53 protein-coding genes and 1 tRNA gene (2 of these 54 cut by a window edge) are annotated in these 57,671 nt (G+C 41.0%); 19 read left to right on the top strand and 35 right to left on the bottom strand.

The window, feature by feature from the left end; all coding sequences use genetic code 11:
* Window positions 1-764, top strand: the 3' portion of a protein-coding gene (locus BUC20_RS31070; RefSeq protein WP_073237967.1) for an MBL fold metallo-hydrolase. The gene continues 1 nt to the left of window position 1, outside the view; only the last 764 of its 765 coding nucleotides appear in the window; the start codon is cut by the window's left edge — 2 of its three bases fall inside, at window positions 1-2; the stop codon is at window positions 762-764.
* Here BUC20_RS31070 and BUC20_RS31065 read toward each other — a convergent pair.
* From BUC20_RS31065 to BUC20_RS31045, 5 genes are all read right to left on the bottom strand, one after another.
* Window positions 751-1,167: a response regulator gene (locus tag BUC20_RS31065; RefSeq protein WP_073237964.1), complete on the bottom strand. Its 417-nt coding sequence runs from the start codon at window positions 1,165-1,167 to the stop codon at window positions 751-753. The two genes, BUC20_RS31070 and BUC20_RS31065, sit on opposite strands and share 14 nt — an antisense overlap.
* A gap of 141 nt (window positions 1,168-1,308) precedes the next feature.
* Window positions 1,309-1,899, bottom strand: coding sequence for a YceI family protein (locus BUC20_RS31060; protein WP_073237961.1), 591 nt, complete (start codon window positions 1,897-1,899; stop codon window positions 1,309-1,311).
* 98 nt (window positions 1,900-1,997) lie between these two features.
* Window positions 1,998-4,877 carry an aminomethyl-transferring glycine dehydrogenase gene (gene gcvP / locus BUC20_RS31055; RefSeq protein WP_073237959.1) on the bottom strand — a complete coding sequence of 960 codons (2,880 nt, stop codon included), beginning with the start codon at window positions 4,875-4,877 and terminating at the stop codon, window positions 1,998-2,000.
* Between the two features lie 75 nt (window positions 4,878-4,952).
* Window positions 4,953-5,525 (bottom strand): hypothetical protein, encoded by a 573-nt coding sequence (locus BUC20_RS31050; protein ID WP_073237957.1) that lies wholly within the window; start codon window positions 5,523-5,525, stop codon window positions 4,953-4,955.
* A gap of 35 nt (window positions 5,526-5,560) precedes the next feature.
* Window positions 5,561-6,280: a pyridoxine 5'-phosphate synthase gene (locus BUC20_RS31045; protein WP_073237954.1), complete on the bottom strand. Its 720-nt coding sequence runs from the start codon at window positions 6,278-6,280 to the stop codon at window positions 5,561-5,563.
* Between the two features lie 64 nt (window positions 6,281-6,344).
* Between BUC20_RS31045 and BUC20_RS31040 the strand changes: the two genes are divergently transcribed.
* Together BUC20_RS31040 and BUC20_RS31035 are read left to right on the top strand one after the other, a co-directional pair.
* Window positions 6,345-7,916, top strand: a complete 1,572-nt coding sequence (locus tag BUC20_RS31040; protein WP_073237951.1) for a mechanosensitive ion channel family protein — start codon at window positions 6,345-6,347, stop codon at window positions 7,914-7,916.
* 74 nt (window positions 7,917-7,990) lie between these two features.
* Window positions 7,991-10,000, top strand: a complete 2,010-nt coding sequence (locus tag BUC20_RS31035) for a TonB-dependent receptor (protein WP_073237949.1) — start codon at window positions 7,991-7,993, stop codon at window positions 9,998-10,000.
* A 71-nt stretch (window positions 10,001-10,071) separates the two neighbouring features.
* Here BUC20_RS31035 and ahcY read toward each other — a convergent pair whose 3' ends face one another.
* Both ahcY and catB read right to left on the bottom strand, forming a co-directional pair.
* Window positions 10,072-11,388: an adenosylhomocysteinase gene (gene ahcY / locus BUC20_RS31030; RefSeq protein ID WP_073237946.1), complete on the bottom strand. Its 1,317-nt coding sequence runs from the start codon at window positions 11,386-11,388 to the stop codon at window positions 10,072-10,074.
* Window positions 11,389-11,656: 268 nt separating this feature from the next.
* A complete protein-coding gene (gene catB / locus BUC20_RS31025; protein ID WP_073237943.1) occupies window positions 11,657-12,289 on the bottom strand; it encodes a type B chloramphenicol O-acetyltransferase in 633 nt (210 codons plus the stop codon).
* Window positions 12,290-12,469: 180 nt separating this feature from the next.
* On the opposite strand from catB, the gene BUC20_RS31020 reads away from it, so the two are divergent.
* Window positions 12,470-13,585, top strand: a complete 1,116-nt coding sequence (locus BUC20_RS31020; RefSeq protein WP_073237939.1) for a transglutaminase domain-containing protein — start codon at window positions 12,470-12,472, stop codon at window positions 13,583-13,585.
* A gap of 79 nt (window positions 13,586-13,664) precedes the next feature.
* On the opposite strand, the gene BUC20_RS31015 is transcribed toward BUC20_RS31020, so the two are convergent.
* Genes BUC20_RS31015 through BUC20_RS31000 form a run of 4 tightly spaced genes read right to left on the bottom strand, consistent with a single transcriptional unit; the run spans window position 13,665 to window position 16,906 of the window.
* Entirely contained in the window at window positions 13,665-14,168 is a 504-nt protein-coding gene (locus BUC20_RS31015) for a GNAT family N-acetyltransferase (RefSeq protein ID WP_073237936.1), read from the bottom strand.
* On the bottom strand, window positions 14,165-14,689 hold the full coding sequence (locus BUC20_RS31010; RefSeq protein ID WP_073237933.1) for a hypothetical protein: 525 nt from the start codon (window positions 14,687-14,689) through the stop codon (window positions 14,165-14,167). The genes BUC20_RS31015 and BUC20_RS31010 overlap by 4 nt, the downstream gene beginning before the upstream one ends.
* A 10-nt stretch (window positions 14,690-14,699) precedes the next feature.
* The gene (locus BUC20_RS31005; protein ID WP_073237930.1) at window positions 14,700-15,470 is read right to left on the bottom strand and encodes a hypothetical protein; all 771 of its coding nucleotides are present in this window, start codon (window positions 15,468-15,470) and stop codon (window positions 14,700-14,702) included.
* A 53-nt stretch (window positions 15,471-15,523) separates the two neighbouring features.
* Complete coding sequence (locus BUC20_RS31000) at window positions 15,524-16,906, bottom strand: amidohydrolase family protein (RefSeq protein ID WP_073237927.1); 1,383 nt, start codon at window positions 16,904-16,906, stop codon at window positions 15,524-15,526.
* A gap of 319 nt (window positions 16,907-17,225) precedes the next feature.
* Here BUC20_RS31000 and BUC20_RS30995 point away from each other — a divergent pair, with 319 nt between their 5' ends.
* The 9 genes from BUC20_RS30995 to BUC20_RS30955 all read left to right on the top strand — a co-directional run bounded on the left by BUC20_RS30995 (window position 17,226) and on the right by BUC20_RS30955 (window position 28,183).
* Complete coding sequence (locus BUC20_RS30995; RefSeq protein WP_234994630.1) at window positions 17,226-17,675, top strand: DUF695 domain-containing protein; 450 nt, start codon at window positions 17,226-17,228, stop codon at window positions 17,673-17,675.
* Window positions 17,676-17,684: 9 nt separating this feature from the next.
* Complete coding sequence (locus tag BUC20_RS30990; protein ID WP_073237924.1) at window positions 17,685-18,254, top strand: hypothetical protein; 570 nt, start codon at window positions 17,685-17,687, stop codon at window positions 18,252-18,254.
* A 21-nt stretch (window positions 18,255-18,275) separates the two neighbouring features.
* Window positions 18,276-18,785: a YfbM family protein gene (locus tag BUC20_RS30985; RefSeq protein WP_073237921.1), complete on the top strand. Its 510-nt coding sequence runs from the start codon at window positions 18,276-18,278 to the stop codon at window positions 18,783-18,785.
* Window positions 18,786-18,866: 81 nt separating this feature from the next.
* A complete protein-coding gene (locus BUC20_RS30980) occupies window positions 18,867-19,415 on the top strand; it encodes an RNA polymerase sigma-70 factor (RefSeq protein ID WP_143166981.1) in 549 nt (182 codons plus the stop codon).
* Window positions 19,416-19,518: 103 nt separating this feature from the next.
* Window positions 19,519-20,502 (top strand): FecR family protein, encoded by a 984-nt coding sequence (locus BUC20_RS30975; protein ID WP_159441183.1) that lies wholly within the window; start codon window positions 19,519-19,521, stop codon window positions 20,500-20,502.
* A 75-nt stretch (window positions 20,503-20,577) separates the two neighbouring features.
* Window positions 20,578-23,142 carry a TonB-dependent receptor plug domain-containing protein gene (locus BUC20_RS30970; protein ID WP_084529446.1) on the top strand — a complete coding sequence of 855 codons (2,565 nt, stop codon included), beginning with the start codon at window positions 20,578-20,580 and terminating at the stop codon, window positions 23,140-23,142.
* A 20-nt stretch (window positions 23,143-23,162) separates the two neighbouring features.
* Entirely contained in the window at window positions 23,163-24,641 is a 1,479-nt protein-coding gene (locus tag BUC20_RS30965) for a hypothetical protein (protein ID WP_073237909.1), read from the top strand.
* Window positions 24,642-24,702: 61 nt separating this feature from the next.
* Window positions 24,703-25,968: an HmuY family protein gene (locus tag BUC20_RS30960; RefSeq protein WP_073237907.1), complete on the top strand. Its 1,266-nt coding sequence runs from the start codon at window positions 24,703-24,705 to the stop codon at window positions 25,966-25,968.
* A 109-nt stretch (window positions 25,969-26,077) separates the two neighbouring features.
* Window positions 26,078-28,183 carry a TonB-dependent receptor plug domain-containing protein gene (locus BUC20_RS30955; RefSeq protein ID WP_073237905.1) on the top strand — a complete coding sequence of 702 codons (2,106 nt, stop codon included), beginning with the start codon at window positions 26,078-26,080 and terminating at the stop codon, window positions 28,181-28,183.
* 15 nt (window positions 28,184-28,198) lie between these two features.
* Here the strand turns inward: BUC20_RS30955 and BUC20_RS30950 are convergent, their stop codons facing one another.
* The 7 genes from BUC20_RS30950 to BUC20_RS30920 form a co-directional block, all read right to left on the bottom strand.
* Window positions 28,199-28,897 (bottom strand): DUF1028 domain-containing protein, encoded by a 699-nt coding sequence (locus BUC20_RS30950; RefSeq protein WP_200801109.1) that lies wholly within the window; start codon window positions 28,895-28,897, stop codon window positions 28,199-28,201.
* Window positions 28,898-28,950: 53 nt separating this feature from the next.
* On the bottom strand, window positions 28,951-30,069 hold the full coding sequence (locus tag BUC20_RS30945) for an epoxide hydrolase family protein (protein ID WP_073237900.1): 1,119 nt from the start codon (window positions 30,067-30,069) through the stop codon (window positions 28,951-28,953).
* 119 nt (window positions 30,070-30,188) lie between these two features.
* Window positions 30,189-31,064 (bottom strand): AraC family transcriptional regulator, encoded by an 876-nt coding sequence (locus tag BUC20_RS30940; protein WP_073237897.1) that lies wholly within the window; start codon window positions 31,062-31,064, stop codon window positions 30,189-30,191.
* A 75-nt stretch (window positions 31,065-31,139) separates the two neighbouring features.
* Window positions 31,140-32,249: a hypothetical protein gene (locus tag BUC20_RS30935; RefSeq protein ID WP_073237894.1), complete on the bottom strand. Its 1,110-nt coding sequence runs from the start codon at window positions 32,247-32,249 to the stop codon at window positions 31,140-31,142.
* 189 nt (window positions 32,250-32,438) lie between these two features.
* Window positions 32,439-33,116: a hypothetical protein gene (locus tag BUC20_RS30930; RefSeq protein ID WP_073237891.1), complete on the bottom strand. Its 678-nt coding sequence runs from the start codon at window positions 33,114-33,116 to the stop codon at window positions 32,439-32,441.
* A gap of 87 nt (window positions 33,117-33,203) precedes the next feature.
* Window positions 33,204-33,941, bottom strand: coding sequence for a phosphodiester glycosidase family protein (locus tag BUC20_RS30925; protein WP_073237888.1), 738 nt, complete (start codon window positions 33,939-33,941; stop codon window positions 33,204-33,206).
* Between the two features lie 254 nt (window positions 33,942-34,195).
* Window positions 34,196-34,269 (bottom strand) — tRNA-Asn (locus BUC20_RS30920).
* A gap of 318 nt (window positions 34,270-34,587) precedes the next feature.
* Between BUC20_RS30920 and BUC20_RS30915 the strand changes: the two genes are divergently transcribed.
* Window positions 34,588-34,998: a BrxA/BrxB family bacilliredoxin gene (locus BUC20_RS30915; protein ID WP_073237885.1), complete on the top strand. Its 411-nt coding sequence runs from the start codon at window positions 34,588-34,590 to the stop codon at window positions 34,996-34,998.
* Between the two features lie 334 nt (window positions 34,999-35,332).
* On the opposite strand, the gene cdaA is transcribed toward BUC20_RS30915, so the two are convergent.
* Both cdaA and folP read right to left on the bottom strand, forming a co-directional pair.
* A complete protein-coding gene (gene cdaA / locus BUC20_RS30910) occupies window positions 35,333-36,124 on the bottom strand; it encodes a diadenylate cyclase CdaA (protein WP_073237882.1) in 792 nt (263 codons plus the stop codon).
* Between the two features lie 27 nt (window positions 36,125-36,151).
* Window positions 36,152-37,009, bottom strand: a complete 858-nt coding sequence (gene folP, locus BUC20_RS30905; protein WP_073237879.1) for a dihydropteroate synthase — start codon at window positions 37,007-37,009, stop codon at window positions 36,152-36,154.
* 56 nt (window positions 37,010-37,065) lie between these two features.
* Here folP and BUC20_RS30900 point away from each other — a divergent pair, with 56 nt between their 5' ends.
* From BUC20_RS30900 to BUC20_RS30885, 4 genes are read left to right on the top strand one after another with little or no spacing between them, the layout of a single operon-like run.
* Window positions 37,066-37,608, top strand: a complete 543-nt coding sequence (locus BUC20_RS30900; protein ID WP_073237876.1) for a DUF1599 domain-containing protein — start codon at window positions 37,066-37,068, stop codon at window positions 37,606-37,608.
* Window positions 37,608-38,798 (top strand): BT_3928 family protein, encoded by a 1,191-nt coding sequence (locus BUC20_RS30895; protein ID WP_073237873.1) that lies wholly within the window; start codon window positions 37,608-37,610, stop codon window positions 38,796-38,798. Before BUC20_RS30900 ends, BUC20_RS30895 begins: the two co-directional genes overlap by 1 nt.
* A gap of 3 nt (window positions 38,799-38,801) precedes the next feature.
* A complete protein-coding gene (locus BUC20_RS30890) occupies window positions 38,802-39,857 on the top strand; it encodes an ABC transporter permease (RefSeq protein WP_073237870.1) in 1,056 nt (351 codons plus the stop codon).
* A gap of 4 nt (window positions 39,858-39,861) precedes the next feature.
* Window positions 39,862-40,368: a shikimate kinase gene (locus BUC20_RS30885; protein ID WP_073237867.1), complete on the top strand. Its 507-nt coding sequence runs from the start codon at window positions 39,862-39,864 to the stop codon at window positions 40,366-40,368.
* Here the strand turns inward: BUC20_RS30885 and BUC20_RS30880 are convergent.
* Together BUC20_RS30880 and BUC20_RS30875 are read right to left on the bottom strand one after the other, a co-directional pair.
* Window positions 40,365-40,763 (bottom strand): acyl-CoA thioesterase, encoded by a 399-nt coding sequence (locus BUC20_RS30880; protein WP_073237864.1) that lies wholly within the window; start codon window positions 40,761-40,763, stop codon window positions 40,365-40,367. The genes BUC20_RS30885 and BUC20_RS30880 overlap by 4 nt on opposite strands.
* 77 nt (window positions 40,764-40,840) lie before the next feature.
* Window positions 40,841-41,290, bottom strand: a complete 450-nt coding sequence (locus BUC20_RS30875) for a DoxX family protein (RefSeq protein WP_073237861.1) — start codon at window positions 41,288-41,290, stop codon at window positions 40,841-40,843.
* A gap of 535 nt (window positions 41,291-41,825) precedes the next feature.
* On the opposite strand from BUC20_RS30875, the gene BUC20_RS30870 reads away from it, so the two are divergent.
* Window positions 41,826-42,512, top strand: coding sequence for a TetR/AcrR family transcriptional regulator (locus BUC20_RS30870; protein WP_073237858.1), 687 nt, complete (start codon window positions 41,826-41,828; stop codon window positions 42,510-42,512).
* Here BUC20_RS30870 and truA read toward each other — a convergent pair.
* The 13 genes from truA to BUC20_RS30805 all read right to left on the bottom strand — a co-directional run.
* Window positions 42,478-43,278 (bottom strand): tRNA pseudouridine(38-40) synthase TruA, encoded by an 801-nt coding sequence (gene truA / locus BUC20_RS30865; RefSeq protein WP_073237855.1) that lies wholly within the window; start codon window positions 43,276-43,278, stop codon window positions 42,478-42,480. The two genes, BUC20_RS30870 and truA, sit on opposite strands and share 35 nt — an antisense overlap.
* A gap of 4 nt (window positions 43,279-43,282) precedes the next feature.
* Entirely contained in the window at window positions 43,283-45,250 is a 1,968-nt protein-coding gene (locus tag BUC20_RS30860; RefSeq protein WP_084529444.1) for a beta-N-acetylhexosaminidase, read from the bottom strand.
* A 69-nt stretch (window positions 45,251-45,319) separates the two neighbouring features.
* A complete protein-coding gene (dacB, locus tag BUC20_RS30855; RefSeq protein ID WP_073237852.1) occupies window positions 45,320-46,738 on the bottom strand; it encodes a D-alanyl-D-alanine carboxypeptidase/D-alanyl-D-alanine endopeptidase in 1,419 nt (472 codons plus the stop codon).
* 100 nt (window positions 46,739-46,838) lie between these two features.
* Window positions 46,839-47,831, bottom strand: coding sequence for an aspartate-semialdehyde dehydrogenase (locus BUC20_RS30850; protein WP_073237849.1), 993 nt, complete (start codon window positions 47,829-47,831; stop codon window positions 46,839-46,841).
* Between the two features lie 285 nt (window positions 47,832-48,116).
* On the bottom strand, window positions 48,117-48,989 hold the full coding sequence (locus BUC20_RS30845; protein ID WP_073237846.1) for a sugar phosphate isomerase/epimerase family protein: 873 nt from the start codon (window positions 48,987-48,989) through the stop codon (window positions 48,117-48,119).
* Window positions 48,990-48,999: 10 nt separating this feature from the next.
* Window positions 49,000-49,881, bottom strand: coding sequence for a hydroxypyruvate isomerase family protein (locus BUC20_RS30840; RefSeq protein ID WP_073237843.1), 882 nt, complete (start codon window positions 49,879-49,881; stop codon window positions 49,000-49,002).
* Complete coding sequence (locus tag BUC20_RS30835; RefSeq protein WP_073237840.1) at window positions 49,881-51,119, bottom strand: nucleoside permease; 1,239 nt, start codon at window positions 51,117-51,119, stop codon at window positions 49,881-49,883. Before BUC20_RS30835 ends, BUC20_RS30840 begins: the two co-directional genes overlap by 1 nt.
* Window positions 51,120-51,152: 33 nt before the next feature.
* Window positions 51,153-51,842, bottom strand: a complete 690-nt coding sequence (locus BUC20_RS30830) for a 3-keto-disaccharide hydrolase (protein WP_073237837.1) — start codon at window positions 51,840-51,842, stop codon at window positions 51,153-51,155.
* Between the two features lie 80 nt (window positions 51,843-51,922).
* Window positions 51,923-53,368, bottom strand: a complete 1,446-nt coding sequence (locus BUC20_RS30825; protein WP_073237835.1) for a Gfo/Idh/MocA family protein — start codon at window positions 53,366-53,368, stop codon at window positions 51,923-51,925.
* A gap of 49 nt (window positions 53,369-53,417) precedes the next feature.
* Entirely contained in the window at window positions 53,418-53,807 is a 390-nt protein-coding gene (locus BUC20_RS30820) for a c-type cytochrome (protein WP_073237832.1), read from the bottom strand.
* 16 nt (window positions 53,808-53,823) lie between these two features.
* Entirely contained in the window at window positions 53,824-54,876 is a 1,053-nt protein-coding gene (locus BUC20_RS30815; RefSeq protein ID WP_073237829.1) for a sugar phosphate isomerase/epimerase family protein, read from the bottom strand.
* Window positions 54,877-54,881: 5 nt separating this feature from the next.
* Window positions 54,882-56,042 carry a Gfo/Idh/MocA family protein gene (locus tag BUC20_RS30810; protein WP_073237826.1) on the bottom strand — a complete coding sequence of 387 codons (1,161 nt, stop codon included), beginning with the start codon at window positions 56,040-56,042 and terminating at the stop codon, window positions 54,882-54,884.
* A 103-nt stretch (window positions 56,043-56,145) separates the two neighbouring features.
* Window positions 56,146-57,671, bottom strand: the 3' portion of a protein-coding gene (locus BUC20_RS30805) for a GMC oxidoreductase (protein WP_073237823.1). It continues 178 nt past the right edge of the window; the window shows 1,526 of its 1,704 coding nt (coding positions 179-1,704); its start codon lies beyond the right edge, outside the window; the stop codon is at window positions 56,146-56,148.

The raw sequence follows: 57,671 nt of genomic DNA, 5'->3' as shown, positions 1-57,671 counted from the left end.
TGCAAGTTTTCACTTTATATGAAGGATCTTATTCCGTAGATGCGACTAAAAAATTCCTTCCTTTTAATTCGGAAACGGACAACCCTAAAGACCGTCCGGCTTCTTTGTTTATTCATGTTCAGCCTTTCCTGGTAAAGTTAGGTAAGGAGCTGGTCTTGTTTGATACCGGCTTGGGCTACAGTAATGAAAAAGGGCAGTTGATTTTGCACGAAAACATTAAAAAAGCAGGGTTTAAGCCGGAAGAGGTGACAATGGTGCTCATGTCTCATTTACATTTTGACCATTCCGGCGGGATGATCCACCAGGTAGGAGACAAGGTTGATCTGAGTTTTCCTGATGCAGTATATGTGATTCAGCGCGGAGAATGGGAGAGTGCGTTTACGAATTCTTCTTCTTCCTATAAAACAGAAATTTTTGAATTCTTACAGCGGAATGCACAATTGAATTTCATCGAAGGCTCAGGGCAACTGACACTTGAGATCAGTTATGAGCTTACAGGAGCACATACCCCTTTTCACCAGACTTTCCTGCTGGACGATGGAACGGATAAAGTATTCTTTGGTGGTGACGTGTTACCGGAACCGGAAGAGTTATTGAGAAAGTTTATTGCCAAGTATGACTTTGACGGTAGGAAAGCCATGGAACTCAGGGAAGAATTCGGACAGAAAGCAGCCTTAGAAAACTGGAATTGTCTGTTTTATCATGGAAAATCCAGGGCTACAGGTTTTGTGACTTACAATGAAGGGCAGTTTAAGATTCATTAATCTGCCGTTCTACCAGCTTCAATAATTCTGTCAGTCTTTCTATAGACAGTGGTTTCGAAATAAATCCTTTAACTGTAGTATAGGTCTTTGCCTTTTCAATATCGTTTTCATATACGGAAGACGAAAGCATATACATGTCTACTTTTTGAGGAATTCCTAATTTCTCGTAGGCCTCCAGAAACTCCCAGCCATTCAGCACGGGCATATTGATGTCAATAAGAATCAGCTGTGGAAGCGCATCTCCTGAGCTGACCACTCCTGCAAGGTAATCGATCGCGATCTGCCCGTTTGTTTTAGAGATCATTTCAACGTTGTACCCCGTTTTTTCTACTATTTTTTTTATGATGAAAATATTGATGTCGTCATCATCAATTACAAGTAGCTTAATTTTTGAGGTCATCATAGAGGTCAATGCGTAACGGTAAATTTTTTGTGTAACTATAAAGTTATAAAATATGTATAAATGGCAGGACTAATATCTATTATGTTACAAAAAAAAGGCCATTATACAATAATGGCCTTTTTTTAAATGAAATTAAACGAACTATTTTTTAGCTACCAGTTTAATTGCAAGTTCAAATTCATCGTTTATCATCTTGTCGCCTACATCAGGGAAGATGCTTTTGGACTTGTATTTAATTCCGAATTTAGTTCTGTCAACGCTTACTTTGTCTGCTGAAGCAGTCACAGAGCCATCCGCATTCCATGCTAAGGTAGCCGGGAAAGTGATCGAAGTCGTAATTCCTTTGATGGTTAAATCACCAGTTACATTTACTGTGTTTCCGTTACCGGCTACTTTTTTGATCGTGAATGTAGAGGTTGCAAATTTATCCGTTCCGAAAAAATCGTCTGCTTTTAAGTGCTTTTCTAAGTTTGCGCTTTTATCAGCATCCTTAATTGTAGTCATGTCAATCACGAAATTACCACCGGCTAATTTTTTTCCGTTGAAAGACAGGGAACCCGACTGAAGGTCGATGGTACCATTATGACTTCCTGTTAATTTTTTACCTACCCAGGTGATGGAAGATTTTGAAGCGTCAACTTTATAAGTATCTGCTTTAAATACGGGGGCTATAAAAGCCGATGAGGCAATTACTACAATCAGTAAGGCCAGGGAAGTTAATTTTAATTTCATGTTTAATGGTTTGTGGTTTTTTTATGCTCCGGTCAGTTTAGACCTTTTAATATATTCAGATGATAAATATATTAAAAGGTTTAACTGTTTCCGATATTTTAAACGGTTTCTTCTTCCATATAGCTTTCAATCGGAGGACAAGCACATACCAGTGACCTATCGCCAAAAGAGTCATTCACCCTACCTACTGAAGGCCAGAATTTATAGGCCGCAACATAAGGAAGCGGGAATGCAGCAGTTTGTCTGCTGTAGCTATGGTTCCATTCATCACCCGTTACAACCGTAGCTGTGTGTGGTGCGTTTTTCAATGGGTTATCTGTTTTGTCTGAATTTCCGTTTTCAACTGCGCCTACTTCTTTTCTGATGGCAATTAAAGCATCACAGAACCTGTCCAGCTCATGCTTAGGCTCACTTTCTGTAGGCTCTACCATTAGCGTTCCTGCAACCGGGAAAGATACTGTAGGTGCATGGAAGCCATAATCCATCAAACGTTTTGCAATATCTACCACTTCAATTCCGAAGTTTTTGAAAGCTCTGCAATCCAGGATCATTTCGTGTGCACAACGTCCGTTAGCACCTGAATATAATACCGGATAATGCTGCTCTAAACGCGCTTTCATATAGTTTGCGTTAAGAATTGCATGTTTGGTTGCGCTGGTTAAACCTTCGCCGCCCATCATCGCAATGTAAGCATGAGAGATCACTAAGATCGATGCTGAACCCCATGGAGCAGAAGAAACAGCAGGAATAGATTTCTCTTTGCTGATGTCTACTACCGAGTGAGCTGGCAAGTAAGGAACCAGGTGTTTAGCCACACCGATCGGACCCATACCAGGGCCACCGCCACCGTGAGGGATACAGAATGTTTTGTGTAAGTTAAGGTGACAAACGTCAGCACCGATATTACCCGGGCTGGTTAATCCTACCTGAGCATTCATATTGGCACCATCCATATATACTTGTCCGCCATTTTCATGGATGATGTTACAGATGTCGATAATGCTTTCCTCGAATACACCATGTGTAGATGGATAAGTCACCATTAAGCAGGAAAGGTTTTCTTTGTTCTCTTCTGCTTTGGCTTTTAAATCATCAACATCAATATTTCCGTTTTCAAGAGATTTTACGATGATGATTTTCATTCCTGCCATCGCTGCAGATGCAGGGTTGGTTCCGTGTGCGGAAGAAGGAATTAAAGCAATGTTACGGTGATGATCACCACGGTCCTGATGGTAAGCTCTGATCACCATTAAACCCGCATATTCACCCTGAGCACCAGCATTTGGCTGTAAACTCATGGCAGCGAATCCAGTGATTTCACTGAGCCATCTGTCAAGTTCATTAAATACAGTATAGTAACCGGCAACCTGATCAGCAGGAGCAAATGGATGGATTCTTCCAAATTCCGGCCAGGTTACAGGGATCATTTCAGTCGTTGCATTTAGTTTCATGGTACATGAACCTAAAGCGATCATAGAATGACAAAGTGAAAGGTCTTTTGCTTCCAGAGATTTAATGTAACGCAGCATTTCATGTTCTGAATGGTGTGCGTTAAATACCGGATGACCTAAGTAAGCTGAAGTACGTTGAAGTGCTGTTGGAATAACAGTTTCTACATTTTCATCAGCCAGTTCTACTGCATCAGCAGCGATACCTTTTACTTTAGAGAAGATCTTTACCAGTAACTGAACATCTTCGATTGCAGTCGTCTCATCTAAAGCGATGGTCACTACGCTGCCTTTGTAGTTCAGGTTGATTTCATTGTCAATACATTCTCTGTGGATAGAATCTACCAGGTTACCAAGATCTAACTGGATGGTATCAAAGTAAATTTTATTCAGTTGGGTGTAACCTGCTTTTTCTAATGATTCAGCTAAAGTAACAGCCAGTCCGTGTGTACGTTCAGCGATTAATTTTAAGCCTTTAGGGCCATGATAAACTGCATAGAAACCAGCCATAATAGCCAATAGCGCCTGTGCAGTACAGATGTTTGAAGTTGCTTTATCTCTACGGATATGTTGTTCCCTTGTTTGAAGGGCCATACGTAAAGCATAGTTGTTATTGCTATCGATCGTTACCCCGATGATACGTCCCGGAATAGAACGTTTGTACTCATCTTTAGTTGCGAAATATGCTGCATGAGGACCACCAAAGCCCATAGGTACACCAAAACGTTGGGTAGTACCTACCACAATGTCAGCTCCCCATTCTCCCGGAGGAGTCAATAAAGTTAAGCTCAGAAGATCTGCAACAACAGTTACTTTTACGTTCAGGTTGTGTGCTTTCTGTGCGAAATCAGTATAATCAAATACTTCACCGTTACCGGCTGGATATTGGATGATCGCACCAAAGAACTCGTCATTAAGTACTGTGGTCTGGTGATCACCTATTACTAACTCAATACCAAAAGGATTGGCACGGGTTTTTAAAATGTCAATAGTTTGTGGGAAAAGTAATTCAGAAACGAAGAATTTCTTTGCAGCCTGGTTTTTGCGTAAGCTGAATTGCATGAACATGGCTTCAGCCGCAGCAGTACCTTCGTCTAATAGAGACGCATTTGCAATTTCCATACCTGTAAGGTCAATCACTAAGGTCTGGAAGTTTAACAATGCCTGTAAACGACCTTGTGCGATCTCTGCCTGATAAGGCGTGTATTGCGTATACCATCCCGGGTTTTCCATTACGTTACGTAAGATGACACCCGGAGTTGTTGTGTCATAATATCCCTGACCGATATAAGATTTGAAAACCTTGTTTAAAGAAGCAGTTTGTTTTAAGCTGCTCAGGTAATCTTTTTCAGATTTCGCCTGCGGCAGGTTCAATGGCTGTTTCAACCGGATCTTTTGAGGAACGGTTTGTTCTATCAATTCGTCAACAGAACCCAATCCAAGGGTGTGCAACATGGCATTCACATCCTCAGTGTTAGGGGCAATGTGACGATCTTTAAAGTCTTCTTTGTAATGAATATTTAAGCTCATGAAATCTATATATAAAAAGTTCCGCAAAGGTAATAAAAAATCCCCTTAGCTCTAAGCCTAAAACTGTTTATAAAACTAATCTCCGACCAGTACCCAGCCCTCTTCTTTTTTGAACTTTAATTTATAGGTTTTAGTGATGAAATTACTTGCTGTTCCCTTGTCTTTCAGGAAAATAGCGAAATCATTCTGTTCCTTTTTCAGCGATACAGTTACCCTGGCAACTCTGGAATCTCCTTTGATCAGGGTGATGGGCTTTTCAGGATCCAACACATAATCAAGTACGCGGAGGGTGGCCTTTGACTCATCCTGTTTAAGGACATAAGGTTTTGATTTGTCTGTTAATGAAACCTGATAGATGTAAACGCTGTCTTTAGACAGGAACTTCTTTTTCTGATCCTGTAAGGTCATTTCTACCAGGCCTTTCCCTTGTAAACCTTTGTATTTTTCCAGCTCCAGTTTATCATTTTTACTTTTGAATTTCATTTCTCCGACATTAATCCGGACACTTTCAAATTCAGGGTTTGTTTTAAGGTGTGCAGCAATTACATCCGTAGCAGTACCTTCATCCAGATTGCCACCACCACCTTTACAACCGGCGATAAAGAATAGGAAAATTGCGGAGATGGTTAATAAAGTTGAGTTTTTCATTAATATAAAATTTTGATGATGTTCTTATCGGAAATTTAGTTTTTTAGTTGTCTTAAATACATTTGAACTGTGTTTTCTAATCCAAGGTACAGGGCATCACTGATTAAGGCATGGCCGATACTGACTTCCAGTAATCCCGGGATATTTGCTGCAAAATAGCTCAGGTTTTGAAGGTCAAGATCATGACCTGCGTTGATGCCAAGACCCAGTTCATTGGCCCTTTCTGCTGCGGAAACATATGGAGCGATGGCCTGCTCCCGGTTGCGCTGGAAATTGCGGGCATAATCTTCGGTATACAACTCGATGCGGTCTGTACCACTTTCTGCGGCAGCATCGATCATTTCGGTCACCGGATCTACAAAGATAGAAACCCTGATTCCTGCAGCCTGAAATAAGCTGGTCATTTCCTTTAGATAAGCCTGATTTTTAATCGTATCCCAACCATGATTGGAAGTGATCTGACCTTCAGCATCCGGTACCAGGGTAACCTGTGCAGGCTTATTGGCCAATACCAGGTCCACAAATTTTTGCTCCCTGCAATTGCCTTCAATGTTAAATTCTGTAGCAATTACGGCTTTCAGATCGAACACATCCTGATAGCGGATATGTCTTTCATCTGGTCGTGGATGTACGGTGATCCCCTCTGCTCCAAAGCGTTCACAGTCTAACGCTACCTTTACTAAATCCGGATTATTTCCCCCACGACTATTTCTTAGTGTCGCAATTTTATTGATGTTTACAGATAATTTTGCCATGACGTAAAAATAGTAGATTATTTCCTTATTTTGCTGTTAGCAATCACGATAATTTCTTACATCAATGTTCACAAAAACGCTTTTTACATTTCTATGCCTGTTGGGTTTACAAAGCACGCTCCATGCCCAGGAAACTAAGGTTGACCTGAAAGGATATCCTGTTATTGTCCATCAGGATACTTTATTTCATATCAAAAACAGGCTGGGTTCTTTATCCGCTTCGGAAAGGGCCGCAAGGACTTCAGAAAAAGTGGAGAAACTGGCAGAAGATCTTCTTTTCGTGGCAGATTCTGTGAAGATTGAGGATGATTCTGTGGTGACCGATCTGGTATACAAAGGAAACATTCTGATCAGTTTGTCTAAGGCTGATGCAGATTCTGTACGAATGGATAGAGCTGTACTGGCAAAAACATACCAGCAGATCATTGTGAAAAATGTAAAAGAATACAAAAGTGAGACTGATGTTACCGAGCTTTTAAAGCGTGCAGGTTTGGGCTTACTGATCTTACTGACCCTGGGTGCTTCTATCTTCTACTTAAATAAGTACTCCAACCGTTTTCGTGCCTGGATCAGCGTGAAGCTCCAGAAAAGGATCGGAAACATTAAAATCAAAGATTATGAGCTGATCAACAAGAGAAGCGAATTGTTACTGATAGGCAGGTTGTTGAACCTGCTTAAATTTCTGCTGATCTTTTTACTGATCTATATTACCCTTCCACTGGTATTCCGACTTTTTCCATGGACGAAACCCTGGGGGGATAGCCTGATCAGTTTTGTCCTGAATCCACTGAAGAATATATTCAGTGCGATGATCAATTTCATCCCCAATATGATTACCATCGTAGTGATCTTTTTTGTCTTTCATTACATTAAAAAGGGGATTAAATTCCTGGCAGATGAAATAGAAACAGAGAAACTCAAGGTGAATGGTTTTTATCCCGATTGGGCGAAACCGACTTATAACATTGTTAAAATTGTCCTGAATGCATTTATGCTGGTGGTGATCTGGCCATTTATTCCAGGCTCTAATTCAGAGATCTTTAAAGGGGTGTCTGTATTTTTAGGGCTTTTGATCTCTTTCGGTTCTTCTTCAGCAATCAGTAATGGAGTAGCAGGGATGGTGATTACTTATATGCGGCCTTTTAAAATTGGCGATGTGGTTAAAATAGGAGACATCACCGGAGCAGTACTCGAAAAATCTTTGCTTGTTACCCGGTTAAAAACGATCAAAAATGAAATCATTACCATTCCAAACAGTGCAATTCTGAATGGAAATACGGTTAATTATACCAGTTTATGTGCCAATGAAGGCTTGATCATTCATTCTACCCTTACACTGGGATATGATATTCCCTGGCAGACGATCCATGGCCTGCTGATCAATGCGGCATTGGCAACTGAAGGGGTAATTAAAGGAAAGCAACCTTTCGTATTGCAAACGAGTCTGGACGATTGGTACGTATCTTATCAGGTAAATGCCTATGTGGAGAAACCGGAAATCATGGCTTTGATTTACTCTGAACTTCACAAAAATATTCATGAGGCTTTTGACGCAGCTGGAGTAGAGATCATGTCGCCACATTATCAGGCGATCAGAGATGGAAATGCGAGCACCCTACCGGGGCATAGTTCCTGATCCTGCTATTGTTTTAATTTAAAATTAACCATTCATGCTTTTTTTTATCTTTGCCGGAAAAATAAAAAACCAGTATGAAGAAAATGCTCTTTCTTATAGGCATATCCCTGCTTTCGCTCCGGGGTATGGCTCAGGACACGGTGGTGTCATCCCCAAATAAAGATGCCTGGATTAATAAACCGGACGTGATCATTAAGGCAGAGGAGCTGAGAAATTTTCCTTCTGGTAAATTAATGGAAGCGCTGCTGGGCCGCTTACCTGGTTTGAATCAGAGAGGTCTGGCTTTTCAACGTATGGAATTGCTGTTTGTTGTAGATGGATTTGTTTGGGATAATATTGATGTGATCAATATTAATAACATAGAAGAGGTTGCCTACTATCGCGGGGGACTGGGCAGCAAGTTCGGGATCTGGAATTCCAGGGATGGAGTATTGCTGATCAGTACAAAAACAGCAGGCTTGAATCAGTCCCTTTCTACAGATGTAAATGTTCAGGCGGGTGTCAGTTCTTTTAAAGAGAATGGCGAACAAAAACACAATTATCCCCAGAGTTACCATGTTGCCCTATCTCAGGGACTTGATAAATTAGCCTGGAGGGGCTCAGCAACTTATCGCAGTGGTTATTTCCATGAGCGCATGTCAGAACGTGATGCACAGCTTCAATTGAGCGGAAATCTAAGATACGAGCCTTTGAAATGGCTGAGCCTCGGTGCGAATGCAAATTATGCCCCGTATACTGGCAATGAACTTTTTACTTCTGCAAATAAATATTCCACCTTTCAGCTAAATAATAAAAGAGATCAAAAAAACTGGAATGGATTGTTTACCGTCAGGGCTCGTCCTGTCAAAGGGTTGGTTAACGAATTCAGCCTGTTAAAAGACAACAGCAGGTCTGATAATGGAATCCATAAAATAATCGGCTACATTGGTGAGGGGGCAGGTGCAAGTGTTTATTCTGATAGTTTGTTTACAGCCCGTAAAAACAGTTTGTCCATATTAAATAACCTGAATTATAGTTTTAAACTGGATCAGGAAAGGGTTACTTTTAAAGGATCTGCAATCTACCAGTATGTCCATGCGAACCTGAAGGATCAGCTTAACCATACCATCTATAGCGTGGGGGGAACGGGAGAAACTGGTTCAAATGAGCAACAGGTCAAATATGGAACAAGGGACGGTGAAACCAGGGTTCATAGCTGGATTGGTGATTTTTCTGTGAACCTTTATGACATTTTGTTTCTGCAGACCGGAATACGCAGAGATAAAGTTAAACCTATGGATAAGGCTTTGTATTCACCTTATTATTCAGGAAGAGTAAATTTGAAGAATGCATTCCTGAAAGAAGTGGTTGTGATCGATGAGGTCAGTTTATTTGCTTCGTTTGGGAAATATCGCAACCCGGTATCCGTAGCACAAACAGGCTTCTGGGGAGATGGATCTATGATTTTTCCAAATGCTGATCAAATGAAGATGCAGAATTACGGGATCAATACCGCTTTCTTTAACAATAGGTTTCATCTGTCTGCTGATTGGTACAGAAATGAAACTTACGCCACAGTCCTGGAATGGTCATTATCGGGAGGGGAGCCAACAGGTATTTTTCTTCCTGTCCGGGAGAAGGGCTGGAGAATCTGGTCATCGGCCGGAATTCTAAGGAATACACCTTTTAAATGGAGCACTGGTTTGAGCCTTTACCGGAATGATATGAAAAAAGCGGTCATGAAAGGAATTGAGCCATCAGCGAACAACGAGATTAACAGACAAGGGTTGCAGATGGGGATGCAACATCAATTTTACTACCGTGATTTCTCTTTGGATATCAATGGTTATACTTATCTGAATCAGCACATCACGACTTTGTCAGACCCGAGATATCGTTATTCTCCTAAAATTCAGGAGAGATCCAGTTATTTAAATTTGAATTATATCGCGCTGGGATACGACATCGCAAAGCAAAAATCTTCAGGGACCTTTAAGAATTTAAAGGTGAGTGTAATAGGAAGAAATTTAATCCAGTACCGTAAAAAGACTGCTTTTGAGCGGTTACCGGGAACATTTGCTTTATCCGTTAATGCGACACTCTAAAAAAATAACACCATAAAAAAGGGAGCCTGTTTTTAAACAGGCTCCCTTTTTTATAACATTTATGCAGAGTCTTAGTATCTGTAAGCCTCTGGTTTGAATGGACCTTCAACAGGTACACCAATATAATCTGCCTGATGCTGATCTAAAACATCCAGTTCCACACCAATTTTAGCTAAGTGTAAACGGGCAACTTTTTCATCAAGATATTTAGGAAGAACATAAACTTTGTTCTCATATTTATCTGTATTTGTCCAAAGCTCCAGCTGAGCTAAAGTCTGGTTGGTGAAAGAGTTAGACATTACAAAACTTGGGTGACCTGTAGCACAACCTAAGTTTACCAAACGTCCTTCAGCCAACAGAATGATGTCTTTACCATCAATGGTATATTTATCAACCTGAGGTTTGATCTCAATTTTAGTATCACCATAGTTTGTGTTTAACCAGGCAACATCGATTTCATTATCGAAGTGACCAATGTTACAAACGATGGTTTTATCTTTCATCAGTTTGAAGTGCTCCGCACGAACGATATCACAGTTACCGGTAGTAGTAACTACGATGTCGGCTTCTTTAACTGCTGTAGCGAATTTTTTCACTTCATATCCTTCCATTGCTGCCTGTAATGCACAGATCGGGTCAATTTCAGATACGATTACACGTACACCCTGTGAGCTTAATGATTCCGCAGAACCTTTACCCACATCACCATAACCTGCAACAACAGCAACTTTACCAGCCATCATTACATCAGTTGCACGACGGATCGCATCAACCAATGACTCACGGCAGCCATATTTATTGTCGAATTTAGATTTGGTTACTGAATCGTTAACGTTGATCGCAGGTAAATGTAACGTACCATTTTTCATGCGCTCATACAGACGGTGAACACCTGTAGTGGTTTCTTCAGATAAACCTTTAATAGCAGCAATCAGCTCAGGATATTTATCAAATACCATGTTGGTTAAATCACCACCATCGTCTAAGATCATATTTAAAGGCTGACGCTCCGGACCGAAATGTAAAGTTTGCTCAATACACCAGTCAAAATCTACTTCATTAAGACCTTTCCAGGCATAAACCTGAATACCTGCAGCAGCAATAGCAGCAGCAGCATGGTCCTGAGTAGAAAAGATATTACATGATGACCAGGTTACTTCAGCACCCAGCTCAACTAAAGTCTCGATTAAAACTGCAGTCTGGATAGTCATGTGCAAACATCCTGCGATGCGCGCACCTTTTAATGGTTTAGAAGGACCGAATTCTTCGCGTAATGACATTAGGCCCGGCATCTCTGCTTCGGCTAATCCGATCTCTTTACGACCCCATTCTGCCAGTGAAATGTCCTTAACTTTGTAAGGAACGTAAGTTGTCTCTACTGATGACATATTTATTTTATTTAAGTTATTAAATGCTTGTTAGTTATTGGAATCGATACAGGAATAACCAATACCCTGAATCAATTCATTTGTTGTGCAAAATTACGCAATAGTTTGACCAAATTCAAAAGTACTGGTGTTATGCGGTTTAATATATTTGATTTTAGTTCATTCCCTCATTTTACTCAAAATAAGTTCACTCAAACTCAAATATTCAACCGGACATGGATACCGCAGAAGAGGTTGTTTTTAATAGGTAAAGGTTATTTGGTCATCTCTAAAGGCCTTTGCGCTTAAAATGGTCAAACAAACCTGAAATATCGGAGGAACAAAGCAGTGGCATCGCTTCCTTCAGTTCTTCGACTGGCCAGTCCCACCAGCACATCGTTAAGAGCATGGTTATTTCCTCTTCGCTGAAACGTTTCCTGATTACTTTTGCAGGATTTCCGCCAACAATGGCATAAGGTTCAACATCTTTAGTCACCAATGCGCGGCTTCCAATGAGCGCACCATGTCCGATATGGATTCCACCCATAATCATCGCTTCTGCCCCAATCCAGACATCATTTCCAATTACGGTATCTCCTGCGGGTTCGTAAGCATTCCTGGCTCCCGAAAATGCGGGCTCTTCGTCCATGAAAAAAAATGGAAAAGAAGAAATCCAGTCATGTCTGTGTCCCTGGTTGCCACTCATCATAAAGGAAGCACCTGTTCCAATAGAACAATAGCTTCCAATGATCAATTGATCCCGATCATTGTGGTCGGGGGAAAGGTAGCGGGCACAGTCATCAAAAGAGTGACCGTGATAATATCCTGAATAATAGCTATATTTTCCTACAATAATATTAGGGTTGGTAACCTGTTCTGAAAGTAGTTTTCCTTTAAATGGGCTGTCAAAATAATTTTCCATAAATTAGTGATCTTTTGTATCACAAAGGTAAAACGCAAAATGGAATAGTTAATTATTTTTCTGTTGAAGTTTTATTCAGGCATAGGGAATTAAAAGATGTGAATGGTGGGTAATGAAGATTAGAGCTATACCTGGATCAGAAGAATGATTAATTATTATATTGACGGATAATTTTTTTCTATGAAAATACGTTTTTTGATTGCTGCTGGCCTTCTTGCTTTTCTTTCGGAACAAACTATTGCTCAAAACCGATATAGAAATGAACCACTTATTCTTGCACAAAAGGATCAGGCCGACATTCTTGTTGGCAAAGACTGGCAAGAAAAGCGGTGGAGAATATCTCCACAGATTGCACACGACACCCTGAAGCTGAAACTCTATTCTTCAAATGAGAATGTCGGTTTCAGGACAGATAAGGACAGTATTAAGTTTAAAATTAAGATAGGGGAAACCAAATCTTTCTATGTAAAGATGGGAGATACTGATCCGGCTCATACCCTGATTACTGCAGAGGCTTTTGTCTGGAATCCGATTTCTTTTAGTAAGGAGCCAAAAAGAAAAGACATGAGGTTCTTTTTTGAGAAACCAAATCATGCTTACTTTGATTCCTTGCGCAGGATGTATCCGGTCAGTCAGCTGATGGTTAATGACCGTACTGATATAGAGAAAATCCTGTCCCTGATGAATTGGACTCACCACCAATGGAAACATGATGGTAATAAAAGCCCTAAACGTAATGATGCGATCTCTATTCTTAACGAGGTCCGGGAGGGAAACCGTTTCCCCTGTTTTGCTTATTCGATCGTCCTGCGTGATCAACTGATGGCGCATGGTTTTAAGGCAAGGGTACTTTATATAAAGACAAAAGATGCAGAGACCAGGGAAAGCTCGCCTGGCCATGTGGTAACGGAGGTTTTCGTTAAGGATCTCAGAAAATGGGTGTTTTTAGACGGGCAGTTCAATGTCATGCCTGTTTTAAATGGCAAACCATTAAACGGCGTAGAATTTCAGGAGGCACTCAGTAAAAACTACGACCGTGTGGTGCTATTGAGTAGAGATAAAGTAGATAAAAGAGGCTACACGGATTTTGTTTATGAATATCTGTACTACTTCGATACCGCCTTAGACAATCGCCAGTTAACGGCAGACAAGATGTATAAGATAGACGGTAAAAGGTCTGTCATGCTGGTTCCCGCAACAGCTCCTAACCTAAGTAAATTAGGAATTTGGAAGACTGCAGTTGATTACTGTGTATATACACATTCGTTAAATGATTTTTATGCGGTTCCTGAATAATCAGGTTTATTTTTTTAAAAGATATGCTCAGTGTTGAGGTTTGGCAATCACGCAAATTGCAGGTACGGGATTCATTTTTTTAAATCCAATGTTGTTTATCAATGCTCATATTAACTGCTGTCCATGTGTTCCCTTTAATGACCATCTGGGAGGTTTTATTCGCATTTAAAATGAAGCCAGCTTTTTCATAGCATTTTATCGCATTTGTATTCCAGTCGTAAACATTGAGTTCCACTTTTTCCTTCCCCAGTTGAAGGAAGGAAATTTTAAGCAGTTCATTGATGACCTGTTGTCCTGATCCCTGTCCGCGTTTTGTTTCTGCTCCAATAAGAACCCTGCATATTTTAATGGTTTTCTCTTCATCTGAAGGAAAAAGCTCCGCATGTCCAATAACCTCCTGATCCGGCAGGCTAATCACTTTAAAGGAAAGTCTGCTTTTGTCGTTCTTATAGTTCTGAAGTTGTGCAGATGTCAATGGAAAAGAAAATAAGGGGCCGCCAAACTGAACCAATAGCTCTTCATTATCCAGCCAGCTGATCAACCGCTGAAAATCTTCTTCTTCGAATGGCTGGAGTGTGATCATGTCGCATTAATCTGGTCAATCCGCCAATAGCCACCTTCCTTCACCAGCTTATAAATCAGTTTGTATCCCTGATAATTTTTAAAGACCAGGGTAATCAATGCTGTGGTCCCTGATATTAACGGACTGGATTTTTGCAATGAAGCCAACAGTTCCTTGCTGCTGGGAGGGTCCTGACTAAGTGTATAAATATCGCTGTCTCTGAAAATGGCGCTTCCATCTTTTAAAATACTTTTCTCTAAATCCTGATAGGCTTTATGTTGTGCTGCCAGATAAGCCCTGGAAAATAACCCTGTGTTTTTTAGATGAGTTAAGTAGGTCTTTACAAAAGGCTTATTCAATTTAAGTACATCCAGTCCATCCATCTTCGCAAAGCATTCGTTTTCTTTGTTGATGAGGTCATTGGGTTTGTCCAGTAAGAGGAATAGTTTCTTCATTGTGGCAGCAGGCCCCTGCTGGGCCAATATTAGCCCGGGTTTAAATAAAAAGAAAAATGCGGCAACTATAATAACAGGTACTTTCATCCGGCTGATATTAAAATTTAATCAGCAGTTTTTCAGAAACAAGATTGCCATTTTTATAGTAGTCAAAAAACCAGTCTCCATTCTTTTTTAATACGATCCCGTTGGACGTTCCATTCTCCGCGATGAAGTAATCATTTACTGAGCTTAGACGCAAAGTTAAAACTACTTTTGGTGTGGTATCTATGAGTTGAAATCCGGTAGCTGTTGGCTGAGCATATAGGGTTCCGACAGGCTGAACTGTGGTTGCAGCTGCGGCTTCGGCGATCGGTTTTGCTGCCGGTGTAACCACCGGGACTGTAGCTGGTGGGGCAACAGTTGGCACCACTGCTGGTGCTACAGGCTGAATTTTAGCTCCATTGTAAGCATATTCAGTTTCTTTCAAAGAGTCGAATGCATCTCTCAATGCAAGGTTGTAAGATGTTTTATACTCTTTCTCCCTGCTTTTTCCTTCTTTGCTTTTAAAAACGATATTTCCCTGACAATCTTTTAGTATAAACGTCAGGTTGGTACTGAACATTCCGTTCTTTTCCAGTAAATCTGCATTTAGTGCATTACACTTATTATTGGCAATTTCAGTAGGTACTTCAGAATTATCAAAATAAGTGGTAAAGCCCTTTTCTTCTAAGAGTAATTTAAGCAATGTGTTTAACCTGTACTGATCATTCTGCTTAAGGAAGCTGAACTTTTCTGGTACCAGTACATATTTGTAATTGTTTATGCTATTTTGAGCAAAACCACATAAGGGAAGCGCTAAAATGAATAATAAAAGATATTTCTTCATGTTGATAACGGTTTAATAAATCAAAGGCTAAATATAGTTTTATTGTTTCAAACTTAATAAGGGCGGGTGTCTAATATTCTTCCATTTTTAACGATCATTTTTGTAGAGATGAAGTGTTGATGATCTTCAAAAGGATTTTGATCCCAGATGAGCAGATTGGCTACTTTCCCTTTTTCTATAGCCCCCGTTTCGTGGTCAATTTTAATTGCCTTTGCGCCATTTATTGTAGCTATTTTAAAGGCATCAGCCACAGAGAATCCATATTTACAGAAAAGGATTAATTCTGAGAGATTTACCTTTCCTCCATTAGGCCCATCCGATCCTAAGCGGATTTCTATTCCTTTACCACTCATCTTTTTTATCCATTTCATCATAAAGGCGAAGTTTTGTAAACTTCTCTGAGTTTGTGCTGCTGTAAGCAGAAGATCTGCGGGTTGTGTATAATAAGTAGGTTGAAACTGCTCATATAACCGATGAATGGTTGTGGAGAAAGTTGCTTTACTTTTTGCAAGCTTATCCAGTAATTCATTCATTTCGACGGATTTATTTTGCTCAATAAAGCGAAACTGTTCCAGATAATATGCTAAGTACCTTGCTTCGGTATTTATTTCGCCGAAATTTTCCTTGAACTGTTGCTCCATCTGAGTTTTGTCTTTTTCGGATATAATTACTGCATTTGGAATGGTTGCAAGATGTTCGTAATTGATCAGACCAATGTCCAGGGTTTCATTGATGGTCAGGTAATCCGAGCTAAAATCACCAATATGACCATAAATGCCCATCCCAAGACTGTCTGCTGTCTGGAATGCTGCAATAAATTCCGGTTTTTGTAAACGATAGTATAGTTTAACGCGATCGATTCCTTTTTTATGGTATTCCAGTATTTTCTGCTTTGCTGCTGATGGTGTTTCTACTGTGGTATGGGCAATATAGGGTACCCTTTTTTCCTTTGAGATCAATGCTCCTCCGGAAAGGTATAGGTCAACATAACTGGCTTTTTGATCTTTTTGCCAGCTGAGCAATGGCCCGAGCCAATTTTCCGGTTGCCCCATCGTCAATACGGTACTGGTCCCAAAAGGCAGATATTCATCGGATAGCTTTTTGCGTAAAGTCTTTAAAGCATCCTTTGCCAGAAATTTTGGTGCTTTTTTGTAGTCGCCAAAGACATCAGTTGGATGAATGTGTGTGTCAATAAAAGCTGGTGTAACTAATTTTCCTCTGGCGTTAATGGTCTTTTTTGCAGAAAATTTACCTGGCCCTGTAGTTAAGGATTCAATTCTGCCATGATGTATAACGATCGTCTGATCTTCAGCTATATTTCCTGTTTTGACGTCTAATAATCTCGCATTAGTGATGATTAAGTCGTAGGCTTGATGTTGTGCGAAAATTGAAGTCAAAGACAGGAACAGAATTGTTGTTAATGTTGTTTTTAGCATCTTAATCTTAAATATCTGAGTTGAAAATAGCTGAGTTTAAAATCAGCTGGCGATTTTTTTCTACGGTAAATGTATGTCTAAAATAGCAATGTATTCCTTACTGTTCCTGGATGGTGACAACCGGGGACTTACAAATATGATCATATGGAATATAGTTTTATGTTAGTAGTTTGTTAATTCAATATAATTGATTAAACTTAAAAAATAATAATGAGCGGTTGGCTACTGAGTGGGCTGTTCGTATTTCCGGAAAGGCATTGGTCAATATCATAGGGATAGGCAAAGCTGAGTAGAATTAAATGAACTAATTATTATAAACATGATGACCTGGGAAGAAGTCAAAATGGACACACAGAAAGTTTATCCCAAAAGCAGTATTACTGTTTTTTTGATGGATACTGAGCAAGGTAAACCTGCTACGCATTGGGTAGATAAAGCTTACAAGGATTATTCGTATAAAAGATTTTGTCCATTTAATTGTCTGGTGAGTATTGACCTGAGCGACAGATTTAATGTTTCAAAAGCCAATATTGATACTGTAGAAATCGAAAACTATTTTAAGGAAGAATTGAGAAAGGTATGCGTCTGTCATCTTCTGGCAAGAGTGACCACAGATAATGGTTTTGATCTCGAGCTTTATCTGGATGATGTAGAAGAGGCATTGAAAAAATTTAGAACACTTGAAAATGACCCTGACCGCCTGCTGAATTTTAATTGTGAAATCACGGAAGATAACGATTGGGAGAACATTGAAGGTCTTCTCCGTTAGCCATAACCGATGAGCGGAACTAATGATGCATATTATTTTTTAGTAGGAGTAAACGATATTCCCTGGAACAGAATTGTTCATTGGTATGGGCGTGCAACCGGGTTTCCCGAATTATTGGCTGAGCTCAGGGCTGCTGATTTAACCAAACAGGAATATGCAATAAATAAAATTCTGGTAAATATTGAACACCAGGACGGTATAATCATGGCTACGCCATTTACACTGATCTTCCTTTTCAGATCTTTGTCGCTTACTGGTGTCAATAAACTGGGAATCCTTAAGGCCATTTTAAAGGTTGTAAAAGCGGCGAAATTTCAGGATGGCTTTTATGGCTCGGAAAATGCAAGCCCCGAAATAAAGAATATTCAGGACCTGATCACCGAAAAATACCTTTGGCCTGAGTTCGAAAGCGAAGAGCAGGACGAACTGAACTGGGAGGAGTATAGCTATGCAGAGGAGTATTGTTCCTGGATAAAATACACCCTTGATATCGCAAAATCCTTTATTGGAGTATGGAGTGTTAACTATAATAAAGAGGAAGAGGAGGTTGCAAAACAGATCCTTCAACTGATGAAGTAAAAATAAATTGAAATTAAAAATATGGGAATGATTGCCGAATACCTGATGGTGGATGAAGAAACTTTAGACGCTCTCATGGATCTTGATAATGAAGCATTAACGAATAAACTATTTGAAATTGAAGAAAGCGGAAAGTTTGAATTTATGGATATTGACAAGCTCTGGGATGCCTTACATTGCTTCCTGACTGGGGTTTCTGCATCCACACCTGTCGAAAATGACAAACTAAGTGAAGCTGTTGTAGGTATTCATAATTTCAATATTGAGGACGAAAATGCTGATTTCGTAACTTGTACCGAAAATGAAGAGCTGCCGGAGATCATCGCTGCTTTGGAAGCAATCGATTTCGAAAAGCTAAGTGCTGAATTTGATCCCATGTTGCTTAAAAAGAAGAAAGTATATCCAAATGGAATTTGGGAAGGCGATAAAGCGGGATTAATAGAGGAAATGAAAACAGCATTGAACGAAATCCTGAGCTTCTATAAGAAGGCCTTAAGCACAAATCACCACGTTATTGTAAGCATTCTTTAATATCTTATTAAATTTTTTACAATAAGAAACTACTTTTTCTGTTTTTGTTTAGAATCATTATAAATAAAGATCCTATCTTTGGTGTCTTACTACATAGTTGGACGCATCACTCAAGCAGGGAAAATGGATCATTACAGTTTTGAAAGCACATATAATTTATATTGGGAGGAATTGTATGGCTATTGCCTTCACCATTGTAAAGATAATTATCGCGCTGAGGGGATTGTTCAGGATGTATTTCTATCACTTTGGGAACGGAATTATCCATTAGAACTGGACACTGAGGGTTCTATAAAATCCTATCTTTATAAAGCCATTAAGAACAAGGTTTTTGACTTTTATCGGGAACAGGCAAAAAAAAATGCACTTCTCCAGGAACTCAGGTTAGGTCTTTGTGACGAAACCTGTCTGACTGAAAATGAAGTTTTCTTTAATGACCTGAATTTAAACCTGGGCAAAGCTATAGACAGTCTGCCCTGTCGCTGTCGCGAAGTTTACCAGCTCAGCCGCGAACGCGGACTGAATAACAAAGAGATTGCACTTCATCTTTCCATTTCTGAAAAAACGGTTGAACAGCACATGACCAAAGCTTTGCGTTTTATTCGTAAAAAGATTGAATCACTTTCCTGATAAATTAAATCTATTGATTTACAGTTTGTTATGTAAAGTTGATTTTCCTGACTAAGGGTAAATGCCTGATTTTACGATTAAGGTATGTATAAAGCAAAAATCAATGCAGATCAACCCACAATTACTTGAAAAATATCATCTGGACTTATGTACTCCCGATGAGAAAAAACTTGTGGCATTGTGGTTGGCAGATGAGCATACCTTGGAAGATTTTGAAAAGGACACTTCACTACACCATTTAAAAGAGGAGGCCGATAGGAACATGCGGCTTTTCCTGGAACAGAAAACAGGGGTCTGGCTTTCCGGAAAAGCTCCTCTGCACTCCGGAAAATCATCTTTATATAGATACGGCATTGCTGCTGCTGTTTTGTTATTCGGACTTCTGGCAGGTATCTGGTTTCAGTATAAAGCAACCGGCCAGCCGATCGCTTTGGTTATGAAAGAAATCAGAATTCCATATGGCAAGAAAGGTAAGGTTACACTTTCTGATGGAACCGGTATTTATTTAAATTCAGGCTCTGTATTGTCCTATCCGGAAAGATTTAACGATAGCATCCGTGAGGTCACCCTGACAGGAGAAGCTTTCTTTAAGGTTGCGCCTGATCCTCGACATCCCTTTGTTGTTACCAGCCTTCATCACACACAAGTAAGGGTCCTGGGTACTGCGTTTAATATCCGTGCTTACCCAAATGAGACTTATGTAGGTGTAAATGTGGAAGAAGGAAAAGTGAAATTCCTGAACACAAACAACAACACTACCCAGATTCTGCTTACCGCAGGGCAGTCGGCCAGCTACTCAGATCAGACCAGGGAAATAAAACAGAACGTTATTGAAACTCCTCCGGCAACATATGCCTGGAAGAACAACGAGTTGAGCTTTCAGGGAGAAAAACTGAACGATATTATAAAAAGACTGGAAAGGTGGTATAATGTAAAGATACAGGTTGACAATGTACAGTTGGCCTCACTGAAGTATTCAGGTTTTTATGTAAACCCTGAACTTCATCAGTTACTCAGGAGTATGGGCTTTGTAATGGGCTTTAATTATAAAATGAATAAAGGAGATACCGTAATTACGATATACTAAAGATAAAGAATAAAAGCCACGGTGCTAGTCGCTAAACATCACCGTGGCGAAATGAGACACAGTTAAATCATAAATATGAAACATTTTTACAAATGTAGGAAATCTACATTGGTTAGGGAGTTTAGTGCCAAAAAAATAATAGAAAGGCCTGGTGTTTACGCCCTTTTTTTTGCGCTGTACTTGTTGTGTAGCTTCCCGGTTTTTGCTCAGCAATCCTCATTGCTGCAACAAAAAATCAGTATTAAAACAGGCCGGATCACAAAAGCAAAAGCACTTTTGGAACTGGGGCGTCTGGCAAATTGTACCTTTTCCTATGCGGATGACCTCATTAAAAGTGAGGAACTGGTTCAGCTTGACTATCGAAATAAACCGCTGAAAGTCGTACTGAAAGGAATAGTTGGGGGAACACCAGACTTACTGGTTCAGGGAAATACCATTCATATCAAAGCGGTAAGGCCTCCGGTAGCCAAAGTGACAAAGGTGCTGAAACCCGACTCCTCAAAAGTGTCCGGCAACTTCGACCTGAATCCGGTAGTGATTACAGGACAGTACCGTCCTCAGACACTCAATAAATCTATTTACCGGGTTGAGGTCATAGGAAAAGAGCAAATCCGGAATATGGCAGTAAGCAATGTCGCTGAGCTGCTTAAACAACAACTGAACATTGAGATTGAAAACCAATCGGGAATGGGTCGGTCCAAAATCCGGGTACTGGGACTAAACAGCCAATACACCAAAATATTGATGGACAATATCCCCATTGCCGGGGATGAAAATATGGGGAGTGATGTGGACCTGACCACCATCAGTCTTGATGATGTGGAAAGGGTGGAAATTATTAAAGGGGCAATGGGCGTAGAGTATGGAGCAAACAGCATAGCAGGGGTCATAAACATCATTACCAAAAAAAATTCTGAGCATAAGACAGACCTCAGCTTCGAAATTCAGGAAGAGAGCATCAGAAAAGAATACAACCTCAGTTCTTCAGATCATGCAAAAGGCAGACATATCCAGAAAATAAATGCCAGCCATAACTTAACGAATCAGCTGTCCTTCGGGGGGTCAGTTTCAAGAGATCAGTTTAATGGATACAGGGGCCAATATACCGGCGCAGGGATGAGTAAAGAGATGACCGACAAAAGAGGATATGAATGGTCACCAAAAACTTCCTGGAACAGTAATGTTTATCTTTCCTATACCAATAAACATTTCTCCGCTTTTTACAAGTTTAATTATTTCAGTTCTGACCTCACCAATTACGGACATTTTGCAAACGGATTTCTGTTGAAAGACGAACAGCTCTACGTTAATGCTTCCGTAAATAATGATTACCGTAATGGACGTTATAACCATCATCTGAACCTAAGAGGGGATTTCTGGAAAAATGCTTACTATACTCTGGATGCCTCTTATCAGAAAAATGGACTGGAACACCGTAGGCAGGCCATTAATCTGGAGGACAATTCAGTAATCGATAAATCCAACGGTATTCCCGGAAGTGAAAAACTCCAGGCAACCGATTGGGAGAAATATTATCAATCTGCGGGTGTTTATGCAAAAGGAACATTCCTAAAACCGATACTTCATAAAAAACTGGACTTTAATGCGGGTTTTGAAATGGACCGGACTAAAGGTAATCAGGGATATACGAATTTTTTCAACGATGTATCCCTCAGCAGTCCTATTGAAAATACCCTTTTTACAGGTTCGACATATACTTCTGTAGAGTGGAATTTGTCGCCAAAGATCATGATCCGCCCTGGTTTCAGGCTCAATTTCAGCAATAAACTGAAAATGAGAACCAATCAATCTGTGACAACCCGATATAGATTGAATGAATATAACGATCTGAGACTGATCCTGGGTACTTCCACCAGATTCCCTAATTATGAAGAATTGTACTCCTGGTTTGTCAACAGTATCCATGATTACAGGGGTAATCCGGATCTGAAGCCGGAATATGGGAAGTCTGCTGAATTTCAATGGTCATTCAGAAAAGAATTGCCTGGAAATATTCATTTAGAAACCAATCTCAGTTCTATGTTCCAGCACATTACAGACAGAATCGTGAGCACTGTTTACAGGGTTGAAGGCGAAAGTTCACTGACGGGGAGGAATACCTATGCCAATGAAAATAAATATTATGGATTACTCAATCAACTGGACATTAATCTGGTCTCCGATAAGTTTCATTTCTCTGTGGGCGCATCCATACTTGGAAGTAAAGGGAATGATGGGGCTTCAGTTGATGATTACAATGAATTCTTATGGAATACACAAGTCAATGCGCAGTTTAGTTACCTGCTTCCCGCAGGATTCAGAACGGCATTTTTTTTCAGGCATGTGGGCAGACAGCCCTTATATGAAATTGTAGCAACAGGTAAAGGTGCTGATTTACAACCTACCGGATTTATAAAAATTCTGAACAAAACTGATGCTTATCAAAACCTGGATTTCAGCGTGGCAAAAAGGTTCCTGAAGAACAAGGTAGACCTCCGGCTGGGGGTAAAGAATCTTTTTGATGTTACCGACATTAATTATAAAGCGGTGAACAAACCAGACAACATTTACTATTCGCTCCGGACACTCCGGCTCTACTATGGCCGGAGTTATTTCCTCAGACTTTCTTATAAAATTTAAAAACCAATTCCTTAAATATCATGAAACAGAAACATTTACTATCCATATTTTTACTTAGTATTGTCCTTCTATCCGCCTGTAAAAAAGACAAAATTAGAGAAGAAAGCATTGACTATAATGCCCTGACCGAAAAGAGGATCATCGAAGTGTCGGAACAGGAAGTGATCAAGGCCGAAGACATTCCTCCTTTGGAACGCCTTCTTGAAAAGGTAACACAGAAGGATACCAAAGAGAAATTAACCCTGTTATTGGCCGATGTAAAACAGGTCCGGGAAATTCTTCCCGGAATTGTGCAGCTGCGTACAAACCCTGATATCGACTTTAAGGGGAAGTATGAGGAAGTTCAGGCACTGATCCAAAAAGTAAGCAATCAGCTGCCAAGAAAGGTCCGGCTGCAAAAGGACCTGGAAGATGCCAGAAATTCTTTCAATACCGAAGAAGTAGAGTTTGAGAATACGGTCTCAGGATCAGAGTCTTATCTGGACTTCCTGACCAGATTTCTTGAGCGTTCATACCAGATTAAACCCATTGCCGGAAAACCAAACCGTTTCCTCCGCGCTGACATTGAAAAAGTTGACAGCCTTGAATCACGTCCTACGACAATGAATAATATCAGGAAATTCAAGGGCCTGAAATATTTGGCTGCGACGATTCTTCAGGGGCCTGCCGATCTGAACAGTCTTGTTCATCTGGAAACAGTGGACGTTGCTTGTGAACAAGGACTAAAAATAGACCAGCTTCATAAATTAAAGCACCTGGTGCTTAATCATACCAATGAGGTAGAATGGGACTTCGGTGGTAAAAACACAGAGCTGGAAACGCTGAAAATAGGGGAGGCACTCGCTGGAAAAATTACGGTATTGTCGTTGTCTGGTCAGAAAAATCTAAAATCAGTAGTGATCGGAAATACAATCAATTTGCTGCGAAAACTAAAACGGTTGGTCATTGCTGGTAATGGAAATACCACACTCACTATGCCAATTTTGGATTCGGATATGGAAGAATTGAAACTCTCTGGTATCAGTGGAACCCTAAGCTTAGTTAGCAACCGGGCGGATCATCCTCCGGTAAAGATCAAAAATTTTGAACTCGTCAATTCTCCAAATATCGTAAGCATGAGTATTGGAGATCTTGATTTGCCCAAACCGATTGACTTTGCTCAGTTCAAAAAACTTAAAAACGTGTTCTTCAAACCTGTTTCTATCAATTCAAAAGAGACTGACTTTAATGAGTTACTCAACCTGATTAATCTAAATCAACTGGAGTCTTCTTTGGAGCAATTCAGCGCCGACTTTGTCCGTGTATCAAATGGTACACTTAACCTGGGTAAATTCAGTAAACTGAAAACGGTTGTGATCTCTACAGGTGCGAAAGCCCCCTTACGTAAACTGATACTGAACCGTGCCATCTCTAAAATGGTAGATCCGGGGGATGGAACTTGCGATGATTGTGGGGGTATATACCTGGACGGAAACATTGAAACCATATTTGTCGACTAAACAAGAAACACAAGGATAGAATAAACATAAATCAATAGTTAAACTTTAAAAATTAAGAAACATGAAAAAAAACAGTTTTTATGTATTGGCCTCGGCATGCCTGATATTTGGCGCGAGTTGCAAAAAACAAAATGACCCGGCGTTCGATAAATTAAAGCTCAACAATAGCGCAATCGCCTTTACACCGGTTACTGAGCCCATTACTACCAGAACCATTGGACCTGCTAACATGTCAAATATCCTCTCTTCGGACGGTGTAGCTCCAACAATAGACAATTCACAGGCCTGGTTTAATTTTACCAGCGCTAACCCGGCGGCAGCTTCAAAACGTGAATCCTGGCATCTCGGTTTTTGGAATGGCAATGATATGAACAGGATTATTCTCAATTATTCGGTTACAACACAGGCTTCTTTAATCAATGGTGTAAGTAGCCTCAATGCAGCCAGGACCAATACGGCTCAAATGGAATCTGCGTATAACCTTATTAACGGAGGTTCAATGGGTATGGGGGATATGAGTACTTTTGACTTTCACCGGGAGGGACAGTTTGTAATTGGTAGCCCTGTTGCGACCAATAAAGTTTACCTGATCAAGACACCTCCAGTACAAATGCATCCGGATACCGTAGGAGGTGCTCCTATATCGGTTACTTACTGGTTGGCATCCTTAGCCTATAGTGGTACTGCATACAATGTAAATTATCAGGCCGTAACGCGTAATGCATCAGGCACCTGGAATTTTGCCAGCAGCACTTCAACTCCGGTATCTATTGCAAAAACTGCAAATTATCAATATCAGTTCATCAAGTTCGGAACTCCCGGCCTGGCTACTGTACAACCGCAACAAAGCGAATGGAACCTCGGCTTAAGTGCGGTAACGCTTAAGCGTTACATGAGCTCTGGTGATTCTTACCCATTTGCCCTGAAAGGTTTGGTGTTAAACAACAATCCTGGTGTATCTGTGTACAGGGTGCAAACTACAGGAAGTACTGCAGGTGCTCCCGGACCGTATGATCTGAATTATACCTGGTCAAACGATCCTGCACTGAATGCAAGTAATTCCATTGAAAGCCAGTTTGCTTCCTTTAGTTCTGGTAATATCGACAACACGAAGTTTAGCAGTACCAGTCAGGAAGAAATCGGACAATACTGGAGAAATTTGGATATGGGTAATTATAAAATTTTTGTAGACAGGTTCTATGTGATCAAGCTACCTAATGGCGATGTCTATAAATTTAAATTTGAGAACCTTTCTCCAACAAGCACAAGTAATGCTGTGAACAGTGGAATCAAGTTTAAATATGCTAAAATAGCAACGACCCCCTAACCCCTGATTTCAGTCCTTGCGTTACATCATCATCCGGGCAGTTGTTTCAATACGACTGTCCGGATCTGATGTTTCTGATCTGTTTTATACTCCTATACACTATTTCATAATGATATTTAAAAACATTGCCTGCGTTTTTACCTGTATGTGGTTCGGTCTTCATCTCCAGGCGCCTGCCCAGGAACCTCATCAGAAACAAAGTCCACTGAGGAGCATTGCTTTTTCTTCCATAAAAAGAATCGACCAGGAAGACATTCGTCAGATGGCGGCGAATAATCTGGCGGATGTGTTCAGGTACCAGTTGAATATAGAGGTTGAAAATTCCCCTGAACTTGGTGGGGCAAGAAGCAGGACCGCTGATCTGAACAGCAGGCATTTTAAAATCCTGGTGGATGGAATACCATTAGCCAGTGCGGATATGTTTGGCAGTCATATTGATCTGAGCAGCATCCCTATGTCTGATGTGGATTATATTGAGATTTCTGAGGGGGGCATGGGACCGGAGTATGGAAGCGGCAGTCTTATGGGGGTGGTCAATGTGGTTAAGCATAAGGTAGCGATTAAAAATATCCTTAGTTTTTCCAGTCAGGAGGGAAGTGCGGGCAATGAGTATAATTTAAAATCAGGTAATGAGGCTAAAGGAAGGCATATACAAAATCTGGGGCTGAACTATTTGTTGTCAAAAAACTTGTCTGTCGGATTTAATTTAAATCGTGATCAGTTCAATGGTCATAGGGGCAGGTACCTTGGTAAGAATTACCTTTCGGAAAATTCCTACCAAAGAGGTTACGCATGGTCGCCCAGAACTTCATGGGATATCAATGGACATCTGGCTTATAAAGGAAAAGATTTGTCCGCTTTTTATCAGTTCAACAGGTTTAATGCAGATCTGACTTTCTATGGACACAATGTGGAGCAGGAGTATCTGGATAATATTCCTTTACCCGTTTATTCAACCGACGACTTCAGGTATGTTAACAACAGGTGGAAACACCACCTGAACCTGAAAGGTGCTTTTTGGAAAGATGCAGATTATACGCTTGATTTATCTCTGCAGGCAGCCTCGAACAAACGAAATATTAAAAAAGTGAATGCAGCAAATCATGATCCACTGGAGGACATGGGGCTAAAAAAATTGTATGCCATAAACACGTTCTATTCAAGGTTTAAGCTCAGCAAGCCATTAGTGAAAGATCAACTGATATGGGATATAGGGTACGAATTGGACCATACCAATGGATATGTCGCTGTAGAACCGGGAACCTACATCAGCAAACCGGTAGATGAAAATGTATTTTCCATTTCCGTTTTTACTCAGGTTCAATGGCAGATATCTGAAAAATTCGCCATTCAGCATGGTCTGAGGCTCAGCAGGTACCATCAGACCATGCTCTTTGTCTCGCCTGCTCTGAGTTTAAATTATCATTTAAACGGCCATAATGATTTTAAATTGATTCTTGAAAAAACAGACCGTGCTCCTAACCACAGGGAGCTTTTTACTTACCTGGAAAATGAGTTTAACCTGCTTGAAGGAGAGCCCTGTTTAAAACCAGAAACGGGGAAGTCTGTACTGCTTTCCTGGCAAAATTCTCTAAAAACCAGAGGAGGGATCGTGTTACAAACAAAGCTGAGCTCCGGATTTAGGCAGCTTAAGAACAGGATTGTTATTGCGACCGCAGCAAACAAAATACCTACTCAGGATGCCTATAGGTATACAAATCTGAACGAGTATTATGGTTGGCTGAATAAAATCGAGATGAATGCTTCTTCTCATCAGCTGAAAGTGAATCTGGGGATTTCTGTTCTTGGAACAAAGGGCAACGATTTTGGCACTGCCAGTGAATATGACCGGTATCTTTTTCATCTGGAAGGCATTTCAGGGATCGCCTGGCATTTTAAAAATTACTACTGGCTAAATGTAAACTATCGCTTCGTTGGCAACCAGTTTATCTATTCTTTTGAACGGGAAGCTTATAGTCAGACAAAAAACCGGGTATTAAACCGTACGCCCATGTACCATCTGCTGGATTTAAATACTGGTTCCTCCTTTTTTAGCAAAAGGCTGGAAACGGGAATCGGAGTAAAGAACCTGTTTAATACCAGGGAACTAAATTATAGTGCTACAGATGGGCAGGAACATTATCGGGGCGACTTAAGAACCCAATACATCGGATATGGAAGAAATTTCTATCTGAGCTTGAAGTATAATTTTTAATGTGTTTTTCTGTTTTTACTTGGATCCCTGTTCTTGTCTCTTCCAGTCTTCAAATTTTTTTCTTAAGCCTTTAACGGCATTCGTTGTTTCATCTTGTTGATTATAGATCAGATTAATACCTGGATGCTGCGGATCGTCACCTGGTTTTGCTACGGTAAGAAATGCGCTTGATGCTTTCCTGTCACCACAGCGTTTATCTCCCCCATATTCTGCTCCGGCTTCTAAAGCGAGCATCAATACATCCTGTATGCTCATGGATGCTTTTTGCGCTTTAATGACAACCTGCAGGATTTTATTAAAAACCTTGTTGTTGTTTAAGGTATTGCCCTGAATAGATATCCCTTTTGAAGTTGCGCTGCCATTGGCCGCGTTTGTTTCCGTTCCGGTATAAGTTTGCGGTTTATCCATCGCATTCAGGCACACGATTCCGTACTGTTGTTGTTCCGGATCAAATTCAGGCTTCCTGATGGCCTCCAGGATTTCTTGTGGTGATGCATCAGCAAGGATCATTTGTAGCCCTTTGTTCCGGGCGGCTTTATTGCTCATGGCTTGTACCACAATTGCTCCCTTACCAGGAATGATCCCGCCAATGCCATAAACACTAAATGTACAGGAGGCTCCAGCTATGCCAATCTTTTTTGTCCTGGGGTCGATCACAATAATGGACCAGGTTGCTTTAACATTCATGGTGAATGCCAGCAACAGACTTAACATTAATAACCGGTTTTTGAACTTGCTCATCACCTAAAGATACGTAATAGGTTGAACTAAGGAATACTGTAAAAGAAGCTTCTTAATTCTTTAGCAAAGGTATCCGGCACTTCCAGTGCCGCAAAATGCCCTCCCTTTTCCATTTTTTTAAAGCTGACCACATGGACAAAGCGCTCTGCCCATTCTTTTGGGAATTGTGCTTCTCGTGGAAATACAGCCACACCTGCGGGAACATTACTTTTTTGTAACGGTTTTGCCCCAGTCCATTGAGCAATAGCATCCACTTTGTACATTCTGACAGAAGTGGCGATGGTTTCTGTGACCCAATAGATCATAATATTGGTCAGTAATTCATCTCTTCCCCCAAATGCCTCTTCTAAAATATCAGGAGAAGCCCCGGCATTACCAAAACTGAGTATCCAGGCCGCAAGTGCAGCAGGGGAGTCATTCAAACCATAGGCCAGTGATTGTGGTTTGCTGGAGTGTAGCATCGCATATGCACCCTCGCTATACCACCACTGTTGTACAAACTGCGCAAATTGCTTTTCAGCATCTGTCATGGTATCGGGATCTTCCTGTCCCATTGGGTAACCAACGTCGGTAAAATGTACGCCAGCAAGTACTTCCGGATATTTAGAGGCGAGTGCTTTGGTAACACCCATACCTATATCACCTCCAGCTGCATAGAATTTAGGGTAACCAAGATTCTCAGTCATCAATGTTTTCCATAAACCGGCGACTGCTTCAGTGTCCATCGCTGTCTTTTCAGAGAACCCGAAACCTGGAATGGATGGGATAACCAGATCAAAGCTTTGATCACCTTCGGTTAATAGCGCAATGATTTTGTGAAAGCGAAAATAACTATCCGGCCAGCCGTGGGTCAGCAGCAATGGTTTTGAGTTTTCCCCTTTCCCTTTAATGTACTGAAAATGTATTTTGACACCATTCACATCAGTAGTGTATTGTGGGTATTTGTTGAGTTCTGCTTCTTGCTTACTCCAATCGTACTTGTTGATCCAGTAATCCACCAGTTCTTTCAGATAAGTCTCGCTGGTCCCGAAGTTCCAGCCCGAGCCTTCTGCTTCACCTGGCCAGCGGGTATTTTTCAATCGGTTTTTCAGGTCATCTAATACGGAGGCTGGGACGGATAAATTAAATGTTGTTAAGTTTTTCATGGCGGATGTTTTCTATGGTTTAGGAATGATAAATAGTTGTTTTGCTAAACAAAGATATATTCAGAATGACCATCATTTTAGGCAGGATGTCGGGGGAACTGGTACAAATTTCTGTTGCCTTAAAGCTTGCGATAGGCAGTAGGGGTAAGGTTTGTCAGTTTTTTAAACGATTTTGTAAAATGAGAAGCATCTTCAAAGCCCAGCCAGTAACAAATTTCCTGTACACTGAGGGTACTTTGTTTCAGCAAGCTTCTGGCTTCCATCATCACATATTCATCGATAAAGGCTTTCGCTGACTTTCCCAACTCAGACTGTAAGATTTCGCTCAGGTATTTCGGGGTAATATTTAGTTGGGCAGCATAATAACTTACTTCTTTATGGTCGGGAAAATGCGCTGCTACCAACTTCCTGAACGCATAAGTGATTTTTTCCTTATTGGAAGTATTGGCGTTTTTAGATTTTCCATTTTGAAAGGAATGAAAAGAGTCTGCCAGCATCAGTAAGGAATAAACAATGCCGGGGATTGCTTTTTTGTCTTCTTTCAGTTCTTTAAGCAGGTTAAATGTTGAGGTCATTTTTTTTAGCTGTTCCTCAGTGAGCCTGATTACATGATTGCCACCGTGAAAAAAGAAGGAAAGTGATTGCAGAAAAGAATTGGTTTTTATGCCATTAAATAGCTCTTCTGTAAAATAGACGGTATCATGCTCTGCAGTATAATTACCCATCCATTGGCAGACCATGCCCGGTCCGATTGTGGTCAGACATCCCGTACTTAGCCGATAATCTGTGCTGCCTATTTTGAATACCTCACCTTCACCTGAATAGGTAACACCTAAGCCATAGGCAAATGTTCTGAAGGGGAAATTGACATGGGCATTCTTATACGTATGACTGTCGGCAAGGAAAAAAGGTATATTAAAGCTGTGGGAGTTTTGGTGTTTTAGGAACTCGTATAAGTTGAATGATTTCAGATTGTTTTTTTTCAGTACTTCCATAGTATTCACCTGATTTTATCTGTGCCACAGCTACCTTTACTGTGTATTTAATGTTGTTTTATTATTCCTGTCGTTCTACTTTTTTTTAATAATGTAAATTCCTTTTTTATCATTTTCGTGAAAATTGGTACTGTAATCGTAGGTCAGAAAAGATACCGCGCTTCTTTTGACAAAAGCCAAAGGCAAATCAAAAAGAAACATATCGGTCTGTACATTTTCGCCTATGCCGTTGTGCTTGTATGCTCTTGTTTTAAAATGTAAAATGTCCTGGTCTAAATTCAATGCGTAATAACTTGTGCCATAAAACGCGGAGGGAATCCCCGGATTTAAATACCCATCATCTGTGTATTTTTCTTTCGAAAAGGCAAGTGTTTTTAGGGTTCCTGCTGGCTGATACTTAAGCGCCTGGTCGGGGAAAAAAGACAAATCGCTATTGTAGGGTGTAATGTACTCGTCCGTATAACGATGTACATTGGAATAGGTGGCTTTCTCTACATCTTTCAGGTAATGCTCTTCGTGCCATTTATGAGGGATTTCCTTCTTGTTTATTTTGCACTTAATTTCTGAACCTTCGGAATAAATGTACATAGGGCCTTTACTACCAAAAGTATAGAGTTTTGTCCATTTACCTTCTGTACGGAAGTAAATACATTCTGTAGTTTGTATATCGGTATGCCAGCCATATAGCACAATGTCGGAAGACTGATACAGCTTTTCAAATATTTGTACCCATCTTTCAGGTTCAATATTTCTATCCCTGTTCAGTACTTCAGTAAAAGGTATGGCAACAGGATTATCCGCAGACAGATCATAAATACTGTCTGATTCAATAAGGAAACAATTAATGGCTTCTAAAAACTTAAGATGATGTTTTTCGTCAATATTCAATTCAAAAACATTATTGCCTGCGCTGTCTATTTTGATAGGATTGAAATGTCCATTCCTTTTAAAATTGCTAATCAGAAAGAAATTCTTTTGTGGGAAATACCGTATGTTGGCCTTACTCGTTTGGGTTGCTCTGTACAGTGAAAATTTAGCCGACTGTAAGCCATCGTTTAATTCCGGAAACTGCTTGTATTCGGAACGTTTGAAAAGTAATTTAGGCGACAGATTGATCACCGTAAGTCTATCTATTCCGAAGATGATGATGAAAATAAAGAATATAAGGAGAAACATTTTTTTCATTTGTGGGGTCAACTCTTTTTCGACGAATGTTGGCCTGGCATCTCGCATCACGTTGTGGCGCTTTGCGTTCGGGTAGGGACTTCGGAGCCGAAATGTTTAACTAAAATACAAAATTCAATTGAAGAACTGAGCTTGAATTTTGTACTTCTGCCAGTCTGATGCAAAGTCTTGTTCGCGGTTTGATTATTGTCATTCGTAAAATCTTGCTAAATCAAATCCATTATCCTTTGAAAGTTCATAATAACTTTTCTCCGGGTCAATTCCTATACTGTTATATATTTCGTTTCTTAAAGGTTGGTTGTAATATAAATCTTTATCTTTTAAATAAACCAGTCTTCTCAACTCTTCCGGAACTAAATCTTTTCGATTGTTAAAATCCAATGTTGCATTTAATAATATTCGAGGAACCAAACTTGTGCTTGCCATATTTATCTCTTCCCATTTTGAGTGTGGTAAATTGGTTTTTAAGATTAATTCCCCTCTTGAAATGTGAACATGATTAAACCCATAGTCAACGCTTTCAGGAAATTCGATTTTAGTATAGTCAACAGGGATATTTTTAATTTTTCCGCATTCTAATGAATTATAGGGTTTATAATTTAAGGAACTTACCAAAACTCTGGGTATTAATACTTTTTGTTCTTCAAATTCACTCTGACTTTTAAAAATTCCTTCATACATTTCCACCAATTGATAATTTTCATAGAACATACCAAGAATTGGATGGTAATTTTCAGTCATGAAATTTTTGCCAAGAACCTTATGGAGTTGCTTTTTAACGTCAAAAAGGACACGTCCAAAAACATATAACTCTTTATTTTCAACTTTTATATAAAATACATCTCCTGTTTTTATTGTTTTACTCATTTCTAGTTTACATATATTCTCCCACCTGCATTAAACCCCCTTTCATAACCATTTGTTTTTTATGTTTCGTTTTCAAAAAATCCTGTTTCAGTTTTGGTCCGTTGTTATGCCAATTATAACACCAAAATTTCCATCTGTTTGTATCCAATTTTGTTCGGGCAAATAGGTTCTTGAAACAAGACCGTCAAGATACAACGCATTTTTGCAACCCATCTTTTTAAAATAGTCAGCAAAGTCATAGAAATTTATTTCCCTTTTTGACATTGCAAAAATGATTTTATTGTCTGGTAAAATTCCAACTCCGTTTCTAATATTTAGATTTGCCGACCCTTTTTTAAAAGCCGAATGAATTTGTCCATCAATTACCAACATTGGTCCTGATTGAGTCGCATACTTTACTTTTCTATTGTCAATAAAATTCGTCGTAGTGCAAATTGTTGGCAAATTGTCAACCGTTATATAAAAAACACCATTTGGTTTTAAATAGAAATTTCCATTTCCAGTTGTCGTGTCTAAAGGTGTGATTTGTTTTTGATTTTCAATGAAGAGTCCTTGAGGCGAATTGTCCTGCTTGTACATCCCCGCATTCATTGCAAACAGTAGCTTTTTATGTTTTTGATCAAGCCAATTCTTTAAGTTCCGAATACTTTTAAAATTTTCCTGTTTCTCGTTTTTCCAATAAAATTTTATGTCTTGCTTTTTTCCATCAACAATATATCTGACAAAAAGATCGTCTGTACTTTTTTTTCTTTGGGCAACCACCAACGTCACTATGGTCACAAGAATAGACAGTGTGGTCAGTATGAAAAATCTATTTCTGTTCATAGGCTGTTTAGGAATGGTTGCAGGTAATACAAATATATAATATTAAAAAAAATGGAAGGTTGAGGATGTTCAGAAGGCGTCAATCTCAATGACTAAACTAAGGTATTGTCATTTGGGATGTTTTATTCTTCAATCGTCTTTATGTGACAAACGATGATGCTAATTTTCCTTTGGGTTGTTCAGGAATTGATCCCATATTATGGGAGGTAAAAAAGAAGGGCAAGCGACCGTTTTACCGTGCTTGCCCTTTTGTGCTCCCGAGACTGGGCTCGAACCAGTGACCCTCTGATTAACAGTCAGATGCTCTAACCAGCTGAGCTACTCGGGAATCCTTCGATCTAAAGAAATCTGGTTTTGTAAACAAAAACAGATCCTCTTTTTTCGGAGTGCAATATTAGAGAATCTGTTTGAATTTTAAAAGTGCTTTATTCAATTTTTTTAAAACTTTTTTTTAAGCGCTTATACCTGTGTGGATTAAATGTTAAGATTTCTGGTTGTAATCCCTGTTAAGGACATTGAATTCCTTAGAAAGCCGGAAAAACCAAAGTAATTTGAAGGTAAAATCGGAGCCTGCCGGAAGGTAATCCTTTGATGCTAATAAGTTCTGCTATATCTTTGTATAGATTAAAGAATTAAAATAGAAAATATGTATCCTGAATATTTAGTAGAACCTATGCGTGCAGAACTTACCAAAGTAGGTTTTGAGGAGTTGAAATCTGCAGCTGATGTGGATAGTGCCATCACTGGCGAAGGGACTGTATTTGTAGTAGTAAACTCTGTTTGTGGTTGTGCGGCAGCAAATGCGCGCCCTGCAGCAAGATTAGCAGCAGCAAATGAAAAACATCCTGATAAACTGGTAACAGTATTCGCAGGTATGGAGAAAGAAGCAGTTGACAGGGCAAGAGGGTATATGTTGCCTTTCCCTCCATCATCGCCATCAATGGCTTTGTTTAAAGATGGTAAACTGGTTCACATGATCGAACGTCATCAAATTGAAGGCAGACCTGCACAAATGATCGCTGATAGCTTAATCGGTGCTTTTGAGCAATATTGCTAATCATAAAAATAGCTAAACAAAAGAGGCCGGTTTTTTTACCGGCCTCTTTTGTTTAAAGGGATTTCCTGTCCTTTATCTCTTATTCCATGTTTTCTTATGGAGTAAATACTTTGCTTTGGATGTGTTCGGGATAAAGTCGATATGCCTTCGGACTGAGTCCATATTGACTGCATATCAGGTCCATAATGGCTCCACCTTTTTCCAGCAAAAACGTGGACTCACCGTGGACTCACTGTGGACTTAGCGTGGACTCAGTCCGAAGGCATATCGACCACATATCAGAGCAAGCCAAAACAGATGTCAAACAGTCACAGGACTTAACCAAAAGGAAAATTTAAAAATCTTTGTTAAGTAATTTCTCCAGTTCTCCAAAAGAAACATTCATGCGCACACGACCTTGCTTTGCATAGGCAATCTCTCCCGTTTCCTCGGATATGATCACCGCAACAGCATCTGTGGTTTCAGAAACTCCGATGCCCGCCCTGTGCCTCAAACCAAATTGAGGGGGAAGCTTATCATTGTCAGTTAGTGGAAGGATACAGCTGGCACTTTTTATTTTATTTTCCGCAATCACGACCGCACCATCATGAAGTGGGCTGTATTTTTGAAAGATACTTTCCAGCAGTCTTTTAGAGATTTTAGAATCAATGATTTCACAACTATTGGCAAAAAGCTGGTCATCATAAAACTTAACGAACACAATCAAAGCCCCTGTACGCGACTTTTTCATGCTTTTACAAGCATCAATGATTGGTTTGATGCGGACAAGGTTGTCTCTCTCAATATTTTTGCTTCCAAAGAGGTAACCCCACCAGGCTTTATTCTGTTGAAGAAAGGTGTTTTTTCCAATCATGAGGAGGAAACGCCGGATCTCAGGCTGGAAGATCACAATGAGCGCAATGATCCCCACGCTCATGAATTTGTTGATGATGGTAGACAACAAACGCATATTCAGCTGGTCTACTGCAAACCAGATGATCAGGATGATCAGCATTCCCAGCAACAAGTTTACAGCCAGGGTATTCTTGATCAGGTTGTAGATATAGTAAATGAGCAGCGCAACAAAAATAATGTCTGCCACATCTGTTAATGATACTTTTAGAAAATCGAAATCAAATCCTTTCATTATCGCCAAGTTAGGTATTTTTTGATATTAATGTGATCGGGTCTTTTCCACCAGAGCGATACATTCTGCTGCGGCTTTCACATCATGGACCCTTAAGATGCCGGCTCCTTTCATCAGGGCAATAGTATTGAGTACAGAAGTGCCATTGAGTGCTTCCTGCGGACCACCGCCTAAAAATTTATAAATCATCGACTTTCTGGAAAAGCCAACAAGAACGGGCAATTCAAAGAGATCAAGATCTTCCAGCTGATTTAACAACTGGTAATTTTCATCGGTTGTTTTTGCAAAACCAAAACCGGGATCAAGAATGATGTCTTTGACACCTAACTGATGGAGTCCCGCCACTTTGGAGGAGAAATAATCGACGAGGTCAAGACCTATATCTGTATAACCGGTTTGTTGCTGCATGGTTTGCGGAGTTCCCCTCATGTGCATCAGAATATAAGGAACCTGTAAATCCGCAACGGTCTGGAACATGGCTTCGTCCATTCCTCCACCTGCAATGTCATTGATCAGATGAGCACCTGCCTCAATACTTTCTTTAGCAACTTTTGCCCGGAAGGTATCGATGGAAAGCCAGGCTTCAGGAAACTCTTTACTGAGCAGTTCTACAATTGGAACGATACGGCTTAATTCTTCATCAGTACTTACCTCCGCTGCACCGGGACGTGAAGAATATGCACCGATGTCAATAAACTTAGCACCCTCATTCAGAAAAGTTTCTGTTCTTTTTAAGGCATCATCTGCAGTGCCCGCTCTGCTTGTGCTGTAAAATGAATCAGGGGTAAGGTTTAGGATTGCCATCACGGCCGGCCGACTTAAATCTGCCAGCTTACCTTTTAGGTTTAGTGTGCTCTTTCGGTTTAAAAATGTATCTTTAGCCATCGTATAAGACAAAAATACGGTATTTAAATAGCTTTAAACTAAATATTTTAATTGTTTTGGCAACAAACACATCTCAAGAATTCGATTCAGTAATAGCGATTTGTAAATCGCTTTTTTTAAAGAAAACAAAAGACTATGGAACCGCCTGGAGAATCCTCAGGCCATCCTCTATTACGGATCAGATTTTCATTAAGGCGCAACGCATCCGCACGCTGGAAGAAAAGAAAGTTTCGAAAGTAGGGGAGGACATCAGCTCTGAATATATTGGCATCATCAACTATTGTGTCATCGGGATGCTACAACTGGAACTGAATGCAGAGGATCCGTATGAAATGGAAGTCGCTCAGGTGGAAGCCCTGTTTGATGAAAAGGTAAACCTCACCAAAGAACTGATGTTTGCTAAAAACCATGATTATGGAGAGGCATGGAGAGACATGCGTACCAGCTCCTTAACCGACCTGATCCTGATGAAAATCATGAGGGTTAAACAAATTGAAGATAATTTAGGAAAAACAGTAGCTTCTGAAGGTATAGATGCCAATTATCAGGATATGCTCAATTATGCCGTCTTTGCATTGATTAAACTGGATCTGAAATAATGAAGAAAATAGCCCTTAATTTTGCCAGAATATTTGTCGGAGTCCTGTTTATTTTCTCAGGACTGATTAAAGCGAATGACCCGCTTGGCTTTGGATACAAGCTACAGGAATATTTCGATGAGTTCCATCATATCTTTTTTAAGTTTATTGGTTCAAATGTAGAGGGCAGCTTTTTCTTAAGTGAATGGGCTACCGGAATTGCAATTATTCTTTGTGTGCTTGAAATTGTATTGGGCGCTTTGTTACTTTTCGGTTTCTGGAGTAAAAAAGTAACCTGGGGGCTATTGGGAACAATTATATTTTTCACCTTTCTGACCTTTGTTTCAGCATTTTTCAAAATAGTGACTTCCTGCGGATGTTTCGGGGATGCCATTCCACTGACCCCATGGGAATCATTCTCCAAGGATCTGGTGTTGCTGGCACTGATCATTTATCTTTTTATTCATAAAGAATTGATTAAGCCTGTTACCCAACAGCCGGGATTACAAAAGGGACTGTTGGCCGGGGTACTGGCATTGTCACTGTTATTCAGCATATTTACCTACAGCAGGTCACCTATTCTGGACTTTTTGCCTTATAAGGTAGGTGCCAATGTCCCTGAACTGATGCGCATCCCTCCGGGAGCACAACCTGATGAGTTTCAGATCATGTACAACCTGACCAACAAAAAAACAAAAGAGAAAAAAGTGATGAGCGATAAGGATTACCTGAAAACGGAAATCTGGAAAGACGAAAACTGGGAGATCGTAGGTACACCGGAGAAAAAACTCCTTAAAAAAGGATATGAGCCTAAGATTAAAGATTTAAATATCACGGATGCTTCAGGTACCGACTATACGAAAGAACTGTTGGAAAATCCTTATTATAATCTGATTATTGTTGCTTATAACCTAAAGGACACCAATGAGGAAGCGATGGCTGCTTTAAATGCTTTGTCCTTAAACGCGGCAGAACAGTTTAACATCAGAACGGTATTGCTGACTTCCAATTCTGCACAGGACGCAGAAGCCTTTAGTAAAAAGATGAAGTTGTTTACAGAAATCTTTTATGCAGATGCGGTTCCTTTGAAAAGCATGGTCAGGGCCAATCCTGGTGTGTTGTTGTTGAAAAATGGAGTGATCATCAACAAATGGCATCACAATGCAATGCCTTCCTTTGAACAGCTCTCTGAAAAATATTTCACCAAATAGGATATGCTGCAATACGCCCTCAGGAAGTTTTTATACGGATTAGCTGTCATGGCGGGAGTGGTGAGTGTGGTGTTTATCCTGTTTAATGTATTACCTGGAGATCCGGCGAGAATGACGATGGGGCAACGCTCCGATGTACAGTCGCTGGAAGCAGTACGTAAGGAATTTGGCCTGGATAAATCCAGGCCTGCTCAGTTTTTCTTATACCTGAATGACCTTTCTCCGCTCAGTATTCATCCGGACGAAGAGGAAAGCCGTGAGAAATACCATTATGTCAGATTGATCGGAATCGGAAAGGAAGCAATTGTCCTGAAGTGGCCTTACCTGCGCAGGTCTTATCAAACAAAAAGAGAGGTGACTTCTATCTTAAGAGAAACCGTTCCAAATACTTTTATTCTGGCATTGACCGCCATGATCTTTGCCACCATTATTGGCGTTTTTCTTGGCGTACTTTCTGCCGTTCATAAAGATACCTGGATTGATAAAGCCGCAAATTCCTTCGCTATTCTTGGGATTTCCGCACCTTCTTTTTTTGCAGGTATTATCATTGCCTGGTTATTTGGATTTGTATTGAGCGATTATACGGGATTAAACATGTCTGGTAGTTTGTACAGTTATGATCCTTTTAAGGGTGAAATCATGACCTGGAAGAACCTTTTACTACCCATGCTGACCTTAGGCCTCAGGCCATTGGCCATTATCGTTCAACTGACGAGAAGTGCCATGCTGGATGTACTGGCTCAGGATTACATCCGTACCGCCAGAGCCAAAGGATTGGGACGGAATGCCATCATCTATAAGCATGCCCTAAAAAATGCCTTAAACCCGGTGATTACCGCAATTTCCGGCTGGTTTGCTTCGCTGCTTGCAGGATCCTTCTTTGTGGAATATATTTTTGGGTACAATGGATTGGGACGGACAACAGTTACGGCTTTGGAAATGTCAGATTTTCCGGTAGTCATGGGCTCAATTCTCTTTATTGCATTTATATTTGTACTGATCAATATACTGGTAGACGTACTCTATGCCTTTGTTGATCCAAGGGTAAAACTCGCTTAAAAGAATGAAGATATTTCTGATTGGATTTATGGGATGTGGTAAAAGCACTTTGGGACGAAAGCTGGCCACGAAACTGGGATATGATTTTATTGACCTCGATCATCAGATAGAAAAGCTGGTGGGGATGTCTATTGGTGCCTACTTTGCCGCTAATGGAGAGGCAGCTTTCAGGGAGTTTGAGCGTAAAACCCTGCAGGAATTTAATTATCCTTCGAATTGTGTGGTGGCAACAGGTGGGGGAGCGCCATGTTATTTTGACAATATGGCCTGGATCAATAAGAACGGTACTTCGGTGTACATCGAAATGTCTGCCGCCGCTTTAGCCAGGCGCCTGGAAAGTGGTAAAGAGAAACGCCCGCTGTTAAAAGATATGGATCAGGAGGAAATGACCAGCTTTATTGAGAAAAAACTGGAAGAACGCAATCCTTTTTACCTGCAGGCAGGTTTGAAAGTCAATGGCATCAGCCTTACTCCTGATGACCTCAGGGCTTTAATTCTGGCCGCCGTTTAATTGTCTTCTTTTGCGAATTGCTCCTCGATAAATTTGATATGTGTTTTGCCATGAGCAGCAGGATTACCATCCTCGTCTACATTCACAAATACCATTTTATCGATCGTAAGGATGCTTTTTCTGGTGATCTTGTTTCTCACCTCGCAGCGCATGGTTAAGGATGTATTGCCAAAGTCTGTAGCCGTAATTCCCATTTCTATGATGTCTCCCTGTTTGGCAGAGCTGACAAAATTGATCTCGGAAATGTATTTTGTGACCACCCTTGGATTACCCAATTGTACAATCGCATAGATGGCAGCTTCTTCATCAATCCATCTGAGCAGGCTCCCGCCAAATAAGCTCCCGTTAGGATTTAAATCTTCTGGTTTTACCCATTTTCTGGTGTGAAAATTCATATAACTGATTTTGCTCAAAAATAAGCTTTTAGCACCTATAGAATCTCACAGGGGCGTAATAAAGAAAAAATGAGGGTTTATCGCCTTGGTTTCCGCTTCATCTGATGGTCTACCGAAAACGGACCTGATCCGATTACCCAGAATAATACCAGTAATAACAGTACAATTACGGATAGCCACAATTCGGAGTTCAGTATGGAAAAACCACGCGATAGATTTACAAAAAATACGGCACATAAAAGGATCGGGATTTGTATCACTACGGCAAACCTGGTGAGCAGACCCAAGGTAATCAGGATTCCTCCTACCAGGTGTACAAACCCTACGATATGTATGGCCACACTGGCCATCATTCCCGAAAAACCGAATACATTGTTTTGCAATAACAGGTCCTGAAGAACCGCAGTATTGCTGACTATCGCAATTCCTTTGCTAAAGATGAGTAAGCCTAAAACAATACGGATTACATCCAGCCATTTGGCATGATGTACATCACCCCAGTGTTCAATTCTCTGAATAACAGTCATGATAAACCTCCTTTTTAAAATAATGCTGATTGAAGTTACCTAGAAAAATTGAGATAATCAATAGTTTATATGGCAGTTTTATATAGATGCAGTATTATATTTCTTTTTTAAACCAAAATATAATTCGCCATGTCACCACTTTCATTAAATTATCTGCGGTATCTTTAGCCCATAAAAATCCCGCGCTCAGATTATTTTTAAAAATATAACATTGCTACGTTTCAGGCCAGCTATCTGGGAGAACGTATGCTCAACAAGATTCAATATCCCCCCCCTATATTGAATAATCCCTCCTCATGGCAGCTGTTATCAAATGCCATGAGGTTCGTTTCTTTTACCCCTGATTTTAATGTGGTGAAGATCAGAGCAGAGCGCTGCTACTCAAAAATAATCTGCTGATAGTAGTTTGCTTTTTAGCTAAAAAATAATTTTTATTCCTAAATTTCCTCCATAAATGTCAATTCTTTTGAGCTGACTGTTGATTAACGCCTCTCTTAAACAACAGAATAGATCCTTTAAGAATACTTCCTGAGCTATGGCTGAAAAAGTAATTGAAAAACCATTAAAAAACCGTCTGCTGACGGAACGTAGATTAATAGATGCGGTAGGATCGATCATCAGGACCAAGGGCTATACCGGACTGGGGGTAAATGCAATTGCCAAAGAGGCAAAGGTAAATAAGAAGCTGATCTATCGTTATTTTGATAATGTAGACCGGTTGATTGAAACTTATGTGATCGAGAAAGATTACTGGCTTTCATTTAACAATAAGATTCTGGAACAGATAGACCTGAAGGATAAGAAAAACAGCCTCATTGATAATTTCGTTTCCATTCTTCAGAAACAGTTTGAATTCTTCTGGAATGAAGAGGAGATGCAAAAGATCATTTTGTGGGAAATTTCCGAAAGGACCCATCTGCTGGATAGTGTTTGCATGGTACGTGAAGAATACGGAAACTCACTTTTGGCCATGACAGACACTTATTTTAAGAATTCTGCAGTGAGCCTCAGAGGGGTTGCCGCACTACTTGTTTCGGGAATTTACTATCTCGTGCTCCATGCCAAGAAAAATGAAAGTACAATTTGTGGGCTGGACGTAAATACAGAAGAGGGGAGGGCCGAAATTCAAAAATCTATACGCCATATTGTTGAATGGGCTTTTCATGCCGGAAAATCGAAGATTAAACCTAGCCGAACTGATCCACCTGATGCTGCAGAATAGCAGAAAATTCTGTTCTTGGTGGCAGGTTCAGGTATGGATAGGTTACTTTCGACAAGTATAATCCCTGTGGATGGGCAGGCGTAATCAGCGCAGGGGTTTCTTTTGTAATCAGGTAGTTTTCAAATTCATCTACACTGAGTTCTCCTTTTCCGATTTTTAACAATTGACCCATGATGATCCGGATCATTTTGCTGAGAAAGCGGTTCGAGGAAATCTGGAAGCGCAGGCGGTCACCGGAAGAATCAACGGTAAGGCTTGCTGACATTACATTACAAATCGTATGTTCATACTTATCCGGACTGGTACAAAAGGGACGATAGTCTTTATATTGTGGCAATAAGGCTGCCGCCTGTTTCATCTGGTCGATATGGAGGTCTTTCAATAAATAGAAAGCACTAAGCCCGTTTAAGAAGGGACTTTTATAGGTATGGATAAAATAATCGTAGCAGCGCTGTACAGCATCGAAGCGGGCATGTTGCATCCCCGGCATAGGAATGATGTCAAAAACAGCAATACTTCCGGGAAGGAGCTTATTTAGCCTGAAAACAAGATCAAAGTCCCAGGACTGTTCAATGTCCATATGAAAGAAGAACTGGCTGGCGTGTACCTGTGCATCTGTTCTGCCACAGCCATTGATCACAACCGGTGTTTTCAGAATCTGGGTTAATGCCTGTTCTATCACCCCCTGAACATTCAGAATGCCGGGCTGTTTTTGCCATCCGTTAAAATGAAGGCCATGGTAGCCAATATGTACGAAATACCTCAATGTCTTATTTTCTTGCTCTCTTGTTCAACTCTTCTATTGGCATACTCAACATCCGTCCTACAGGTTGTTTTCCTTTATAAGTGATCACCCTTAGCATGCCGGCATCTTTCGGAGGATTAAGTTTCTCGGTGTACTTAGGATAAAAACGATCCGGGAACGAATTGTCGAAACTGTAATAGATGTCCAGTCCTTCTACTTCTGTGCTCAGCTCAATCAGCAATTGACGGTCTGCAGATCTGCTGACCTTAAAGATCGGATCGTATACACTAGGTGCATATTTAGTTTCTGCAATGTCCAGTCTTTTGAAATGTTGTTCTACTTTTCCAAAGAAATTATTCCAGTTTTTCTTTTCTCTAGGCGACCATACTGATTCGGCGATGGCCATACCTCTTGGCCAGGTCATGTATTCAGCCTGTCTGATGTTATAAACCTGTTCTGTCCATAAATTCGCTTGTCCGCCTTTGATATATTTAGGATCTACACCCAAAGGGATAGGGTCAAACTCGTAGGATTTGCTTAACCTCAGGGAAGCATATACCCTGGGTTCTGTAATCGGATCTGCCTGCATATAATCCAAATACGCATAGGTAGTCGGGCTCATCACGACATCGTGTTTTTTAAGCGCCGCATCAGTGCCATATTTCATCCCTCTCCAGCTCATCACCGCAGCACTTGGAGACATATTCCCGTCCAGGATCTCATCCCATCCCATGAATTTTTTGCCTTTCGATTCTACAATTCCCTGAACACGTTTTTCAAAATAACCCTGAACCTGGTGCATATTTTTTAAGCCTTCTTTTTGCATCAGCGCTTTAATGGCATCACTCTTTTCCCAGAAATTGAAAGGCGCTTCATCTCCACCCATATGGATATATTCAAAAGGGAAAAGTGCTGCAATCTGTGTAACTACGCTATCCAGGAAGCTGTATACTTTTTCGTTGGCCGGACAAAGCGTGTTGTCTACCAATGCTGTTGGAGGTGCTCCTCTTGACCAGTCCATAATTCTTTCTCCTGAACGGACACGGTAATTCTCGGCTCCGGGAGTGCAGGAAAGCTCCGGATAGGAAGAAATAGCGGCAAGGCTATGTCCGGGAACATCAATCTCCGGAAGGATATTGACGAAACGTTCCTGTGCATATTGTACGAGTTCTTTGATGTCTTCCTGTGTGTAAAAACCGCCGTAAGTACGGGGTTCATCCGGTCCCGGAGGACTGAAATTCCCGAATTCGCCAGTTTTTTTAACGCTCCATGCACCCACCTCAGTAAGTTTCGGGAAGCCTTTGATCTCTATTCTCCAGCCTTCATCATCTGTAAGGTGTAAATGAAGAACATTGTATTTATAGCGGACCATGGCATTGATGTACTGCTTCACTTCTGCTTTTGTAAAGAAATGACGGGCAACATCGAACATTAAACCTCTCCAGCCTACGCGGGGATAATCGGTGATGTCTGCGCAAGGACTTTTCCAGTTGATGTCTTCTACCAGTTCTTTGCTTTCTATTTCCTTTGGAAATAGCTGAATTAAGCTCTGTGCGCCATAAAAGAGGCCAGCTGCTTTATTTGCTTTGATCACAATATGGCTGGTGCTTACAGAAAGCTGATACCCTTCATTTCCCAAAACCGGATTTACCTTGTCGTTAAGTACGAGCCTGATGGTCGCTGTAGTTCCGGCATCATGGTGATTGATCACAGAAACATAACTCCCTGTAGGAACAGAAAGTCTTTCCTGTAAAAATGCAAGGACCTGTTTCAACTCCGGATTTCCGGGTGATTGAATGGTGATATTGGCTGGTAAAACAAAATGACCTTCGTTTTTAACCACAGATACAGGTTCCGGGATAATGGCAATTTCAGAAGGAAGGTTAGTTCCCGCAGCTGCTTCGGCGGTATTGGCGGATTCAGCTGATATGGCCTGAGCAAAGGTAAAAGTGCTCATCAGGCAGCAGGAGAAAAACAGGAAGAATCTTTTCATAGAACTGGCTAACAGTGTATTTCGAATTTTATAAACAGGCGCAATTTATCAATAAAAAGGCAAATAATCTTATTTAAGCGCATCCAGCACCTTGAATAACTTCCTGCTGATGCCTGAGCCCGTGTAATTATTGATGTTGATCACAATGATGTATTTATTGCCTGATTTATCTGTGTAATATCCCGCATAGGCAGAAACATCATTGATGCTGCCACTTTTGAGCTTCATACCATTGTTCTCCGGAAGTGATTTATAGAAGTCAGGAAACCAGTCCTCTTTCTGGGATTGAAACAAGACACTGGCCATTGTCGTTGCAGTAACCCTGGTTGCAGGAGAAAGTCCGCTACCATCCATAATATTCATTGCAGCCCCGTCCAGGCCTTTACCTACCCAAAAGTTGATTTCAGCCTGTGCCCCGTTTTTTGTAGTGGCGGCTTTGCCGGATTTCCAGGCGATGGTCCTTAACAGGTGTTCTCCATAAAGATTGACGCTCTTTTTGTTGAACCAATACACCATTTCACTCAAAGAAGGGGAGGAGATGGTGATCAGTTTCTGGCTGACAGTGGGTAAGGCCTGTTTGTCTACCGTCAGCAGTCTTGCTGTGGTTACACCTGACCCTGTATTAATTCCGATGCGTTGAAGGGTGTCCTGTAAACGGAAAGCAGCATCAAATGCAGGATCGGGTAAAGCTGCGGAAACACCGGATTTAGTGATTCCCAATGCCCAGGTTCCACGCAGGTAAGCCGTATGGCTATAGGGCGGGAGATAGGCATACACATTATCGCCTGTGCCCGGAGAACCTGCTTTAAGCTCATTGACGAATTTAAGGTAGGGCATTTCCGGAACAATTTTCAGCATAGAAACTTCCTCTTCTGCTGATTTATTGGCTTTGAGGTGGATGTCAAACTGATTTTCCCGCCAGCTAAGCGCCGAAGGGCCCGCGCCATAGTAATTTCCTATATCTTGCCAGATCCATCCGTCTGGTGTACTCTGACTACCCCACAAACTATCATCTCCGATGATTCTGCCTTCAATTTTTTTAATCCCTGCAGCCTGTATGGCTTTCAGCCATTGGTCCAGCACATGGGCTTCCTTACTGCTTTCATACCGCCAGGAGCCCAGGGTTGGGTCGCCACCTCCAATAATGATCAGGTCTCCCTTTAAAATGCCTTCTGCGGTAATGTTACCGCTATAGGCAAGGGTCGTCTGGTATTGAAAATCTTTGCCGAGTAAGCTGAACGCAGTAGCAGAAGTAATGGTTTTCAGGGTTGATGCAGTGGCCAGTCCGAGGTTTTCATTTTTAGCAAATATGGTTTTTCCTGTTGTCGCATCCAGTACACACAGGGCAACGATTCCGTATTTTGCCTGTGGATCTGCGGTTAAGTTATTATAGGCTTGTTCCAGCTTTTGTGCAGGGCCTTGTGCAAAGGCAAACTGCCGGAGCAGCAGCAGGAATAACAGGCAGGAGATTTTTTTAGCAATACTCATCAAAACAGGGTTGTTTGGTATGGGTTAATAACGAAAAAAGTGATGTACAGATTGCCTTGTTCAGCTTTCCATACATCACTTTGTGATTTTTATTTAAAGATTAAATCAATCCTTTTTTAACTAAGAATTCAGCAATCTGAACCGCATTCGTTGCTGCACCTTTACGCAGGTTATCGGCAACGATCCACATGTTCAGTGAATTCGGCATAGATTCATCGCGTCTGATCCTTCCAACAAATACCTCATCTTTTTCATGAGCATCTTTAGGCATCGGGTATTTCAGGTTGGCAATGTCATCTACTACAATGATTCCATCTGTTTTCTCCAATAATTCTCTTACTTCTGCAAGGTCAAAATCGTTTTCAAACTCAATGTTTACAGATTCAGAGTGACCGCCCATTACCGGGATACGTACTGTTGTAGCCGTTAAACGGATGCTGTCATCACCCATAATCTTACGGGTTTCATTGATCATTTTCATTTCCTCTTTTGTGTATCCGTTATCTACGAAAACATCGATCTGAGGAATTACGTTTAAGTCGATCGGGTAAGCATAAGCCATAGGGCCATCAAGAATACCTTTACGCTCATTCATCATTTGTTCTACTGCCTTTACACCGGTTCCGGTTACAGACTGGTAAGTAGAAACGACAACACGCTTGATCTTATATTTATCATGTAATGGTTTTAAAGCCACTACCATTTGGATGGTCGAACAGTTTGGGTTTGCAATGATCTTATCATCAATAGAAAGCTCATGGGCATTCACTTCTGGTACAACCAGCTTTTTAGAAGGGTCCATGCGCCATGCAGATGAATTGTCAATTACGGTGGTACCTGCCTCAGCGAAACGTGGTGCATGTTCTAAAGAGGTGCTTCCACCTGCAGAGAATAATGCAATATCGGGTCTCATTGAAATTGCAGTATCCATGTTTACAATTGCATACTTCTTACCCTTAAAAGTGATTTCCTTACCAACACTTTTTTCGGATGCAACCGGAATTAACTCGGTTAACGGGAAGTTACGCTCTTCTAACACTTTTAACATTACGGTACCTACCAGACCGGTGGCGCCTACAACTGCAATTTTCATTTTTTAAATGGTTTTTTTAATCGGTTTTTATTAATTTATATAGTATTCAGTTTTTATAATAAGTTCTTTATTCTCAATGGTCTGAGTATTTCTCAGATTTTTCAAATATGGTGATTTTTTTACGCTTTTTGCTTTTAAAGAACCTAAAACTTACATTTTGATTTGTTTTTAACAGGTGATCTTTACCCTTTTATGTGAAATCGCGCCTCAGATGCGAATTTCTGAACATAAAAAAGGGAAGTAGTTTTGTAAACCACTTCCCTTGATATTTTAAGATCTTTATTCTTAAATCAAATCGCGATTTACATGGTCGAAGCTTTTCTTAATGCTCACAAACGGATCCATGGAGAAGTTTTCCTGCTCTACGATCGCATGTTTCAGCCCTGCCTGCTTGGCATGCTTAAAAATAGACTTGAAGTTGATGCTTCCGCTACCCACTTCTGTATTGATCGAAGGTTTCGCTTTATCCATATCCTTTACATGCCACATTGGGAAACGTCCCGGATATTTGTTAAATAAAGCAAGAGGATCGTTTCCTGATCTGACTACCCAATATAAGTCCATTTCAAATTTCACGTTGTCTTTGTCCGTTTCCTGAAGCATCACCTCATATCCGGTACCACCATCATATTTCTTGAATTCAAAATCATGATTATGGTAAGCAAGCGTTAAGCCTGATTGTTTACATATCAGGGCAGCTTCGTTTAAGCGGGCTGCTACTTTTTTATAATCATCAAGGCTGGACCTTAAATCTTCTCCTAACCATGGTACGGTCAGGTAATTCATGCCGATTCCTTTTGCACCTTCGATATTGATTTTTAAGTCGTCCTGATTGCCATCTTTGATGAAAGCATCCAAACCAAAATGTCCGCTTGGGGCTTTTAGTCCGTTTGCATCAAGGAGACTTTTGAATGCCTTTGGGTCCAATCCCCAATAACCGCCTTTAGCAGAATAACCATAGGTTTCTACTTCTTTATAGCCGGCTTTGGCCACTTTCTCGATTACTCCTGTCACATCTTTCCCAATCACATCACGTAAAGTGTACAATTGAAGACCAACGCGTTTCCCTTTTGCTGCTGCAAAAGCAAATGAAGGGAGTATAATGGCTCCTGCCGCGGCAATCCCTACATTTTTTATAAATGTTCTTCTTGAATTCATAGCTTTTAATTTATACGTCACAAATATTTACGGCATCTCTCAGTGATTTGAGTTTATCCTTGTACCTGGGAATAAATTCCTGTGCAAGGTAACCTTTAAAACCAGTCGCAAGGATGGCTTTAATGATTGCCGGATAAAACAACTCCTGAGTATCGTCTATTTCGTTTCTTCCGGGTACTCCGGCGGTATGGTAATGAGAAATGTACTGGTGATATTTATTGATATTGGCAATCACATTTCCCTCGTCAATCTGCATGTGGTAAATATCGTACAACAGTTTAAAGTTTTCTGAGCCCAGTCTCTTGGCCAGTTCAGCACCCCATGCAGTGGTATCACACTGATAGTCTTTATGGTCAACTTTACTGTTTAATAACTCCATCACCAATACTACATTGTGTTTTTCGGCGATGCCGATCACTTGTTTTAATCCTTCAACGCAATTGTTCCATCCTGTTTCATCATCTTTACCACGTCGGTTTCCACTGAAGCAGATCAGCTGTGTATATCCAGCTGCGGCTACTTTAGGGATCATTTCCGAATAGTTCTTAATCAGGGTAGCGTGGAACTTCGGATCATTCCAGCCATCTACAAGATTGATCTCAGCACCGTTACACATCGAAGAATACAAACCATGTTTCTTCAGGATATGCCAGTCTGCAGGACCAACCAGGTCGATTGCTTTCAATCCTATTTTCTTTGCTTCAATACATAAAGCCTCTAATTCCATGCCACCAAAACACCAGCGGCAAACAGAGTGGTTTACATTTCCTTTCAAGGCCGTAGATTTATAAGGTTCCAATGCAAAAGCAGGTAAAGCTGCCGATACGCCTAATGCGGCAGTTCCGGCAACAATGCTTTTCAATGCAGTTCTCCTGCTCAGTTCTTCGCTCATTAGTGATTCAATTGGGCTTCCACTTTCTTTTTATCCGTAAAGAAAAGTGCAAACAATAAAAAGACAACGAATGCGATTCCTGAAGGAATGATCCATACCATTTTCCAGTCGAACGAACCGTCGGCAAGTTTGTAGGTGTCGGTAATCCATCCTGCAACCTCGAAACCAACCAGCATTCCTACACCGTAGGTGGCCAGCGTAATTAGACCTTGTGCAGAGCTTTTGTATTTATCTCCGGCAGCAGAATTGGTATAGATCTGTCCCGATACAAAGAAGAAGTCATAACAAATACCATGAAGGGCAATTCCGAGAATCAGCATGAAGCTCAGGTCACTTGCATTTCCATAAGCAAACAGCGCATAACGAACTCCCCAGGCCAGCATTCCCACTAAAATGGTTTTCTTAAAGCCAAATTTGGTAAAGAATACCGGTAAAAGTAACAGGAAGAGCACTTCGGAAATCTGTCCGATGGTCATTTTCCCTGTAGGGTTTTCCAGACCGACATTGGAAAGGAAAGGGTGTGCATTCTGATAATAGAAAGCCAATGGGATACAGATCAGGATTGAAGAGATAAAGAAGATTGCAAAGTTCTTATCCTTTAACAGCTTTAAGGCGTCAAGGCCTAAAATCTCTGATACTTTTACCTTTTCTCCTGAGGATACTTTTGGAGGTGTTTTTGGTAAAGTGAAGCTAAATAAACCTAATGTTAGTGAAGCAATACCAGCCATTAGAAACGTGTTTTTCAACATTCCGGCTTTCGCAGCTTCGGCGGTATCCCAGTGGAAATAGAAACTGATCAATAAACCTGCTGCAATCCATCCGATTGTTCCCCATACCCTGATGGTAGAGAATTCTTTTTCCGGATCTTTCATCTGATTGAAAGAAACCGAGTTGACCAGTGCCAGGGTAGGCATAAACAGAATCATATAGCCCAAAACATAGGGGTAAAATACGTTGATGTCTGTGGCATTATACATCTGATACATCAGCACAGCACCTACCAGGTGCAGGACACCCAGAATTTTCTCCGCATTAAAATAGCGGTCAGCAATCAGTCCAATGATAAAAGGGGCAATGATCGCTCCCCATGACTGGGTAGAGAACACTGATGCACTCTGGCCTCCCGTAGCACTGAGGTTATTCCCCAGGAAGGTACCCAGTGTAACAAACCATGCTCCCCAGATAAAAAATTCCAGGAACATCATGGCTGACAATTTGATGCGATTGTTTAGGTTCATTTTTGGTTAGTTATATCTCGTTTTGTTTATCAATTATAGTTCTTTAATCATGATGTTGCGGTACCATACCTCATTACCATGATCCTGAAGGGCAATCTTTCCGGATTTGAAGGTAGCAAAACCATCCCATCCTTTAAATTTACTTCCTGCAACCAGGGCTTTAAACTGATCGTCCCACAGGGTGGTACTCACGATTTTGACGCCATTTAGTTTCAGTTCCAGTTTGCCGTTTTTGCTGATGATCTCCGCTGTGTTCCATTCTCCGACAGGCTTTACCGGCTCTGAGCTGCTTTTAATCAGGTCATAAAGGTCTCCAGCACGGTGTTTGGTGATCTTTCCGTCCGGATGACCATCATTGTCCAATACCTGCATCTCTAAACCAGTACTGTAAGTATTGGAATATTTATCCTTGTCTTCATTGATGTAGAAAATAATTCCGCTATTCGCTTTTGGAGCTACTTTCCAGTCGATTTTAAGGTGGAAATTACTGTATTCCTTATCGGTTACCAGATCTCCGCCACCTTCTCTTCCTGATTTAGGAACAAAATGAAGCGTGCCATCTTCTACCTGCCATTTGCTACCTGCTGTAGTCTGGCCATAAGTATGCCATCCGGCAGTTGATTTACCATCAAACAGTTTGGTAAAGCCTTTTTTACCGGATTGTGCATTTGCTGAGCCTATGACTGCAGTGAAAAGCATGGCTGAGAAAATATATTGTTTCATCTGTTTATTTTTAGGGTTTAATTGTCAGATGGACCCTTTGATACGGGGTCCATCATTTTATCTTTTTAGCTGAAAAAGGATTACCATCCTTTACGGTATTCGCGTTGTACGTATTGGTTTACTGCATCAAAATTGGTGACCCTCATTTTGTCATTGTCCCAAAGTAACTTGATGTTTCTTCCAGGGTAACTGGCTCTGCCTTTATCGTTTTTCAATTGGATGTCTGTAGCTCTGATCGCCAGGTTGGCCATTAATAACGCTTCTGTTAAAGGACCAGCGATGTCAAATGGTGAGCTGAGTTCTTTTTTACCATATCCGGCAATACAAGCTTCCACCCATTGTGCATAGTGACCGTCTGCTCCGCCTTTAACACGTGCAAGGCTTTCAGGAACCCTGATGTCCTTGTTCTTGCTCAATGGCAACAAGCGTGGATCTGCACTATACGTGCTGGCCATCATTTTACCTTTTGTACCGATAAATAAAGTTCCGTTTCCACCATCACCAAACACCTCGTTTGCTTCCAGTTCTTCCGGTCTTTCCGGCTGAATACCACCGTCCATCCAGTGAACGGTAACATCACCTTTGGTTTTATTTGTTTTCGGGAATTTCAAGGTTACGTGGCTTGACGGCGGACAGCTGTCAGGGAAATAACCCCTTTTAAACTCATCTACATATACAGAACCTACGCTCGCCTGAACTTCCGAAGCATATTTCAGATTTAGCATGCTGAATGGGGCCTCTAACAAGTGACATCCCATATCGCCCAGTGCTCCTGTACCATAATCCCACCAGCCTCTCCAGTTAAATGGAACTAATTTCTCCACATAATCTTTGTAAGGGGCAGTACCCAACCATAAATTCCAGTCCAGATCACTTGGTACCTGCGCTTTATTTGCTGACCATGGAATGCCCTGAGGCCATACCGGTCTGTCTGTCCAGGCATATACCGTATGAACATCACCAATTAAACCTGCATCATACCATTCTTTCATCTGCCTTGGTCCATCGTTAGATGCACCCTGGTTTCCCATTTGCGTCACTACTTTATATTTTGAAGCTGCTGCAGTTAAGGCACGCGCTTCGTAAATATCATGAGTTAATGGTTTTTGAACATATACATGTTTCCCTAACTGCATGGCAGCTAAAGCCTGTATGGCATGGCTATGATCCGGGGTAGAAACCGAAACTGCATCGAAGTTCTTGGATTCTTTGTCGAACAATTCACGGTAATCCCTGTAGTATTTTGCTTTCGGGAAGGCCTTTACACTGGCAGCAGCCCTGGAGTCATGTACATCACAAAGGAAGCCGATTTCGGCTTTGCCACTTTTGTAAAAACTAGCAATGTCCGATTGTCCTTTACCTCCGGCACCTATCCCTGCAATAATCAGGCGGTCGCTCGGGGCAGTAAATCCTCTTCCGCCTAAAACATGACGGGGAACAATCATAAATGCAGTAGCTGCAACTGCAGCAGTCTTAAGGAAACTCCGTCTAGACGTAGCGTCCTGGTTCTTATTGGTTTCTTCCATGGTTTATAGGTTGGTTCTGTGGTTTATGGGTTGGTTCTGTGGTTCAGTATTACTTTTTCAATGATAGGATGTACCTTACCATTTCTTTGGCATCGTCTTTAGAAAGGCTGGCATGCGGAGTCATTGGAACTTCTCCCCAAACACCTTTACCACCAGAAATGATCTTTCCTGCCAATAATTCGATGGTTTCGTCATTCAGGCTGTATTTAGCCGCAATCTCTTCGTAAGTCGGGCCAATTACTTTGGTTACTTTATTGTGACAGCCAATACAATCTGCTGTAGCAATCAGTCTTTCTCCAGGGTGTTTTTCTGTAGAAGCGCTGCTGGTTGCAGGTGTAGTTTCTGTAGTTGAGGCGGTGTTTGTTCCGTTTGATTCCGGGCTTCCGCAAGAAGCTAAAGCAAGAATAAAGCAGGCTAGGATAAAAAGTGTGTGTTTCATTTTGTGTTGTATTAATTTATAGACCTAAAATTTTATTGTTGAAATTGTCGTCTCCACCGGAAGCAGCAAAATCATCAAATGCCCTTTCGGTTACTTTAATGATGTGTTTGCTGATCAGCTCAGCGCCTTCTTTTGCACCAACCTGTGCATCTTTGATCGGGCATTCCCATTCCATTACGGCCCAGCCCTGATAATCGTACTGTGCCAGTTTACTGAAAATAGTTTTGAAATCTACCTGACCATCACCCGGTGAACGGTACCTTCCGGCACGGTTTGCCCAGCTTTGGTATCCACCAAAAGTACCTTGTTTTCCGGTAGGGTTAAACTCAGAATCTTTTACATGGAAAGCTTTGATGCGCTCGTGATAGAAATCAATGTACTGGATATAATCCAGTTGTTGTAATACAAAGTGAGAAGGATCGTATAACAGGCATGCGCGGGGATGGTTGTTTACTTTTTCCAGGAACATCTCATAAGTGATGCCATCGAAAAGGTCTTCACCAGGGTGAATTTCGTAACATACATCCACACCGCAATTGTCAAATTCATTCAGAATAGGGGTCCATCTTTTGGCTAGCTCTGTAAATGCAGCATCTACCAGACCTTCAGGGCGTTGTGGCCATGGGTGGAACATGTGCCAAAGCAGGGAACCGCTAAAAGTAGCATGGGCATTTAATCCCAGGTTTTGTGATGCTTTCGCTGCGTATTTTAATTGCTGAACCGCCCATTTGGTGCGTTCAGCAGGGTTATTCTTATATTGATCTGGTGCAAAGGCATCAAAAGCAAGGTCATAAGCAGGGTTCACTGCGACTAGTTGTCCCTGAAGGTGAGTGGAAAGCTCTGTAATCTCCAATCCATGCGCCTGTACTTTACCTTTTAATTCATCTGCATAGGTTTTGCTCTCTGCAGCCTTTTGAAGGTCGATAAAACGGGAGTCAAGCGTAGGCATCTGAATCCCTTTAAAGCCTAATCCAGCTGCCCATTCACAAATGGCATCCAGGGAATTGAAAGGGGCGTCATCTCCAATAAACTGGGCAAGAAATACTCCGGGTCCTTTAATTGTTGTCATGATGTTTATATGTTAAAATCAAACCACTTTTGATCAGAGGCTGAAGAAGCGACTACATTTTCAATAAATGCCATTCCTCTTACGCCATCTTCTACTTTAGGGAAGTCGAGCATTGCTGCTGTTGGTTCTTCTCCTTTGCTGATTGCTCCTATTGTTAACGCGAAGTTTCTGTAAATATTTGCAAAAGCTTCCAGGTAGCCTTCCGGATGTCCGCCCGGAACACGGGTATTGTGTTTGGCGATATCAGAAAGGTAAGGTTGTCCGGCACGGTAGATTTGTGCAGGCTGATCCAACCATTTTACGATTAAGGTATTGGGTTCCATCTGGTGCCATTCCAGGCCGCCTTTTTCCCCATAGATTTTTATTTTCAGTGCATTTTCTTCTCCTGCAGCAATCTGAGAAGCAATCAGGACACCGTTTGCGCCATTGTCAAATTTTAACAATACGTTCCCGTCGTCGTCTAAACCACGACCTGGGACTACGATATTTAAATCTGCACAAAGCTTGGTAATTTTCAGGCCAGAGATGTATTCTGCCAGTTGAGCAGCATGTGTACCGATATCGCCCATACAGCCGCTCTTCCCGCTTTTCTTTGGGTCTGTGCGCCATGCAGCACCGGAGTTGCCTTCTTTTTCAGTCAGCGTACTCAGCCATCCCTGAGGATATTCCACCATTATTTTTCTAATGGCACCAAACTTTCCTTCCTTCACCATTTCTCTGGCTTGTTTCACCATCGGGTAACCGGAATAGGTATGGGTAAGACAAAGGACAAGTCCTGTTTCTTTAACTTTTTGTTGTAATTGTTTTGCTTCTTCCAGGGATAAGGCAATGGGTTTCTCAATAACGACATTAAAGCCGTGGTCAAGTGCCATCATTGCGGGAGCAAAGTGAGCGAAATTAGGGGTCACAATCGTCACAAAATCTATGCGTTTATCTGCGGGCAGCTGACTTTCCTTTTCAATCATCTCCTGATAATTCTCATAGATCCGATCGTCATCAAGGAATAATTCTTTTCCGGATTGTCTGCCTACTTCAGGGTTTACGCTTAAAGCTCCGCAGCAAAACTCAACCTGACCATCTATATTTGCTGCAATGCGGTGAACGGCGCCGATAAATGCGTCTTTACCTCCACCGATCATGCCCATTCTCATCTTTCTGTTGTTCATCAGAATAATTTATTATTTGTTGTTTTTAATGATATCTAAACCGACTTAGCAGGGCTTAAATATAAAACCTGCATGCCAGTTTTACAAGCATGCAGGTTTAATTTTAAAGGTTTCCTTTTTTAAGTTCATTAACTGCAAAATCACATGCCCTTGCGGTCAGTGCCATATAGGTTAATGATGGATTCTGACAAGCTGCAGAAGGCATACATGAACCATCCGTTACAAACACATTTTTCACTTCATGCATCTGATTCCATTTGTTTAAAACAGAAGTTTTAGGGTCAAGTCCCATACGGGCAGTACCCATTTCATGGATGGCCATTCCCGGAGTAGAGCCATTATCATAGGTTTTTACATCCTTGATGCCTGCAGCTTCCAGCATTTCAGCCGCATCGTTCATCATGTCTACGCGCATTTTTTGCTCGTTGTCTTTGAATTCACAATCAATGGCCAAAACAGGTTGTCCCCATTTGTCTTTTTTGCTTTTATCGATGTACACGCGGTTTTCATGGTATGGAAGAGATTCTCCAAAACCACCTAATCCCATGTTCCATGAACCTGGAACAGTCATCTGGTCTTTGAAATCACCACCAAAAGCAAGTTCAGCAACATCAGCATGCCAGTTTCCGCGACCTGCACCGCCCTGGTATCCAAAGCCCCTTACATAATCACGTTTGTCATTGCCAATATTTCTGTATCTCGGAATGTAAATTCCGTTTGCTCTTCTTCCGAAGGTGTATTTATCATCAAAGCCCTCTGCTCTTCCTGAAGCCCCGCAACGGAAATGGTGGTCCATCAGGTTATGTCCCAATTCACCGCTTCCATTACCTAATCCGTTAGGGAAAATGTCTGAAGTAGAGTTTAACAATAAGAAAGTAGAGCCTAAAGTTGATCCGTTAACGAATACAATTTTTGCATAGTACTCGATCGTCTCCTTAGTTTCAGAATCAATTACGACTACTCCTTTTGCTTTTTGTGTTTCTTTATCGTAGATGATGGTATTTACCAGGGAGAAAGGACGAAGGGTTAAATTGCCTGTCGCCACTGCTGCGGGCAGGGTGGAAGACTGGGTACTGAAATAGGCCCCGAAAGGACATCCTCTGCTGCACAGGTTACGGTATTGGCATTTACCTCTTCCGCCATGTTCCACTGTTAAATTGGCGGTACGGCCAATGGTCATGATCCTGGATTTTTTCCATTTGTCTTCAATTCTTTTCTTCACATCTTTTTCCACACAGTTCATTTCCATTGGAGGAAGGAACTGCCCGTCAGGGAAGTGAGGATAGTTTTCTGCCTGTCCGCTGATTCCTGCAAATTTCTCTACATAATCATACCATGGGGCAATGTCTTTATATCTGATCGGCCAGTCAGTACCGTGCCCGTCTTTTGCATTGTCTTCGAAATTCAGGTCACTTAAGCGGTAACTCTGACGGCCCCACATCAGTGATTTTCCACCTACATGGAAACCACGGTACCAGTCAAAACGCTTCACCTCTGTATAAGGACAGTCGTGGTCATTTACCCAAAAGCTTTCATTGTATTCCTGATAAGGATAATCTCTGATCTGAACCGGATGCGACTCTTTTTGTGCTTCTGTTAACTTTCCGCGGTGTTCAAATTCCCATGGCT

Origin of the sequence: Pedobacter caeni, from assembly GCF_900129215.1 — a bacterium.
GTDB classification, from domain to species: Bacteria; Bacteroidota; Bacteroidia; order Sphingobacteriales; family Sphingobacteriaceae; genus Pedobacter; species Pedobacter caeni.
The sequence above is the reverse complement of the archived record's forward strand: the minus strand, read 5'-3'. Positions and strand labels throughout refer to the sequence as shown.

Coding starts and splice junctions, on each gene's coding strand:
- BUC20_RS31065 (WP_073237964.1), bottom strand. CDS start 1,167: ATGATGACCTCAAAAATTAAGCTACTTGTAATTGATGATGACGACATC.
- BUC20_RS31060 (WP_073237961.1), bottom strand. CDS start 1,899: ATGAAATTAAAATTAACTTCCCTGGCCTTACTGATTGTAGTAATTGCC.
- gcvP (WP_073237959.1), bottom strand. CDS start 4,877: ATGAGCTTAAATATTCATTACAAAGAAGACTTTAAAGATCGTCACATT.
- BUC20_RS31050 (WP_073237957.1), bottom strand. CDS start 5,525: ATGAAAAACTCAACTTTATTAACCATCTCCGCAATTTTCCTATTCTTT.
- BUC20_RS31045 (WP_073237954.1), bottom strand. CDS start 6,280: ATGGCAAAATTATCTGTAAACATCAATAAAATTGCGACACTAAGAAAT.
- BUC20_RS31040 (WP_073237951.1), top strand. CDS start 6,345: ATGTTCACAAAAACGCTTTTTACATTTCTATGCCTGTTGGGTTTACAA.
- BUC20_RS31035 (WP_073237949.1), top strand. CDS start 7,991: ATGAAGAAAATGCTCTTTCTTATAGGCATATCCCTGCTTTCGCTCCGG.
- ahcY (WP_073237946.1), bottom strand. CDS start 11,388: ATGTCATCAGTAGAGACAACTTACGTTCCTTACAAAGTTAAGGACATT.
- catB (WP_073237943.1), bottom strand. CDS start 12,289: ATGGAAAATTATTTTGACAGCCCATTTAAAGGAAAACTACTTTCAGAA.
- BUC20_RS31020 (WP_073237939.1), top strand. CDS start 12,470: ATGAAAATACGTTTTTTGATTGCTGCTGGCCTTCTTGCTTTTCTTTCG.
- BUC20_RS31015 (WP_073237936.1), bottom strand. CDS start 14,168: ATGATCACACTCCAGCCATTCGAAGAAGAAGATTTTCAGCGGTTGATC.
- BUC20_RS31010 (WP_073237933.1), bottom strand. CDS start 14,689: ATGAAAGTACCTGTTATTATAGTTGCCGCATTTTTCTTTTTATTTAAA.
- BUC20_RS31005 (WP_073237930.1), bottom strand. CDS start 15,470: ATGAAGAAATATCTTTTATTATTCATTTTAGCGCTTCCCTTATGTGGT.
- BUC20_RS31000 (WP_073237927.1), bottom strand. CDS start 16,906: ATGCTAAAAACAACATTAACAACAATTCTGTTCCTGTCTTTGACTTCA.
- BUC20_RS30995 (WP_234994630.1), top strand. CDS start 17,226: ATGATGACCTGGGAAGAAGTCAAAATGGACACACAGAAAGTTTATCCC.
- BUC20_RS30990 (WP_073237924.1), top strand. CDS start 17,685: ATGAGCGGAACTAATGATGCATATTATTTTTTAGTAGGAGTAAACGAT.
- BUC20_RS30985 (WP_073237921.1), top strand. CDS start 18,276: ATGGGAATGATTGCCGAATACCTGATGGTGGATGAAGAAACTTTAGAC.
- BUC20_RS30975 (WP_159441183.1), top strand. CDS start 19,519: ATGCAGATCAACCCACAATTACTTGAAAAATATCATCTGGACTTATGT.
- BUC20_RS30970 (WP_084529446.1), top strand. CDS start 20,578: ATGAAACATTTTTACAAATGTAGGAAATCTACATTGGTTAGGGAGTTT.
- BUC20_RS30965 (WP_073237909.1), top strand. CDS start 23,163: ATGAAACAGAAACATTTACTATCCATATTTTTACTTAGTATTGTCCTT.
- BUC20_RS30960 (WP_073237907.1), top strand. CDS start 24,703: ATGAAAAAAAACAGTTTTTATGTATTGGCCTCGGCATGCCTGATATTT.
- BUC20_RS30955 (WP_073237905.1), top strand. CDS start 26,078: ATGATATTTAAAAACATTGCCTGCGTTTTTACCTGTATGTGGTTCGGT.
- BUC20_RS30950 (WP_200801109.1), bottom strand. CDS start 28,897: ATGTTAAGTCTGTTGCTGGCATTCACCATGAATGTTAAAGCAACCTGG.
- BUC20_RS30945 (WP_073237900.1), bottom strand. CDS start 30,069: ATGAAAAACTTAACAACATTTAATTTATCCGTCCCAGCCTCCGTATTA.
- BUC20_RS30940 (WP_073237897.1), bottom strand. CDS start 31,064: ATGGAAGTACTGAAAAAAAACAATCTGAAATCATTCAACTTATACGAG.
- BUC20_RS30935 (WP_073237894.1), bottom strand. CDS start 32,249: ATGAAAAAAATGTTTCTCCTTATATTCTTTATTTTCATCATCATCTTC.
- BUC20_RS30930 (WP_073237891.1), bottom strand. CDS start 33,116: ATGAGTAAAACAATAAAAACAGGAGATGTATTTTATATAAAAGTTGAA.
- BUC20_RS30925 (WP_073237888.1), bottom strand. CDS start 33,941: ATGAACAGAAATAGATTTTTCATACTGACCACACTGTCTATTCTTGTG.
- BUC20_RS30915 (WP_073237885.1), top strand. CDS start 34,588: ATGTATCCTGAATATTTAGTAGAACCTATGCGTGCAGAACTTACCAAA.
- cdaA (WP_073237882.1), bottom strand. CDS start 36,124: ATGAAAGGATTTGATTTCGATTTTCTAAAAGTATCATTAACAGATGTG.
- folP (WP_073237879.1), bottom strand. CDS start 37,009: ATGGCTAAAGATACATTTTTAAACCGAAAGAGCACACTAAACCTAAAA.
- BUC20_RS30895 (WP_073237873.1), top strand. CDS start 37,608: ATGAAGAAAATAGCCCTTAATTTTGCCAGAATATTTGTCGGAGTCCTG.
- BUC20_RS30890 (WP_073237870.1), top strand. CDS start 38,802: ATGCTGCAATACGCCCTCAGGAAGTTTTTATACGGATTAGCTGTCATG.
- BUC20_RS30885 (WP_073237867.1), top strand. CDS start 39,862: ATGAAGATATTTCTGATTGGATTTATGGGATGTGGTAAAAGCACTTTG.
- BUC20_RS30880 (WP_073237864.1), bottom strand. CDS start 40,763: ATGAATTTTCACACCAGAAAATGGGTAAAACCAGAAGATTTAAATCCT.
- BUC20_RS30875 (WP_073237861.1), bottom strand. CDS start 41,290: ATGACTGTTATTCAGAGAATTGAACACTGGGGTGATGTACATCATGCC.
- BUC20_RS30870 (WP_073237858.1), top strand. CDS start 41,826: ATGGCTGAAAAAGTAATTGAAAAACCATTAAAAAACCGTCTGCTGACG.
- BUC20_RS30860 (WP_084529444.1), bottom strand. CDS start 45,250: ATGAAAAGATTCTTCCTGTTTTTCTCCTGCTGCCTGATGAGCACTTTT.
- dacB (WP_073237852.1), bottom strand. CDS start 46,738: ATGAGTATTGCTAAAAAAATCTCCTGCCTGTTATTCCTGCTGCTGCTC.
- BUC20_RS30850 (WP_073237849.1), bottom strand. CDS start 47,831: ATGAAAATTGCAGTTGTAGGCGCCACCGGTCTGGTAGGTACCGTAATG.
- BUC20_RS30845 (WP_073237846.1), bottom strand. CDS start 48,989: ATGAATTCAAGAAGAACATTTATAAAAAATGTAGGGATTGCCGCGGCA.
- BUC20_RS30840 (WP_073237843.1), bottom strand. CDS start 49,881: ATGAGCGAAGAACTGAGCAGGAGAACTGCATTGAAAAGCATTGTTGCC.
- BUC20_RS30835 (WP_073237840.1), bottom strand. CDS start 51,119: ATGAACCTAAACAATCGCATCAAATTGTCAGCCATGATGTTCCTGGAA.
- BUC20_RS30830 (WP_073237837.1), bottom strand. CDS start 51,842: ATGAAACAATATATTTTCTCAGCCATGCTTTTCACTGCAGTCATAGGC.
- BUC20_RS30825 (WP_073237835.1), bottom strand. CDS start 53,368: ATGGAAGAAACCAATAAGAACCAGGACGCTACGTCTAGACGGAGTTTC.
- BUC20_RS30820 (WP_073237832.1), bottom strand. CDS start 53,807: ATGAAACACACACTTTTTATCCTAGCCTGCTTTATTCTTGCTTTAGCT.
- BUC20_RS30815 (WP_073237829.1), bottom strand. CDS start 54,876: ATGACAACAATTAAAGGACCCGGAGTATTTCTTGCCCAGTTTATTGGA.
- BUC20_RS30810 (WP_073237826.1), bottom strand. CDS start 56,042: ATGAACAACAGAAAGATGAGAATGGGCATGATCGGTGGAGGTAAAGAC.